Origin of the sequence: Gracilimonas sp. BCB1 (assembly GCF_040117685.2) — a bacterium.
Taxonomy (GTDB): Bacteria; Bacteroidota; Rhodothermia; order Balneolales; family Balneolaceae; genus Gracilimonas.
Genome location: NZ_JBEDYP020000012.1, coordinates 576,716 through 634,386, shown reverse-complemented (window position 1 = coordinate 634,386; position 57,671 = coordinate 576,716). Strand labels below are relative to the sequence as shown.

At 43.9% G+C, this 57,671-nt stretch carries 58 protein-coding genes, 1 tRNA gene and 1 other RNA gene (2 of these 60 running past the window's edge); 28 read left to right on the top strand and 32 right to left on the bottom strand.

Annotated elements, in window-relative coordinates:
• On the top strand, positions 1 to 1,607 hold the 3' portion of the coding sequence (locus ABFW99_RS09275; RefSeq protein WP_349353741.1) for a T9SS type A sorting domain-containing protein. The gene continues 532 nt to the left of window position 1, outside the view; the window shows 1,607 of its 2,139 coding nt (coding positions 533-2,139); its start codon lies beyond the left edge, outside the window; it ends in the stop codon at positions 1,605 to 1,607.
• A gap of 77 nt (positions 1,608 to 1,684) precedes the next feature.
• On the opposite strand, the gene typA is transcribed toward ABFW99_RS09275, so the two are convergent.
• From typA to ABFW99_RS09255, 4 genes are all read right to left on the bottom strand, one after another.
• A complete protein-coding gene (gene typA / locus ABFW99_RS09270; RefSeq protein WP_349353740.1) occupies positions 1,685 to 3,511 on the bottom strand; it encodes a translational GTPase TypA in 1,827 nt (608 codons plus the stop codon).
• Positions 3,512 to 3,763: 252 nt separating this feature from the next.
• Positions 3,764 to 4,411 carry a carbonic anhydrase family protein gene (locus ABFW99_RS09265; protein WP_349353739.1) on the bottom strand — a complete coding sequence of 216 codons (648 nt, stop codon included), beginning with the start codon at positions 4,409 to 4,411 and terminating at the stop codon, positions 3,764 to 3,766.
• Between the two features lie 193 nt (positions 4,412 to 4,604).
• Positions 4,605 to 5,339, bottom strand: a complete 735-nt coding sequence (locus ABFW99_RS09260; RefSeq protein ID WP_349353738.1) for a carbonic anhydrase family protein — start codon at positions 5,337 to 5,339, stop codon at positions 4,605 to 4,607.
• A 163-nt stretch (positions 5,340 to 5,502) separates the two neighbouring features.
• Positions 5,503 to 5,682, bottom strand: a complete 180-nt coding sequence (locus ABFW99_RS09255; RefSeq protein ID WP_349353737.1) for a hypothetical protein — start codon at positions 5,680 to 5,682, stop codon at positions 5,503 to 5,505.
• A 230-nt stretch (positions 5,683 to 5,912) separates the two neighbouring features.
• Between ABFW99_RS09255 and ABFW99_RS09250 the strand changes: the two genes are divergently transcribed.
• Positions 5,913 to 6,689 carry an SDR family oxidoreductase gene (locus tag ABFW99_RS09250; protein ID WP_349353736.1) on the top strand — a complete coding sequence of 259 codons (777 nt, stop codon included), beginning with the start codon at positions 5,913 to 5,915 and terminating at the stop codon, positions 6,687 to 6,689.
• Positions 6,690 to 7,103: 414 nt separating this feature from the next.
• Here the strand turns inward: ABFW99_RS09250 and ABFW99_RS09245 are convergent, their stop codons facing one another.
• The 5 genes from ABFW99_RS09245 to eno all read right to left on the bottom strand — a co-directional run bounded on the left by ABFW99_RS09245 (position 7,104) and on the right by eno (position 12,071).
• Positions 7,104 to 8,114, bottom strand: coding sequence for a CdaR family protein (locus tag ABFW99_RS09245; RefSeq protein ID WP_349353735.1), 1,011 nt, complete (start codon positions 8,112 to 8,114; stop codon positions 7,104 to 7,106).
• 34 nt (positions 8,115 to 8,148) lie between these two features.
• Positions 8,149 to 8,442: a DUF721 domain-containing protein gene (locus tag ABFW99_RS09240; protein WP_349353734.1), complete on the bottom strand. Its 294-nt coding sequence runs from the start codon at positions 8,440 to 8,442 to the stop codon at positions 8,149 to 8,151.
• Positions 8,443 to 9,576: a DNA replication/repair protein RecF gene (gene recF, locus ABFW99_RS09235; protein ID WP_349353733.1), complete on the bottom strand. Its 1,134-nt coding sequence runs from the start codon at positions 9,574 to 9,576 to the stop codon at positions 8,443 to 8,445.
• Between the two features lie 129 nt (positions 9,577 to 9,705).
• The gene (locus tag ABFW99_RS09230; RefSeq protein WP_349353732.1) at positions 9,706 to 10,707 is read right to left on the bottom strand and encodes a DUF3592 domain-containing protein; all 1,002 of its coding nucleotides are present in this window, start codon (positions 10,705 to 10,707) and stop codon (positions 9,706 to 9,708) included.
• A 77-nt stretch (positions 10,708 to 10,784) separates the two neighbouring features.
• The gene (gene eno / locus ABFW99_RS09225; protein WP_349353731.1) at positions 10,785 to 12,071 is read right to left on the bottom strand and encodes a phosphopyruvate hydratase; all 1,287 of its coding nucleotides are present in this window, start codon (positions 12,069 to 12,071) and stop codon (positions 10,785 to 10,787) included.
• 134 nt (positions 12,072 to 12,205) lie between these two features.
• On the opposite strand from eno, the gene ABFW99_RS09220 reads away from it, so the two are divergent.
• Entirely contained in the window at positions 12,206 to 12,925 is a 720-nt protein-coding gene (locus ABFW99_RS09220; RefSeq protein ID WP_349353730.1) for an HAD family hydrolase, read from the top strand.
• On the opposite strand, the gene ABFW99_RS09215 is transcribed toward ABFW99_RS09220, so the two are convergent.
• Positions 12,903 to 13,763, bottom strand: a complete 861-nt coding sequence (locus ABFW99_RS09215; RefSeq protein ID WP_349353729.1) for a hypothetical protein — start codon at positions 13,761 to 13,763, stop codon at positions 12,903 to 12,905. The two genes, ABFW99_RS09220 and ABFW99_RS09215, sit on opposite strands and share 23 nt — an antisense overlap.
• 158 nt (positions 13,764 to 13,921) lie before the next feature.
• On the opposite strand from ABFW99_RS09215, the gene ABFW99_RS09210 reads away from it, so the two are divergent.
• The 9 genes from ABFW99_RS09210 (at position 13,922) to ABFW99_RS09170 (ending at position 19,513) form a co-directional block, all read left to right on the top strand.
• On the top strand, positions 13,922 to 14,308 hold the full coding sequence (locus ABFW99_RS09210; RefSeq protein ID WP_349353728.1) for a hypothetical protein: 387 nt from the start codon (positions 13,922 to 13,924) through the stop codon (positions 14,306 to 14,308).
• A gap of 3 nt (positions 14,309 to 14,311) precedes the next feature.
• The gene (gene prmC, locus ABFW99_RS09205) at positions 14,312 to 15,172 is read left to right on the top strand and encodes a peptide chain release factor N(5)-glutamine methyltransferase (protein WP_349353727.1); all 861 of its coding nucleotides are present in this window, start codon (positions 14,312 to 14,314) and stop codon (positions 15,170 to 15,172) included.
• 380 nt (positions 15,173 to 15,552) lie between these two features.
• The gene (dnaA, locus tag ABFW99_RS09200; protein ID WP_349353726.1) at positions 15,553 to 16,998 is read left to right on the top strand and encodes a chromosomal replication initiator protein DnaA; all 1,446 of its coding nucleotides are present in this window, start codon (positions 15,553 to 15,555) and stop codon (positions 16,996 to 16,998) included.
• 3 nt (positions 16,999 to 17,001) lie between these two features.
• Positions 17,002 to 17,361: a dihydroneopterin aldolase gene (folB, locus tag ABFW99_RS09195; protein WP_349353725.1), complete on the top strand. Its 360-nt coding sequence runs from the start codon at positions 17,002 to 17,004 to the stop codon at positions 17,359 to 17,361.
• Complete coding sequence (gene folK / locus ABFW99_RS09190; protein ID WP_349353724.1) at positions 17,349 to 17,837, top strand: 2-amino-4-hydroxy-6-hydroxymethyldihydropteridine diphosphokinase; 489 nt, start codon at positions 17,349 to 17,351, stop codon at positions 17,835 to 17,837. The genes folB and folK overlap by 13 nt, the downstream gene beginning before the upstream one ends.
• 3 nt (positions 17,838 to 17,840) lie before the next feature.
• Positions 17,841 to 18,482 carry a deoxynucleoside kinase gene (locus ABFW99_RS09185; RefSeq protein WP_349353723.1) on the top strand — a complete coding sequence of 214 codons (642 nt, stop codon included), beginning with the start codon at positions 17,841 to 17,843 and terminating at the stop codon, positions 18,480 to 18,482.
• A 5-nt stretch (positions 18,483 to 18,487) separates the two neighbouring features.
• Entirely contained in the window at positions 18,488 to 18,676 is a 189-nt protein-coding gene (locus ABFW99_RS09180; RefSeq protein WP_349353722.1) for a hypothetical protein, read from the top strand.
• A 9-nt stretch (positions 18,677 to 18,685) separates the two neighbouring features.
• On the top strand, positions 18,686 to 19,237 hold the full coding sequence (locus ABFW99_RS09175; RefSeq protein ID WP_349353721.1) for a tetratricopeptide repeat protein: 552 nt from the start codon (positions 18,686 to 18,688) through the stop codon (positions 19,235 to 19,237).
• A 192-nt stretch (positions 19,238 to 19,429) separates the two neighbouring features.
• A tRNA-Leu gene (locus ABFW99_RS09170) sits at positions 19,430 to 19,513 on the top strand.
• Positions 19,514 to 19,618: 105 nt separating this feature from the next.
• On the opposite strand, the gene ABFW99_RS09165 is transcribed toward ABFW99_RS09170, so the two are convergent.
• A complete protein-coding gene (locus ABFW99_RS09165; protein ID WP_349353720.1) occupies positions 19,619 to 20,194 on the bottom strand; it encodes a hypothetical protein in 576 nt (191 codons plus the stop codon).
• Between the two features lie 394 nt (positions 20,195 to 20,588).
• Between ABFW99_RS09165 and msrA the strand changes: the two genes are divergently transcribed.
• The 3 genes from msrA to ABFW99_RS09150 all read left to right on the top strand — a co-directional run bounded on the left by msrA (position 20,589) and on the right by ABFW99_RS09150 (position 22,972).
• On the top strand, positions 20,589 to 21,152 hold the full coding sequence (gene msrA, locus ABFW99_RS09160; protein ID WP_440707482.1) for a peptide-methionine (S)-S-oxide reductase MsrA: 564 nt from the start codon (positions 20,589 to 20,591) through the stop codon (positions 21,150 to 21,152).
• 116 nt (positions 21,153 to 21,268) lie between these two features.
• Entirely contained in the window at positions 21,269 to 22,369 is a 1,101-nt protein-coding gene (locus ABFW99_RS09155) for an amidohydrolase family protein (protein WP_349353718.1), read from the top strand.
• 21 nt (positions 22,370 to 22,390) lie between these two features.
• Positions 22,391 to 22,972 carry a DUF2911 domain-containing protein gene (locus ABFW99_RS09150; protein ID WP_349353717.1) on the top strand — a complete coding sequence of 194 codons (582 nt, stop codon included), beginning with the start codon at positions 22,391 to 22,393 and terminating at the stop codon, positions 22,970 to 22,972.
• Positions 22,973 to 23,059: 87 nt separating this feature from the next.
• On the opposite strand, the gene ffs is transcribed toward ABFW99_RS09150, so the two are convergent.
• Positions 23,060 to 23,160: signal recognition particle sRNA small type (ffs, locus tag ABFW99_RS09145), an RNA gene on the bottom strand.
• A 153-nt stretch (positions 23,161 to 23,313) separates the two neighbouring features.
• On the opposite strand from ffs, the gene ABFW99_RS09140 reads away from it, so the two are divergent.
• Together ABFW99_RS09140 and ABFW99_RS09135 are read left to right on the top strand one after the other, a co-directional pair.
• Positions 23,314 to 24,009, top strand: coding sequence for a mechanosensitive ion channel family protein (locus ABFW99_RS09140; protein WP_349353716.1), 696 nt, complete (start codon positions 23,314 to 23,316; stop codon positions 24,007 to 24,009).
• 73 nt (positions 24,010 to 24,082) lie between these two features.
• Positions 24,083 to 24,658: a DUF2179 domain-containing protein gene (locus ABFW99_RS09135; RefSeq protein ID WP_349353715.1), complete on the top strand. Its 576-nt coding sequence runs from the start codon at positions 24,083 to 24,085 to the stop codon at positions 24,656 to 24,658.
• Here ABFW99_RS09135 and ABFW99_RS09130 read toward each other — a convergent pair whose 3' ends face one another.
• The 16 genes from ABFW99_RS09130 to ABFW99_RS09055 form a co-directional block, all read right to left on the bottom strand.
• Positions 24,659 to 25,102 carry a hypothetical protein gene (locus ABFW99_RS09130; protein WP_349353714.1) on the bottom strand — a complete coding sequence of 148 codons (444 nt, stop codon included), beginning with the start codon at positions 25,100 to 25,102 and terminating at the stop codon, positions 24,659 to 24,661.
• A gap of 119 nt (positions 25,103 to 25,221) precedes the next feature.
• On the bottom strand, positions 25,222 to 25,641 hold the full coding sequence (locus tag ABFW99_RS09125) for a secondary thiamine-phosphate synthase enzyme YjbQ (RefSeq protein WP_349353713.1): 420 nt from the start codon (positions 25,639 to 25,641) through the stop codon (positions 25,222 to 25,224).
• Between the two features lie 77 nt (positions 25,642 to 25,718).
• On the bottom strand, positions 25,719 to 26,939 hold the full coding sequence (gene ispH, locus ABFW99_RS09120; RefSeq protein ID WP_349353750.1) for a 4-hydroxy-3-methylbut-2-enyl diphosphate reductase: 1,221 nt from the start codon (positions 26,937 to 26,939) through the stop codon (positions 25,719 to 25,721).
• 19 nt (positions 26,940 to 26,958) lie between these two features.
• Entirely contained in the window at positions 26,959 to 27,291 is a 333-nt protein-coding gene (locus tag ABFW99_RS09115; RefSeq protein ID WP_349353712.1) for a type II toxin-antitoxin system PemK/MazF family toxin, read from the bottom strand.
• Positions 27,276 to 27,467, bottom strand: a complete 192-nt coding sequence (locus ABFW99_RS09110; RefSeq protein WP_349353711.1) for a DUF2281 domain-containing protein — start codon at positions 27,465 to 27,467, stop codon at positions 27,276 to 27,278. Before ABFW99_RS09110 ends, ABFW99_RS09115 begins: the two co-directional genes overlap by 16 nt.
• A 105-nt stretch (positions 27,468 to 27,572) precedes the next feature.
• Complete coding sequence (locus ABFW99_RS09105; protein ID WP_349353710.1) at positions 27,573 to 28,910, bottom strand: aminopeptidase P family protein; 1,338 nt, start codon at positions 28,908 to 28,910, stop codon at positions 27,573 to 27,575.
• A gap of 72 nt (positions 28,911 to 28,982) precedes the next feature.
• A complete protein-coding gene (locus ABFW99_RS09100; RefSeq protein WP_349353709.1) occupies positions 28,983 to 29,897 on the bottom strand; it encodes a type I restriction enzyme HsdR N-terminal domain-containing protein in 915 nt (304 codons plus the stop codon).
• Positions 29,898 to 30,020: 123 nt separating this feature from the next.
• Entirely contained in the window at positions 30,021 to 31,823 is a 1,803-nt protein-coding gene (gene yidC, locus ABFW99_RS09095) for a membrane protein insertase YidC (RefSeq protein ID WP_440707481.1), read from the bottom strand.
• A gap of 12 nt (positions 31,824 to 31,835) precedes the next feature.
• Positions 31,836 to 32,267, bottom strand: coding sequence for a ribonuclease P protein component (locus tag ABFW99_RS09090; RefSeq protein WP_349353707.1), 432 nt, complete (start codon positions 32,265 to 32,267; stop codon positions 31,836 to 31,838).
• A complete protein-coding gene (gene rpmH / locus ABFW99_RS09085; RefSeq protein ID WP_255133485.1) occupies positions 32,245 to 32,403 on the bottom strand; it encodes a 50S ribosomal protein L34 in 159 nt (52 codons plus the stop codon). Before rpmH ends, ABFW99_RS09090 begins: the two co-directional genes overlap by 23 nt.
• Before the next feature lie 178 nt (positions 32,404 to 32,581).
• Positions 32,582 to 34,870, bottom strand: coding sequence for a TonB-dependent receptor (locus tag ABFW99_RS09080; RefSeq protein ID WP_349353706.1), 2,289 nt, complete (start codon positions 34,868 to 34,870; stop codon positions 32,582 to 32,584).
• Positions 34,871 to 34,880: 10 nt separating this feature from the next.
• Positions 34,881 to 35,708, bottom strand: coding sequence for a hypothetical protein (locus tag ABFW99_RS09075; RefSeq protein WP_349353705.1), 828 nt, complete (start codon positions 35,706 to 35,708; stop codon positions 34,881 to 34,883).
• Between the two features lie 18 nt (positions 35,709 to 35,726).
• Positions 35,727 to 36,566: a hypothetical protein gene (locus ABFW99_RS09070; RefSeq protein WP_349353704.1), complete on the bottom strand. Its 840-nt coding sequence runs from the start codon at positions 36,564 to 36,566 to the stop codon at positions 35,727 to 35,729.
• Between the two features lie 109 nt (positions 36,567 to 36,675).
• Entirely contained in the window at positions 36,676 to 37,038 is a 363-nt protein-coding gene (locus tag ABFW99_RS09065) for a hypothetical protein (RefSeq protein WP_349353703.1), read from the bottom strand.
• A 166-nt stretch (positions 37,039 to 37,204) separates the two neighbouring features.
• Entirely contained in the window at positions 37,205 to 39,454 is a 2,250-nt protein-coding gene (locus ABFW99_RS09060) for a TonB-dependent receptor (RefSeq protein WP_349353702.1), read from the bottom strand.
• Positions 39,455 to 39,492: 38 nt separating this feature from the next.
• The gene (locus ABFW99_RS09055; protein ID WP_349353701.1) at positions 39,493 to 40,323 is read right to left on the bottom strand and encodes a hypothetical protein; all 831 of its coding nucleotides are present in this window, start codon (positions 40,321 to 40,323) and stop codon (positions 39,493 to 39,495) included.
• Between the two features lie 138 nt (positions 40,324 to 40,461).
• Here ABFW99_RS09055 and ABFW99_RS09050 point away from each other — a divergent pair, with 138 nt between their 5' ends.
• The 3 genes from ABFW99_RS09050 (at position 40,462) to ABFW99_RS09040 (ending at position 44,839) form a co-directional block, all read left to right on the top strand.
• Entirely contained in the window at positions 40,462 to 41,244 is a 783-nt protein-coding gene (locus tag ABFW99_RS09050) for a tetratricopeptide repeat protein (protein WP_349353700.1), read from the top strand.
• Between the two features lie 30 nt (positions 41,245 to 41,274).
• Positions 41,275 to 41,724 (top strand): energy transducer TonB, encoded by a 450-nt coding sequence (locus ABFW99_RS09045; protein ID WP_349353699.1) that lies wholly within the window; start codon positions 41,275 to 41,277, stop codon positions 41,722 to 41,724.
• Between the two features lie 118 nt (positions 41,725 to 41,842).
• Positions 41,843 to 44,839, top strand: coding sequence for a lamin tail domain-containing protein (locus tag ABFW99_RS09040; protein WP_349353698.1), 2,997 nt, complete (start codon positions 41,843 to 41,845; stop codon positions 44,837 to 44,839).
• Between the two features lie 66 nt (positions 44,840 to 44,905).
• Here ABFW99_RS09040 and ABFW99_RS09035 read toward each other — a convergent pair whose 3' ends face one another.
• A complete protein-coding gene (locus ABFW99_RS09035; RefSeq protein WP_349353697.1) occupies positions 44,906 to 46,363 on the bottom strand; it encodes a glycine--tRNA ligase in 1,458 nt (485 codons plus the stop codon).
• A 317-nt stretch (positions 46,364 to 46,680) separates the two neighbouring features.
• Between ABFW99_RS09035 and nth the strand changes: the two genes are divergently transcribed.
• Positions 46,681 to 47,385 carry an endonuclease III gene (gene nth, locus ABFW99_RS09030; RefSeq protein ID WP_349353696.1) on the top strand — a complete coding sequence of 235 codons (705 nt, stop codon included), beginning with the start codon at positions 46,681 to 46,683 and terminating at the stop codon, positions 47,383 to 47,385.
• Between the two features lie 79 nt (positions 47,386 to 47,464).
• Positions 47,465 to 48,712: an AmmeMemoRadiSam system protein B gene (gene amrB, locus ABFW99_RS09025; protein ID WP_349353695.1), complete on the top strand. Its 1,248-nt coding sequence runs from the start codon at positions 47,465 to 47,467 to the stop codon at positions 48,710 to 48,712.
• A 21-nt stretch (positions 48,713 to 48,733) separates the two neighbouring features.
• Here the strand turns inward: amrB and gldC are convergent, their stop codons facing one another.
• Entirely contained in the window at positions 48,734 to 49,063 is a 330-nt protein-coding gene (gene gldC / locus ABFW99_RS09020; protein ID WP_349353694.1) for a gliding motility protein GldC, read from the bottom strand.
• A 494-nt stretch (positions 49,064 to 49,557) separates the two neighbouring features.
• Here gldC and ABFW99_RS09015 point away from each other — a divergent pair, with 494 nt between their 5' ends.
• A complete protein-coding gene (locus ABFW99_RS09015; protein WP_349353693.1) occupies positions 49,558 to 51,525 on the top strand; it encodes an ATP-binding cassette domain-containing protein in 1,968 nt (655 codons plus the stop codon).
• A 5-nt stretch (positions 51,526 to 51,530) separates the two neighbouring features.
• Positions 51,531 to 52,064 (top strand): hypothetical protein, encoded by a 534-nt coding sequence (locus tag ABFW99_RS09010; protein ID WP_349353692.1) that lies wholly within the window; start codon positions 51,531 to 51,533, stop codon positions 52,062 to 52,064.
• Positions 52,065 to 52,214: 150 nt separating this feature from the next.
• On the opposite strand, the gene ABFW99_RS09005 is transcribed toward ABFW99_RS09010, so the two are convergent.
• Positions 52,215 to 52,640, bottom strand: a complete 426-nt coding sequence (locus tag ABFW99_RS09005; protein WP_349353691.1) for a VOC family protein — start codon at positions 52,638 to 52,640, stop codon at positions 52,215 to 52,217.
• Between the two features lie 44 nt (positions 52,641 to 52,684).
• On the opposite strand from ABFW99_RS09005, the gene ABFW99_RS09000 reads away from it, so the two are divergent.
• The 4 genes from ABFW99_RS09000 to ABFW99_RS08985 are packed head-to-tail and all read left to right on the top strand — an operon-like array spanning position 52,685 to position 56,234.
• Entirely contained in the window at positions 52,685 to 53,440 is a 756-nt protein-coding gene (locus tag ABFW99_RS09000) for an alpha/beta hydrolase family protein (RefSeq protein ID WP_349353690.1), read from the top strand.
• Between the two features lie 15 nt (positions 53,441 to 53,455).
• Positions 53,456 to 54,382: a bile acid:sodium symporter family protein gene (locus ABFW99_RS08995; RefSeq protein WP_349353689.1), complete on the top strand. Its 927-nt coding sequence runs from the start codon at positions 53,456 to 53,458 to the stop codon at positions 54,380 to 54,382.
• The gene (locus ABFW99_RS08990) at positions 54,375 to 55,640 is read left to right on the top strand and encodes a 1-acyl-sn-glycerol-3-phosphate acyltransferase (protein WP_349353688.1); all 1,266 of its coding nucleotides are present in this window, start codon (positions 54,375 to 54,377) and stop codon (positions 55,638 to 55,640) included. The genes ABFW99_RS08995 and ABFW99_RS08990 overlap by 8 nt, the downstream gene beginning before the upstream one ends.
• A gap of 54 nt (positions 55,641 to 55,694) precedes the next feature.
• Entirely contained in the window at positions 55,695 to 56,234 is a 540-nt protein-coding gene (locus ABFW99_RS08985; protein ID WP_349353687.1) for a superoxide dismutase family protein, read from the top strand.
• Between the two features lie 4 nt (positions 56,235 to 56,238).
• Here the strand turns inward: ABFW99_RS08985 and ptsP are convergent, their stop codons facing one another.
• A protein-coding gene (gene ptsP, locus ABFW99_RS08980) for a phosphoenolpyruvate--protein phosphotransferase (protein WP_349353686.1) crosses the window boundary here: on the bottom strand, positions 56,239 to 57,671 show its 3' portion. Its footprint extends 277 nt past the window's final position; only the last 1,433 of its 1,710 coding nucleotides appear in the window; its start codon lies beyond the right edge, outside the window; the stop codon is at positions 56,239 to 56,241.

The following is a 57,671-nucleotide window of genomic DNA, read 5'->3' as shown; positions in this document are numbered from 1 at the left end:
CTGACGACCTCTACAACATGGCCTTTGCTGATGACCAAACCGGCTACGTTATCGGAGAGACATATAACAGTGGCTTTGTGGGTTTCATCCTAAAAACAACAGACGGCGGTTCTACGTGGTCTGTTATTGATTATGAATTTAAGCACCTCTTTTACGATATCGAACTGGGCAGTAATGGTGAAATTATTCTTGCCGGAGGTGCAGATAGCTTTACTGAAACAACTCAAAATGCAATTCTTGTTTCTTCAGATGAAGGCACTTCCTGGAATATTTTAACAGATGGGTCCGGTCCTTTAACCTGGTTTGATATCGATGAATTTGAGGGCAGCTGGCTCGCTGTTGGGGCGTCCGGAGCTACTGCTTCATTTACCCTCGCTGATGATACTCTGAGTTCCGATCTTATCACCGGCTTCAACATAGCAGATGTTTCTTTTATTAACGGAAGTCAGGGTGCTTTTGTAACCGAAGGAAGAGTTCATGGAAAAGTATTTACTACAACCGATGGAGGTGCCACCTGGGAAAACCACTTAATTCTGGAAGGCAGAAAAGACTTCAAGGCCGTGGCTTATGTGGACAATAACAACATATGGGCCGTTGGGACAGACCACTACACCGGAGGTTCTGTCTGGTTGGTTTATCATTCTTCCGATCAGGGAGCTACCTGGAACAAGGTCGACACAGGATTTGCTGAACATGAAAAGACCAACAATCTGGAAGATGTACAGTTTATTGATGCGCAAATCGGCTTCATTAAAGCCGAAGACATGCTCCTGAAAACTACAGATGGCGGCAGTACCTGGAACGCCATAACTGAACCTGATAATATTTCTTATTTCGATTTCGAAATGATCGGCTTTCAAAATGAAGACAATGGCTGGATGGCGGGACAAGAAATGATTGCTTCTACATCGGATGGAGGAACAACCTGGGACATAAAGTATGAAGAAGAGGGCTTTAGCCCGGAAATAACAGGTATGCATTTTCTGGACAGCACTACCGGGTATGTAACCATGGAGCGCGGAGATATGATAAAAACTACGGACGGCGGCGAAAACTGGACTGAGCTTTCTACTTTTACCAGTTTTGACTTGAATGACTTGCACTTCTTCTCGGAAGACAGTGGACTTGTAGTTGGTGATGGCGGCCGCATACTTAAAACAGTTGATGGTGGAGCAAACTTTGAAACGGACTACAGTCTCACGCAAAAGAACTTCCATGCTATCGAATTTGCAGGCAATAGTTCCGGCTGGATTGTGGGAGAAAAGGGAACCATCTATTCAACATCAAACAGAGGCGGTATTGCAACTTCTACCGAAGAACCGCTCACCGGTACGATTCCTGTTGATATTCAGCTTCATCAGAATTATCCAAACCCGTTCAATCCAAGTACGAATATAAGCTACCGGATTCCATCAAACAGCACCGTCAGCTTAAAAGTGTATGATATGCTTGGAAGAGAAGCAGCTACGTTACTGAATAGAAAAACACAGCCTGCCGGAGAGTACGAAGTTACCTTCAATGCCGGAAACTTATCCTCCGGGGTGTATTTATACCGACTGCAAGTCAACCAAACCGTTATCACTAAAAAGCTGACTCTGATTAAGTAAAGATCAATTTTAAATGTTGGATGTTAAATGGTATCAAGTCCCATTTAACATTCAGCATTAAACATTTAAAATTCCGACTAAGCTTTAGCGCTTGCTTTCTGCTTCTCAGCACGCTTACGGTCGTTATGATCGAGATACATTTTACGAATTCGCAGGGCTTGTGGCGTTACTTCAAGCAATTCATCATTGTCAATGAACTCAATGCATTGCTCCAGGCTTAAATCTTTTGCCTGATTCAGTTTCACAGAATCAGCCGTTTGAGTGGCACGGTGGTTGGTCAGGTTTTTCTTCTTAACAACATTTACCACCATATCTTCGCTTCGCTTATTCACGCCTACAACTTGCCCCATATAAACAGGGTCTCCGGGTTTCACAAAAAACTCACCCCGATCCTGAACACCTTCCAGTGCATAACCGGTTACGTCTCCCTGTTCAAGAGCGATCAGCGCTCCGCGGTTTCGTCCGGGAATTTCGCCGGCATAAGGCTCATACCCGTCAAATTGCTGGTGCATGATTCCGGTTCCGCGTGTTTCGGTCAGCATCTCGCCACGGAAACCAATTAACCCACGGGAAGGTACACGGAATTGAATCCGGTTGTTGTCTCCCTCCTGGCTCATGGAGGTCATAATTCCCTTTCGTTTCTGCAGGTTATCAATCACCCGGTTACTGTAATCAGTCTGCACATCAACAACTACTTCCTCAACGGGCTCGTGAGTTACCCCATCCACTTCTTTGAAAAGCACTTCCGGTCGTGATACTGAAAACTCAAATCCTTCCCGACGCATAGTTTCAATAAGTATAGCCATTTGAAGTTCACCCCGGCCGGAAACTTTATAGATATCCGGACTATCGGTTGGCTCAACCCGCATCGCCACATTGGTTCGTGTTTCTCGGTACAGGCGATCTTTTAGCTGATTGGATGTCACATAATCCCCTTCTTTTCCGGCAAACGGAGAGTTGTTTACCCGAAAGTACATCGCGATGGTCGGCTGGTCCAGATCTACATATTCAAGCGGGGTCATATCAGCAGTATCGGTTAGCGTATCCCCGATGTTGACTTCTTCATAGCCGGCAAGGGCAATAATGTCACCGGCCTGCGCTTGTTCTACCGGTTCCCTTTTCAATCCTTCAAAAGAAAAGAGCTTAGTTGCCCGGGCTTTCTCTTTCACCTCACCTTTGCCACTCATCAGGGCCACTTCCTGATTTATTTTGATAGTGCCCTGCTCAACCCGACCAACTGCAATTCGGCCAACATAGTCGTTCCAGTCTATGCTGCTTACCAGCATTTTAAACTTGGATTCCGTGTCTTGCTCCGGCGCAGGTACATGCTCTACTATTTTATCCATCAGAGGAGAAAGGTCGGTGCCTTCTTCCTCCAGTTCTTCCTTAGCTACACCGTCTTTTGCGACGGCATACAGAACCGGGAAATCGAGCTGTTCGTTGGTAGCATCCAGCATCACAAAGAGATCAAAAATTTCATCCAAAACCGCATTTGGACGGGCATCTTTTCGGTCAATTTTATTAATAACCACAATTGGCTGATAACCTAAACTCAGCGACTTTCTCAGTACAAATTTAGTTTGAGGAAGCGGACCTTCGGCGGCATCCACCAGAAGAATCACTCCATTTACCATTTTCAGAATTCGCTCAACCTCTCCTCCAAAGTCGGCGTGACCCGGAGTATCAACAATGTTAATTTTGGTGCCTTTCCAGTTTACGGCCGTGTTCTTGGAGCTGATCGTAATACCGCGTTCTTTCTCGAGGTCGCCGGAGTCCATCACCCGGTCTTCTACCTGCTGGTTCTCTCTGAATGTTCCGCTCTGTTTTAAAATCTGATCAACGAGTGTGGTTTTCCCGTGATCTACGTGAGCGATTATGGCGATATTTCTTAAGTCTTGTGACATTGTTGTATTATGTTTTATGAAATTCTCTTCTTGATTAGCGCTATATCTTCAGTAGTCTATTACCAGAAAAGTTGCAAGCCTTAAAGATACGGGTATTTTGGTCAAATCCTTATTATTAAATTATGAATTGTTTTTGAGCAGATTCCTCAATGGAAGGGGAAGTTTTACCTTCTTTCAGAATCGCGTTGAATTATAAAAGAAAAGGGAGTCGGTACACTCCCCTTTTTTATTGATAAGCTTTGATTGAAGCTCTTAGTCCAGAAAAGAAACCTTCCCTGTTTCCAGATCATAGAAAGCACCAACAATTACTACATCGCCGTTCTTTTCCTGTTCTGCAATTGTAGAGCTGTTTTTTCTAATCTGCCCGATAGTATGAATAACGTTGTTTTTCACAACTTCTGTTACATACTCATCATTGTCGGTTGACTGTTCTCCATCGTAATCCGAAGTCATTTCAACGGCCGGCTTAATTTTGCTCAGCATGGCCGTAATATTCCCCATTTGCACATCGTCAATAGCGGCTTTAACTGCACCGCAGCTCTTGTGCCCCATTACTACGATTACTTTTGAACCGGCAACGGCGGTTCCATATTCGGTGCTTCCAAGAATATCCTCATTCACAAAGTTACCAGCAACACGGGCTACAAAAATATCGCCTACTCCTTTATCGAACACCTGCTCCACCGGTACACGGCTGTCGATGCAGGAAATTACCACGGCTTCCGGATATTGACCACCGGTTGTAGCCTTCACCTGTGCCTGATAATCACGCGGCGTCAGATTATTGTTTACGAATCGCTCGTTCCCATCTTTGAGGTTTTGGAGAATTTGTTCAGGCGATAGGCTTGCCTGTTTTTCACTGGTTATCACTTCTTTACTTAAAGATGTTTCCTTACTCATATGTCCGTTTTGGTTTTTGATGAATACAGTTAAAAAAATAAGGCAGCAAGTACAGCTTTCACAGTATAAATCATCATTATCTTCTGATTTTTATCAAGGCCTTATCCTAAAATCACCCAGTAGCTTGGGTGGCATCTTATAGTTAAAAAAAGGGAGTTTGAACAACTCCCTTTTCATATAATAAAAGTTTGATTTAGTCCAGAAATGTTACTTTTCCGGTTTCTAAATCATAGAATGCTCCGGCAATAACTACGTCACCGTTTCTTTCCAGCTCAGCGATAACAGGGCTGTTCTCGCGCATTTCAGAAATGGTATTAACTACGTTGTTATTTACTACTTCAGTAACATAGTCATCATTGCTTGTTGAACGATCGCCGGAGTAATTGGCAGTCATCTCAACGGCCGGCTCAATCTTGTCTAACATAGCAGTAATGTTCCCCATCTCAACACCATCGATCGCTGCTTTTACAGCTCCGCAGCTTTTGTGACCCATTACAACCACAACCTTTGAGCCCGCTACAGCGGTCGCGAATTCCGCACTTCCCAGAATGTCTTCGTTCACAAAATTACCGGCTACTCGGGCAACAAAGATATCACCTACTCCCTTGTCAAAAACTTGCTCAACAGGCACACGACTGTCAACGCACGACAGGATAATGGCTTCAGGATGTTGGCCTACAGCCGTTGCTTTCACCTGTGCCTGATAATCTGTAGGCGTAAGATTGTTGTTTATATAGCGCTCATTTCCGGCTTTCAGGCCTTCAAGAATTTCCTGTGGTGTTAAATTACTCTGCGCTTCGCTGGTCAGAACTTCTGTTTTAAGTTCGTTACGGGTGGATTGATCCGAATTTTGGCTAACGCAAGCCGTCGAAAACATCAGCGTGACAATTAGTAAAGGCAGAATATTGGTATTGATTAATTTTTTCATGGTCTTATAATAAATTTATAGTGTCAGATAAAAAGCTTTCATCAGGAGATCATATACCCTTATCTCCCAACACACTTCTTTATTTATCAGAAGCCTGCTGCAGTTCTTCTATCTCCGGGATGGGAAATTCGACAAGAACAGGATGTAAAAATTGTCGGGTAACTTAGACCATGTCGGGCGGCGGGATGGGCACCGGTGGTGTATATAAATTTATTAAAGTGATCAACTCACCGGTGAGATGCCTGTCATTAGAAATATATGTTGAAGCGATACTTTCATGCTCAATCTCATCTTCAGCTCCGGATTCTTCTACAACATCAGGCATGGGAATTGCAGAAGCCATTGTTGAAACAGCGGCTGGATTTGACGGAATTAGCCAATCAAATTCGTGCATCACCGAAAATGCAAAAAATAACATTGTCGATAACACTATCTGTAATATGTAGGGATTCAAGAGCTTCATGAGTTTAATTTGCATCCTTAACTCCGGCGCTATACAGAGAGTTCCCAAAAAGTTCAGAGATTTTATTAGGTTAGTCAGCACCTAATCAAGCCAAACTATACTTCCCTGAAATGGACCTCAAAATTAAGAACCAACTTTTTCTTATCTGCGGAGCTTCCAGTGGTTTTGGGCGAGCCGTGTGTGAGCAGTTATTAAAAGAAGGAGCTAAAATTATTGCAGTCGCCCGGCGTGAAGAAAAGCTCAGAGAACTCAAAGATGACTACCCTGAACAGACTCAGGTGTTTTCCGGCGACCTTACACAAGAGCCTACTCTGGATGAACTGGATACTTTAATAGCCAATCGGGAACTGAACGGCGTTCTGATAAACGCCGGCGGACCGCCCGCACTTTCTGCTCTGGAAACTTCTATGGACCAGTGGGATGAGGCTTATGAAAACGTACTTCGATGGAAAGTAGACCTAACCAAGCGTCTTATTCCTATTTTTCAAGAACATAATTACGGACGCATTCTTTTTGTGGAAAGCCAGTCCATCAAACAACCTATTCCCTCTTTAGTGTTAAGCAATTCTTTGAGAGCAGCTGTTGCCGGTTTTGCTAAAACACTATCTCTTGAAATAGCCGAGCAAGGCATTACCGTAAACCTGCTTGCCCCTGGTTCCCACGAAACCCCTGCTATAGAACGTGTAATTCAAAAAAGAGCTGAAGAATCCGGCAAACCTTTAGAAGAAGTGAAGCAAGAGATGGAGAAAAGTATCCCTGTTGGAAGGATGGGTACCGGGGATGAATTTGCATCACTTGCCGCCTGGCTGTTGTCTCCTCATTCCGGTTATGTTACCGGGCAAACCATCAGCCACGACGGGGGTAATATTAAAGGTTTGTTTGGGTAAGCTGCTCAAAAATTACCGACACTGTTTTTTTAAAGTCATCATGAGCAATTAATTTTTTTTTCCTGAGGCAGTTGTGCTCATTACGCTTTCGAACTTTTCTGTCTTCTCGTTGATAAAACTTAGAATCATAAACTAATACCTCATCCATATAAAATTAGAAAAGTCTCTCCTATCGAAAGAGTCTTGATTCCCCGGGAGCATGAAACACAATAACGGTAATCCTATAACCAAGGTTCCTTAGTTTCGAACCTTGATTTACAGGATTAAAAGATTGCCTTGATTATATCTAAGCACATCCGAAAAGGATCTGTGCCCATCAATGATTGGTAAGCGACTTATGTCAAAGACTCAGAATACAACTTTGGCCATTGGAATTTGGAGCTTGAGATTTGGGATTTAATCCTTACAACCCCTCTAATTCAACACCGTAAAGTAAGCCACTGCCTTAGGCTGAAAGCTTCGGAGGCGCAGCTCAAATTGTTCAGCTGTTTGTTCAATATCGGGAGTTACGAAACCGGTAGAGTCTTCCAGGATTTTGGCATATGGAACATACACCTCATACGGCCTTATTTTTTCTACCTCTGCATATTGCTCAATAGGAACATCAAACCTGATGGTAACCGATGACGGATTATAGTTTACATTTTGTCCGCGAGGCAGCCCCCGGGTTCGGATATACACCGTGGTCTCCCCTTCGGTAAACTCTGATACGTCCGCATTATAAGTAATCTCCGTTTCAGAGAGTTCTACAACACCGATTGCGTCCTCAAGTGGCAATGTTGCTGAAATATCCTCCCGAATACCATCCAGCCTCAGCGTATCCTGCACTTCCCATTCAGTTATATCTTCGATACGCGATTGTGCTCCGGTAACGGTAATACTATCCGGACTATACGTGGGCTCACCTACCAACCCAAAACGGGTTTGAAAATTAAAGTCCGTATTTATTTTTACCGGAACTCTCTTGGATATCTTTGGCTCCATATTCACCGACAAAAGCAGGGGCTGGACTTTTGCCACGTCTATTTCCTGCAGGTAACTCAACCGCTGCCGAACCTGATCAAACAGGTTTATCTCACTTTCTTCGATATTTATGACTACCGTCGGCGGATCATTGTATAAGTTCAATAGCTGCCACCCATCACCGGAAACACTTACCTGCACAAACTCAGGCAGATCCTCTGTCAAGGCCATGCTCTCCGGTACATTTCCCGGTTCTACCGGAATGTTAATGGTGATGTTAAAACTCCCACTCAAATTCACAATAAACCACAGCGAAATAGCCATGATGTAGGCACCCACAAACACGATCACCTTTTCCCGCCTGATGAAACGCATTTCCGTTTCCTCTGTACCGGGTTTGGTACCGGGCTTCAAAAAAGCCTTAAGCCGTCTTACAATTTCATTATCTGTGATATCAGCCATTGCCGAATATAGATGCAGGATTATGGTTAGTCAACTAACTGCGTACGATGATGTCGCCTATGACGTCGCCTTTAACTTTACTATTTAATTTTTTAGCGATACTGAACCGGTTTCCATGAATTTCATGCCTCCATGATGGGTGTTTCACCCGCATCACCAATTTATTCCCTTCAAAGTGAAGATCTTCCACCTCCGAAGCCATACGCTTACCAACAACTTCTTCAAAAGCCGATAAAATCATCCCCTGCTTCAGCTTCTTTTTCTGCGGAAATTTTTCCAGAAACTCTTCAAGAACTGAACCTAATGATTTGGGCGTATCGAATCTCATTTATCTAATCACCTCGTTTATTTCACCGGCTTCTACTTTATATAACCGGTTGTTGGTTCCGTCAAAGGTAACATAATCTTCGAAAGGAACCGGATTGGCGGAAGTTATGAATATTTGACTTTTATGTTGTTGAAGGGCATCGAGTAAAATTTCTGTTTTGCGAGGATCGAGGTCGCCAAATACATCATCCAGCATCAGGATAGGAAGGTCGTCGAGCTCATCAGAGTAATAATGCAGCTGGGCCAGCTTCAGCGATAGCGCAAAAAGCCGGTGCTGTCCTTGTGAACCAAACCGCCGGAGCTCAAAATCGTCCAGGTAAAACACGATCTCATCCCGGTGCGGGCCAATAGTAGTAATCTCCCTTTCAATTTCTTTGGGTTGAGCCGCTTCCAACTGCTCGTAATATTCTTTTTCAATGGCTTCAACATCTGTGGAGGGTGTGCAAAAAGTCTGGTATTCAAGGTTGGTAGTCAGGTCCATGCCCGATATCATTGCATAGTCTTTTTCGAGATAGGCCTTCAGGTTTTCGAGTACTTCATGGCGTTTGGAAATAATACGGGCTCCCGCTTCCACCAGCTGCACGTTCCAGGGTTCCAGGTACGCTTCAAGCACAGAAACCGGTCCGCGATATTCCTGAAGCAGTGAATTACGCTGTTTCCGAACCCGGCGATATTCAATAAGATCTCGCAGGTAAGCCGGTGAAATCTGGCTGATGAAAGCATCGATAAAACTTCGGCGTTCCGTCGGGCCTTCCAGCGTTAGTTTTTTGTCATCCGGTGTTAATGTGACCACCGGCACCATTCCAATCAAATCAGACAGACGTTCAAGCGGTGAGTCGTTCACGAAAATCTTTTTCCCGTCACCGCGGGAATAGGAACATGAAACATCAAACTCCGAACGTATTTGCCCTTCAAAGTGACCTTTAATCATAAAGTAACTTTCGCCCTGATTTACCACATACATATCGGTATTGGATACAAAACTTCGCGACATACACAGGTAATGGATGGCGTCAATCAGGCTGGTTTTGCCTGATCCGTTTGGACCGGTTATTACATTCAGATGGGGCGCCCAGTCTACCCTGGTTTCCAGGTGATTCCGAAAATGAAGCAGTTCCGTATGAGTGTTTCGCATACATACATGGTACGCATTCTGATGGTTTTACGCAGATTCATTTCACACAAAAAGAGCCGTCTTTGGCAAGAAAGAACGGCTCTGAAAAAGCTACTATGTATCAAGTTAGAGCGATCTCAAAGCCATTCCTTACAAATTAATTTGATTTCGCTGTTTTCGGAAGGTTGAGACACTTACCGCGATACCGGCTGAAGCAAACAAAATCCCAAACAATCCAACAAATATGGAAATGGCCCAGTTGAAGATGCCACTATCTATAATGGCGTTGTTTGGGTTATCAGGGGCATGAAGCACCTCTACCACCTCGCCCCTGCTGTAAGAAGGCGGGTTGCTGCCGGTATCGTGGCGGAATGTAATGGCTTCGAATGAACCGTTCGGGGAAAACTCCACAATGGGATAGTAGGTGTAACCATCATCACTGCTGCTTTCATGAAAATCGACTACGGTTCCCGAGGCAGGTATGGCTTCCTGTAAAAAATGATAGCGTTCTATTCCCAAATTGATTCCCAACGCCAGCACTCCCAAGCCAACAATGGCAAATACAGGGCCAACTATCTTGGTGGCCTTAGCATTTTTCCTATGGACATCCTGTATTTTTTCAGGCTCCCTGATAATATTTTTAGCATTAATCTCGGATTTTTTATTCGCCTCTTTCACTACCTCTTTCAGTTCATCTAATGAGTCAATTCCCTTAGATTTCAGCACTCTTCTGAGTGAAACTGCGATAAGCATAAGAATCCCTAGCGAGTACAAAATATTCCATAGAGAAAAGTTGAAGATAGAAAAGAAAGCGAGACAGAATATGCCCCCGAATATCATTAGAAATATCCCAACGAAATAAGGCATATTGGATTTTAAACGGGGAGTTTTACCAGCTATATAAATAACATCAACTTCCTGGCCTATTTGGTAAGAAGGGTTGCTGCTTCCGTAGCTGCCGGTGAATTCACCAAAATAACTTTGAATAACCGGCTTATAAATGGTTCCCCCTTTAGAACCGGAAGATGTTTTGTAACCAATTACTTTTCCCTTGGTTTCTGCGGCTATCCGCACATAATTGATGTGATCAAAAATCAAATACACACCGATTCCGAACACAAGGCTGCCGATGATAAAGAATAAAATTTCCATGCCTCACATTTAACAAAACTGCATAAAAAAAGCCATCACTATTGTGACGGCTTTTTCGTGTTAAGTGCCTGGGATTATTAGAGCCCAAAGGCATCATGCCCCAGAAAAATAGCTGAATCGCCCAGCTGCTCTTCAATACGAATCAGCTGATTGTATTTTGCAATTCGGTCGGTACGGCTCATGGAACCGGTCTTAATCTGCCCGGCATTGGTAGCCACGGCAAGATCCGCGATGGTCACATCTTCGGTTTCGCCTGAGCGGTGAGAAATCACTGCGGTGTAACTGTTCTTGTGAGCCATTTCAATGGCATCAAGTGTTTCTGTAATCGTACCAATCTGGTTTACTTTAATCAGGATAGAATTCGCAATGCCCCGTTCAATTCCGGTAGCCAAACGGTTGGTGTTGGTTACAAACAGGTCATCACCAACAAGCTGCACTTTATCGCCTACTGCTTCCGTAAGCTTTTTCCAGGCATCCCAGTCATCTTCAGCAAGCCCGTCTTCGATAGAGATAATCGGATACTTCTCTACCCACTCGCTCCAGAATTCAACCATGGCATCGGTATCTTTTTTAGATCCGTCACTCCATTTGAATTCGTACAATCCGGACTCTGTGTTATAGAATTCCGAAGCTGCCGGATCCAGTGCAATCAGCACATCTTCTTCCGGAGTATAACCTGCTTTTTCGATGGCTTTCAAAATTACTTCCACCGCTTCTTCATTGGACTTCAGGTTCGGCGCAAACCCACCTTCATCTCCAACAGCTGTGCTGTACCCTTTATCAGAAAGTACTTTTTTAAGGTTATGAAATACTTCGGCTCCAATCTGCAGTGCATTACTGAATGACTGAGCTCCGGCCGGCATAATCATGAACTCTTGAAGGTCAACGCTGTTATCAGCATGGGAACCGCCATTTATGATATTCATCATCGGCAGCGGCATCACCTTGGCATTTACCCCACCAACATATCTCCAAAGTGGCATTCCCAACTCTTCAGCCGCAGCTTTGGCTGTTGCCATCGACACTCCCAGGATGGCGTTTGCACCAAGTTTGGCTTTATTCGGGGTACCGTCCAGTTCCAGTAGCAGGTCGTCTAAGTCAACCTGCCCAAATACGGAAAGGCCCCGAAATTCTTCTGCTATGGTCGTGTTTACATTCTCAACGGCCTTCAGGACACTTTTGCCCAGATAGTAATCCTTGTCTCCGTCACGCAATTCAACGGCTTCATGCTCCCCTGTTGATGCCCCGGAAGGAACGGCGGCTCTACCAACAGTGCCTGTATCCAAAATCACATCTACTTCTACGGTAGGATTACCCCGCGAATCGATTACCTGCCTTGCATGTACGTCTTCAATAAAACTCATTTCAATTTCTCCGATTAATAGTTTGGTGAGATTATACTGAGAAGGTACTGCGATTTAACATGTACTTAAAGCCATTTCACCATGAACTTTTGTAACTTTGTTGATGACCTAATGAACTCTAAACCATTTATGCTTTGTCCTCACATCCCTGGATCATTCTATTTGATATCGACGGCACTCTACTCACAGTAAACAGTACTTATAACCGAACCCACCTTCGCAGAATTCTGAACGAACTCGACATTGATTACCCGGACATGGAGAGCGATTCTTTTTCTGGGAGAACCGACCACGATATTTTCACTTCGTTTTTAGTGAATCATGATTTTGATGAGGAGTTATATCAGCAATACAAGTCACTATATCTCGATTATCTGAAGAATGTATTACTCGAAAAAAAGGATATGGTGAACCGGCTCCCACATATTGATGAAGCGCTGGAGTATTTTTTTGACGGCGATTTTATCTGCGGACTTCTGACGGGCAATTACCCCCAGGCTGCACACATCAAATTGAAAGCAGCAGATATTAACCGGAATTTTTCCTTTGGGGCCTTTGGAGAATTGGAAAAGGACAGAAACAAATTGCCCCATATCGCAATGGAGCAATTTCAAAGGCTCTACGATACCGATCCCGATCCTTCGCGGTTTGTGATTCTGGGTGATACGCCCCGTGATATTGAATGTGCAAACAAAGCCGGAATGAAGTGTGTAGCCGTTACTACCGGAAGTTACAGCCGGGAAGAATTAGCAGTACATGAGCCAGACTTGGTTATTGATAACCTGTCTAACCCGGAGAAATGGTTTGGTAAAATGGTGGAAACCGATCAGGTTACCACATCCATCCAAAAATGAAGGTGATCTGAGCTGTGCCGAAGTACTTTCTGGGATCGTTGGCTTTTTCCAGCGGGGCCTGGCCTACGCTACCATCTCCCAAAAGAACCGGAACCGCATTGATATCTGAAAAGCCACAAGGGTTAACCGGTTGCTGATTGATCCTGCTTAAATCGGGCTGACAAGGTTCCAGGACCTGGATTCCATCCGAAAAATAATTCATGGTGTATCCAAACTGTACACTCGAGAGGTTGGCAAACTTCTCTCCGAAATCAACACCTATAACGAACTCCCCTCCAAAACCCCAATGAGTTTCCGAATCGCTCCAACCGGAAAACACATCGTTCACTCTTTCTGACCGACCATAAATGCCGGTATCATTTTCACGAAAGCCATTTCCGGTTACATCATTGAAATAGGCATAGGAAACGGCAAAGGCAGGGCCAGCACTCAAAGAGCTGTACACTCTGAAGTTGTCGGAAATTTCATCGGCAAAAAACCTTTTCTTTAGACCTATATATAAAGGAACAGCCATAACCCGTTGATATTTTTCCGGCACGGTTTTAAATCCAAAGGTATAATCAATAAATGTTTGCTCGGTAGGATCTTTGAGCCCTGTCATTTTCAAGGTTATTAAAGCTTCGGTATAAGAATTCAACCCAAAACGAAACTGCCCGCCGGCACCAACACCAAAATCATTCAGAGAAAAATTAAAGCCAAATCCTGCCCGGTATCCTTCATCATATAAGTTCCTTGGAACTTCCCTTTCCTGCACTTCCGGCTCACCAAATTGTGCAAAAGCATGATTTCCAACCCAAAAAAGAGAAAAGAGAAGCGTAAAAAAGGTCAATTTTTTCATCAAAAAAGTGGGTTTATGAATGTTTTGAGTGCACTATCAGTTTTGTAAACGAAAATTTGTCCTTTTTCTTATTGCCTTAAAGCAATAACCTGTTATTTTCAGCACAAATTTCGATATACACAACATTCCTTTAAAATAATTAATTCAAGCTACAAAGCATGAATTCACACACAACTTATTTTGTATTTGGGCCAACTGCAACGCTTCGCAGAATGTCTTCTAAATTATTCAAAGAGCAACCGCCTAAATTTTTGTACGAATACTCACCGGAAGAATCTTCAGAAACGATTTATGTAGCCGTTTATGAAGAGTATGAAAAACAAATTAATTCCAGTGTTACCCTTACCTGCATTGTGGAAAGTTTGGGTAAACACAACAAAATTGTTCTGAAAAAAACCGGCGGGCGCATGGGATTCCGTGGAAGCTCCCTGTCTGAAGAGCGAAATGTAGAGTCTAATGTAATCGACTTTATTCTGGATTTTTCCAAGCGTCACGGGTTAACCCTTCAGGAAGAACAGCCGCCAAAGCAAGCCGAGGAAGAGTAATTCATGCCCCAGGCACCTTCCGAATGGACGGTTCTTAGCATGCTGGAATGGGCGACCGGGTTTTTTGAAGAAAAAAACGTCAAGTCCCCGAGAATGAGCATTGAGTGGCTCCTTTCCGATGTGCTTTCCGTAAAACGGCTGGACCTTTATTTAATCTATGATCGTCCACTAACTGCTGAAGAACTGGATGAGTTGCGTCCTTTGGTAAAACGACGCGCCACGCACGAGCCTCTTCAATATATTACCGGCCATACCGATTTTCATGATGTCCAGATACTGGTGGAACCCGGAGTTCTTATTCCCCGGCAGGAAACGGAAGAACTCGTAGCCTGGATTCTGGAACTCCATCCCCGGGGTGAAGCTCTCACGGTCCTGGATGTTGGAACCGGTTCCGGTTGTATTCCTGTAGCTCTAAAAAAGGCCCGGCCGGATTGGGACGTTTTTGCATCTGATATTTCTGATAAGGCGTTATCAATTGCCAAAAAAAATGCCGCGCACAGTGAGGTTGACATCACATTTGCCAAGGATGATCTTTTCAACCCTGTGGCTTTTTCAGACCGCTCGTTTGACCTCATCATTTCGAACCCGCCTTATATCCTGCACAACGAAAAATCTGTGCTCGATAAAGAGGTAAAAGATTATGAACCTGAGGAAGCATTATTTTGTGAATCAACAGCACAAATGTACGGGGCTTTGGAGCAGTTAAGCTCGGGTATATTATCTCCCGATGGAACCGTTTTTCTGGAGCTTCACGAGCATAATAGCAGTGAAGTACTGGGCCTTTTTGATCAGGCAAACTGGGCCGCTGAATTGAAAAATGATTACGGGCAAAAAACCCGATTTTTAAAAGCAAAAAAAGCTTGACTTAAAGCTTATTTTTTAAATCACTTTCTGAGTTTTTCTATTCATTTTAAAAATGTGGAAAACTTGTGGAAAAAAACTTCTTTTTTACTCCCTTTCTTTCTGATCAAGGTTAATTCAGTGTTACGGCAATGTTAACCGCTGTCAAGAAGAACTTTAGAATTTTTTATCAAATCCCATAAGTTACTGCTGCACAATGCATTACTTTTTATTTTACAATGTGGATAACTTTTCGAAAATAGGCGGGCTGCCGTTTGACAAGTGCCCGATAAATTGCCATTTTCTCAGCAGAACAAAATCAGCATACGCACTTCTTCTTGTGGATAACTGGTTTTGGTTTGATCTGACAATATTAAGAACACCTGTAAGGGGGATTAGGGAAATTGCACGAGCTTTCGGTTGAATCGGCATGGGATAAATGCCTGGATATTATTAAGGACAACATTAGCTATCAGAAGTATAAATCCTGGTTTGAGCCGATTAAGCCGGTGTCTCTGAAAGACAATACACTCACCGTTCAGGTACCCAGTCAGTTTTGGTACGAATGGCTGGAAGAGCACTACTATAATATGCTTCGTTCTACCCTAGCAAAAGTACTTGGTCCGGAAGGTAAATTAGAGTACTCCATTGTCATGGAAAAGTCGGATCAGTTTGAGCACAATCGCTCGGTCCGAATGCCACAACGACCTATGGGCCCGGTCCAACCTCAGGAATCAAATGGCTATCCGGAGTACCACCCCGACCGCATTGAAAATCCTTTTGTGATTCCGGGAATCCGAAAAACCAAAATCGATTCCAACCTCAACAACAATTACGTATTTGAGCGCTTTATTGAAGGCGACTGTAACCGCCTCGCCCGTTCCGCTGCCATGGCCATCGCCGACAACCCCGGTAGTAATTCCTTTAATCCATTTTTTGTTTATGGCCCAACCGGTTTAGGAAAAACGCATTTGGTGCAGAGCATTGGTAATAAGATTAAGGAGAAGTTCGGAGAAGAGAAGTCCGTCCTTTATATATCTTCGGAGGCTTTCACTAACGAGTTTGTACACGCCATCAGGAATAACCGCGCCAGCGAGTTCTCCATGTTCTACCGCAACATTGACGTGTTAATGGTAGATGACATTCAGTTTTTCAGCGGGAAGGAGAAAACTCAGGAGGAGTTCTTCCACATTTTTAACGCGCTTCACCAGGATGGAAAACAAATTATTTTAAGCAGTGACCGTGCTCCTAAAGATGTACCTGATATTGAAGAACGACTGATTTCCCGTTTCAGCTGGGGATTAAGTGCCGACCTGAAAATGCCGGAATATGAAACACGCTATGCTATCCTTGAGCGCAAGGCAAATGATAACGGTATCGAGATTGACCCGCAGATTATCGAGTTCATCGCGCATAACTTCAAATCAAACGTCCGGGATTTGGAAGGAGCCATCATTAAATTATTAGCCCACGCTTCCCTGCAGAATATAGATGACATCGATCTCGCCATGGCTAAGCGTGTGCTTAAGGATATGGTGAAAGAATCGAACACACAGATTTCTATCGAATCCATTCAAAATTATGTGTGTGATTATTTTGGTATCGACACCAACAAAGTGCGTGAGAAAACCAGAAAGCAGGAAATTGTGGAAGCCCGCCAGATTGCGATGTATTTATCGAAAAAGTTCACCAAGTCCAGCCTGAAAACTATCGGACTTCATTTTGGCGGACGTGATCACTCTACGGTAATCCATGCCATTTCAACGGTGGAAGAACGGATCTCAACCAGTGCTAAACACAAGCGTATGGTAGAAGAACTTCATCAGCGTATTGAAGTTGCCAGCCTGTAATTTATGGATACCCTCACCATCAAAGGGATGAAGTTCAGAGCATTTCACGGAGTGCATGAACATGAAAAAAAAGAGGGCAACGATTTTGAAGTAGATGTCATTTTTGAGGCTGACCTTTCAACGGCTGGTGAATCCGATCAACTTTCTGACGCCATCGATTATACGCAGGTTCACCAGATATGTACTGATGTTATGGAAGGCGATTCGGTTGATCTGATCGAGCATTTATGTTTTCAAATAGGAACAGCTATTTCGGAACAGTTTCCTCAACATTCCCGGTTTGAAGTAGGTGTCCGCAAACTTTCCCCTCCTCTATCTTCAACAACTGAATTCACCGAAGCGAGGATGTCATGGCCCAGGTAGTTATTGCGCTGGGTTCAAATCTACATCATCCTCACCGACAGCTTCAAAAAGCCGCCTCATTCCTGGAATCTCTTTCTGAGAATGGTATTCTTACTTCCGTGATTTATAAGTCGGAGCCCGTTGGTCCTTCTGAGAATGATTTTTTGAACGGAGTGATTGTTATTCAAACCGAACTCCCCCCTGAACAATTATTCAACGAACTCAAAGCTCAGGAGAAAAAACAGGGACGCCCTTCCCGCTATCCCAAGTGGACAGCGCGCACCATCGATTTGGATATAATTGCCTATGATAACTTGGTCGTTGAAACAGATACCCTTATCATTCCCCATCAGGAATATACCCGGCGTTTGTTTGTTCTATTGCCTTTAAAAGACATTTTTCCAGACTGGAAAGATCCCGTTTCCGCTCAGCACGTGGATACCTTAATAGAACAGGCCCCGGATCTCGAAATTGTTAGAACAACCTTGAACTGGTAGCTGATGTCCAATTCTTATGATTTTATTGCCATTGAAGGCGTAATTGGAGCTGGAAAAACTTCGCTCGCAACCCTATTGGCTGAGCGACAAAACGCCCGATTGGTGCTCGAGGAATTTGAAGACAACCCCTTCCTCCCAAAATTTTATGAAGACCGCGAGCGTTATGCTTTCCAGACCCAGCTGGCTTTTTTGGCAAGTCGTTTTAAGCAACAGCAGAATATGATGAGTCAGGACTTGTTCCACCAGTTTACCATCTCTGATTACATTTTTGATAAGGACCGGATTTTTGCCCGACTGAACCTCGACCAGGATGAACTGGCCCTGTACGACAACATCTTTAACATAATGACAGGAATTGCAGCCCAGCCTGACCTCATTATTTTTATACAGTCATCGGTGGACCGGCTTATGGAGAACATTGAGAGTCGCGGGCGTGATTATGAGCGGAACATCACCCCTGAATACCTGAAGGAGCTGAATGATGCGTACAATCATTTTTTCCATCATTATAACCGTGCACCGCTCATTGTTTTGAATGCTTCGGAGATAGATTTTGTCAATAATAAAGAGCATCTGGATTACATCGAAGAACAGATTTTTGAAAAGCCGGTTCATACTAATACACACATTCATATTGCCCCCTGAGAACCATGCTTAAGTTTATATTTTTTAGCATTGTATTTTTCCTATTGGTGAGATATATCAATCGATTGTTCTTACCTTCCAATAAACGACAGCAAAACTTCAACCCGTTTAGCGGCGGGTCGAGAAGCCGGCGAAATCGCTTTGATGAAATTGAAGATGCGGAATACGAAGATCTTTCAAATAAAGACAATTAAACAAACTCCATGAATTTCGAAGAGAAACTGAACAAAGGATTTGAATTATTAAGGGAAAAAGACATCGATTACGCCCTTGATGTGGCAAGAGAATTACAAAAAGAGCAGCCGGATTCTCACGAGGCCTGGTACCTTGAAGCCCTGGTTATGCAGCAGCTAAACCAGTGGAGTCACAGCATCGAAGCTATTGAAAAGGCACTGGAGCTGGACGATGACAACGCTGCCTACTACAATCTTCGCGGTAACGTTCGGATGCAGCTTGAAAAACTGGATGGAGCCGAAGAAGATTTTGACAAAGCAATTGAATTGAGCGACACCTCAGCCGCTCACCGAAACAAAGTGATGTTGATGCTGATGACCGACCGCGGACAGGAAGCCATCCCTTACCTGATCGAACGCATCAAAAAAGATCCCAAAGATGCCGAAAACTGGATTCTGATGGGCGATATGATCAATAAAGGAGGCCAAACCGATAAAGCGCGCACCTACTACGAGCAAGCGCTGAAGATTGACCCCGAGAATGAGTACGCCAAGCGCCAGCTCGAAGATGACGAAATTTGATATACAACTAAAGGCCAGAGGCAATCGTCTTATGATTGCATAATAACAATTCGCCTAAGCCTGAAGTGAATATCTGAACGGATGTACACTCAGCAAAACCCATTCATTAAATTGGATGGGTTTTTTTGTGGGAATGCATTGAATTTTGAAAGCTAAAAGTGCTATCTTTGTCGCCCTTCATTTACTACCAATGCTCACGTGGCGGAACTGGTAGACGCGTGCGCTTGAGGGGCGTATGGCCTAACGGCCGTGGAGGTTCGATTCCTCTCGTGAGCACTTAATTATCCAGCCCGTTTCTTATTCAAGAGACGGGCTTTTTTTATGACTTGTACCGTTGTTAGAATTGGTTTCGAGTTTATATAGACACAGAAATTTCAGCTACTACGACACATTCAATTCCCAGCGCCGAACATTGTCGAAGATATAATCAGCAATATAATTGTACTCCCTATAGTTTCTGATCACCCGGTCATGGTAATTTGATTGCCAGCAAAATTCAGGATTTATCTTTCGGGAACGAATGGTTACTGCCGATTTATAACCACGAATGATTGAGGCCAGGTTTTTACGTTGTGGCCCAAATCGTTTTTGTGAATCATTTTTATTTTCAACCCCGGTAGAGATACTATGCATCGCGTCTCTACCGGGGTTGGATGTTTTTTCTGGTGTATTAAATTCATTATTTCCAATAATAATGATCCCGTGCATATGATCAGGCATGATCACAAATTCACCCAATGAAATATTCATATCTTTGCGGATCTCCGGTGTTTTCTTCCATTCAGATTCAGCTATTGCTCCAATCTCAGTCAAAGCCATTATGCCTTTATCTATTTCGCCAAAGAAATGTTTTCTGTTCTTAGTGCAAATGGTAACAAAATAGGCGCCCGGATTTTTATAATCCCAATATTCCCATCGGTTAGACTTGAGTCTATATTTACCCCGAAATTTTGACATTGATTACCCGATTCTCTTGTTCTTTACCTTATTATAATCCCCTTCCATCAATACCTCAAATAATAATTGTCTCTCCCCTGCCCGTAGAGGCACAATGCATCGTGCCTCTACGGGCAGGAAATGATTTCACGTGTTTACTCAAAACAACACCTTAATTTTTGTATCCAATCTGATTTCTACAAAAACACGTATTGTATTATGGAAATAACTTGATTCTGCTTTAAGGAAACGAATTCTTGCAGGTTGTTTGTTTTGACCCCGTAATAGAATCAAGATTAATGTTGTCTAATCCAAGAACCACAAATAAGAATAGGTTGTTATGGTGAAACCATTTTTTATAACAGGACTATTATTTAGCCTGTCAACATTATCATTATCAGCTCAGGATATGGATATGAATAAAGAAAAAGATTTAGAGAAAGCTACTTTTGGTGCCGGATGTTTTTGGTGCGTGGAAGCTATTTATGAATTGGTAGAAGGTATTGAATATGTAGAGTCAGGATACTCCGGCGGTCATGTTGAAAACCCCTCTTACAAAGAAGTGACAACCGGCACTACCGGACATGCCGAAGTGGCCCGCATTCACTACAATCCTGAAGTTATCAGCTACGAAGAGCTTTTGGAGATATTATGGCATACCCATAATCCCACTACGTTAAACAGACAGGGAAATGATATCGGCCCCATGTACCGCTCAGTCATCTTTTACCACAACGAAGAGCAAAAAGAAATAGCGGAGAAATCACTAAAGAAAACGGACGAGTCAGACCTTTGGGAAGATCCGATTGTGACTAAAATTCAGCCGCTTGAGAACTATTATGTGGCCGAAAATTACCACCAGAACTATTTCGAGAATAACCCGAATGCCGGATACTGCTCGTTTGTAATTGCTCCGAAGGTGAAGAAATTCAAAAAAGAATTCAGCTATTTGTTAAAGGATGGAGAGAAAGTGAATTGATATAACTTTCTACTCAGTTAATTTTAAGTCCCGCACTTTAGTAAGGTGCGGGACTTTTTTTATAGCTCTTCTACATGTATTATAGGGTGCTGGATTATTTTATAACTAACTGACACATGAAGTATTTATCATTTTTACTGCCCGCTATATTATTAATTTCCCCTGCAATTGCGCAGGAAGCCGACACCACCATGACCTTCGAGGAATACGATCCTGAGTCCACGCTGGTAGTACCGGGCGAGGAAATCACGAAGGCAAAATATCCTTTTGTTGATATCCACAGCCACCTATGGCGCATGGCTTCTATGGACCTGAAGCAAACCGCCCGAGAAATGGACAGCCTGAATATGAAAGTGCTGGTGAATCTGAGTGGTCGTTCCGGTGAAACCTTAAAAGCAATGGTTGATGCGGCGGAGAAACAAGCTCCCGGTCGTTTCATCGTTTTTGCCAATATTGATTTTGATGGAATAGATGAACCGGGGTGGACGGAGCGAGCTGTTGCCCAACTGGAAGAAGACTATAAAAACGGGGCACGCGGAGTAAAGATTTTCAAAAACCTGGGATTAACCGTTCTGGACTCTGAAGGAAAACGTGTTCACACCGACGACCAGAGGATAGACCCCGTTTGGGCCAAAGCCGGTGAGCTGGGAATGCCCGTCCTCATACATACCGGAGAGCCCGCCGTATTCTGGGAGCCTATCGACGAGCACAATGAACGCTGGCTGGAAATGAAGCAGTTCCCGAGTCGCCACCGTGGGGACTCTACCCGTTACCCAAGCTGGGAAGTAGTGATGAAAGAGCAGTGGAATGTATTCCGCAAGCACCCTGAAACTACCTTCATCAATGCTCACTTCGGCTGGATGGCCAACGACCTGGAGCGACTCGGCGAACACCTTGACGAATTCCCGAATGTATATACCGAAACGGCGGCCATTATTGCCGAGCTTGGCCGCCAGCCCCGTTTTGCTAAAGAGTTTTTCATCAAGTACCAAGATCGCCTGTTATTCGGGAAAGACACCTATCGCCCACACGAGTATCACACCTATTTCAGAGTACTGGAAAGTAGTGATGAGTATTTCGATTATTTCCGCCGGCGCCATGCTTTTTGGCAAATGTATGGATTGGATTTGCCGGACGAAGTGTTACAAAAAGTGTATTACAAAAACGCCCTAAAGATCATCCCTGATATTGATGAGTCTTTATTTGAAACCAACTAATCAAAATAAACACAAGGAATCATGAAGAAACTAATACAATGTTCTTTTCTATTGGTACTTGCTACTTTTTTTGTAGCGGGATCTGCCCTGGCTCAGGAGCGTGGTAACTCTGAAACCCGCCCAAGCCCCAACGCAACGGTAAGTCAAACTGTGGGAACTACCCAAATTACGGTAACGTACGGACGTCCGGGTATTAAAAGTAGAAGTTATTTTACCGATGGTGCCGTTTTAGCTCCGGCCGGATCTGTATGGAGAACCGGTGCGAACGAATCAACTACCATTACTTTCTCTGATGATGTAATGTTTGGTGGAAGTAAAGTGGGTGCGGGAACCTACACCCTGTTTACAATTCCCGGTGATGACTGGACGGTAATCTTAAATAATGGCTTAACCCGCGATGATGGAACACCAGCCTGGGGAGCCTATGGTTATGATGAATCACAGGATGAAGTACGTGTTGAGGCCGCTGTGGTTGATACTGATGCCCCTATGGAAGAATGGTTTATGATTTACTTTGATACCCTTTCTGACACGAAAGCACACCTGAACCTGCATTGGGGTAACACTTCCATTGCCGTTCCGATTACTACTGGTGATATGTAAATTGAGATAAGTAGTACAACAAAAAAAGCCCGGCACAAGAATTATGTGCCGGGCTTTTTTTATGAAAGGAAATTTCATAAATAAAAAAATGGGCAAGCGACCTATATCACGCCGCTACGACCAGATTACCGCTGCTGCGTTCCCGCCCTGACGGAGTTCAAAGGGAGCTGGCTGTATAGGACTTGCCCAAGGCTTCAAAGATAAGGCTTATTCGGTTCCACTATCAAGTATATTTGTAGAAATATTGAGACTCTGAAAGACCAGTGGAACTAAAAAAGTTGTTGTTTATAACATTAGCATTCGGTAAATGAGATGATAATATTCACATTTAACGGAGGTGCATGATGTTAGAAGAAATCCAAAGTGTATTAGTAGAGTCGTATAATACTTTTTTTAATGAGTTAGCTTCTTTTCTACCCAGCCTGATTGGAGCAATTCTAATCCTTATTGTAGGCTGGATAATTGCCAAACTGGTACAAACTGCAGCAGTAAAACTTCTTAAATTGATTCGATTAGATGTTGTTACTGAAAAAGCAAAAATCGATAAATTCTTGAAGGATGGCGGAAGTAAAAAATCGGCCATAGATATACTCGGCAGTATTATCTACTGGCTTATTATGTTGATCGTGATTCTGGCCGGACTAAATACTCTGGGACTTAGTGTGGCTTCCGAGCTGTTTAACCAAATTATACTTTATATCCCTAATGTAATTGTAGCCGTACTTGCACTTATATTCGGAGTGTTCCTTGCGGGCTTTATCGCACAGGTTGTGAGTACTTACCTGAGTAACATTGGTGTAAGACAGGCGAACATGGTTGGAGCTATAGCCAAATATGCCATTATCCTGTTTGTTGTATCCCTTTCGCTTACACAGTTAAGTATAGGAGAACAACTGGTGACTAACGCCTTCCTGCTCTTGTTTGGCGCTGCTTGCCTGGCCTTGGGTCTAGCCTTTGGCTTAGGTGGAAAAGAGTGGGCGGCCGGAGTGATTGAAAAATTAGCCAGTCAGGCTGAAAATTCTCCGCCAAACGAATAACTAAATTCGTAATTTTGAACAAGCCTCCCGACTTAAACATTGGGAGGCTTTTTTATTATGTTTGAAATCTACTATGACTGAATTACCTTTTTTCGTTTTACCCATACTTATCTTTTGTGCCCGCATCGCTGATGTTTCTCTTGGAACCTTACGCATAACCATGGTCTCGCGGGGCTATAAATGGCAATCTGCTCTTCTCGGTTTTTTTGAAGTACTTATCTGGGTGATTGTAGTTGCGCAGCTTCTCAAAAACCTTAACCACTGGGTGAACTATGTAGCCTACGCTGCCGGATTTTCAGCCGGTACGTTCATCGGATTGTACATTGAAGACAAAATGAAAGTAGGAACCGTATTGGTTCGCATCATCACCCTTCATAAATCAGAAGAGCTGATTGAGGCTTTAAAAGAGGCGGGTATCGCCATCACCAGCATCGATGCCAGGGGTGGATTTAATGACGTAAAAATCATTTTTACTGTACTAAAGAGAAAGAAACTCAACAAGGTATTTAACATCGTGAAGGATATAGATCCGGAGGCGTTCTTCTCTACCGAAGATGTAAAGTATTCAAACAAGCATCACGACCATCTGGTTAATCCTAATGAGCGCAGCCCCATCGACCGGTTACTGAGAATCAGGAAGGGGCTGTAATCAGAACCGGTATCCAAATTTTACACCCGGCCAAACCGGTATGATATAAGCCCCATATTCTCCAAGTACCAACATTTCGATTGAGAAATTAAATCTCTTTCCCCCTATATAATTAAACCCGAGGGGCAAAAAGAACATTTGATCCACTCCAACTGCTTCACCATATCTTCCATATATTAATCCGGTATAAAAGGTCCACCTCTTATCAGGGTTCACTCCTTTAAAGTGATATCTCCCTCCTCCATACACTCCGAATAAGCCACCACCAACGTCTAAACTTACGGTTGATAATACGAAGTAATCAACAGAGGCAGATGCAAAAAAAGCTGGACCTCCCCCGTAAAAACTCACTCCAAGAGGGTGTTTTTCCCTTGGATTATCCTGGACACTAAGTCCACTCGACGAAATCAATATCATCACACATGTTATCATCTGCTTACTCATAACTCCACCTCTCTTTTTCGCAATTTTTTATAACACAGACTCTTAGAACAGCTCAAATATGTTGCTGAGTCAATTACCGGGTTACGGTACAAAATACTCCGTATTAAAGCCAATGTGACTTACTCACCGCTGAGGGTAACAACCAGTTTTCTGGAACCTCCATGGTTCCGGTGCTCACACAAATAAATCCCTTGCCAGGTTCCGAGATTAAAACGGCCATTTGTGATTGGAATAGAAACAGATGAACCAAGCAGTGAACTTTTGATGTGGGAAGTCATGTCGTCGGTGCCTTCCAGCGTATGCTCATACAGAGAGGTATCTTCAGGAACGGCGCGGTTGAAATGGGTTTCAAAATCCCTTCGTACTGATGGGTCCGCATTCTCATTGATGGTAAGTGCCGCACTGGTGTGTTGAATAAAGATATGAGCAAGCCCGGTTTGGATGTTTTTGATTTCCGGTATCTCTCTCAAAATTTCATCGGTAACGATGTGGAATCCTCTGGGCTTAGGTGAAAGTTTAATTTCTTTCTGTATCCACATGTTTTCGTTAATTCGTTATTGGGGTATTCGTTAATCGTTTCTCGCGCCTGACCACTAACCGATAACGATTGACCACATTAAGCTTCTTCAGCTTCCATTTTATCCTCGAAGGGAGCTATAACTTCATCCGCTTCCCGGGTTCCTTCAAAATAATCGAGCACCTGTAGCAGAACTTCATCTACCAGGATGTCCGGGCAGGATGCTCCTGAAGTGAGCGCAATTTTTAAAGGTTCTTTACCAGAAGGCAGCCAGTTGTTGCTCTCCTTCATTTCTTTATCCCACTGGTTGAAGTGTTTGATGGTACCCGGTGAAAGCTCGCCTTTATCCCGGACATGATAGGTAGGAAACTGATGCTCCAGAATCTCAACCAGGTGCATGGTGTTGGATGAATTATAGCCACCAACTACAATTGCCAAATCGGAATCGGTTTCAGCAAGAGCTAAGGTTGCCGATTGGTTTTCATTAGTTGCATAACAAAGCGTGTCTGATGTGTCTGCAAAATGATCGAGGATATCGGCTTCGCCGTACCGTTTGATGGCGGCTTCCCTGAGTATCTCCATTACCCTTTGGGTTTCCGTAGCCAGCATCGTGGTTTGATTAATCACCCCAAAACGGATCATATCTTCCAATGGGTTGAATCCGGGTGTTGATTTATGCCCAAAGTACTTCTCAAAGTCAGATAAGGGTCGGTCTTCCGTTAAAATATCTGCCAGTATTTGTGCCTCTTCAGGATTCAGTACCACTACCACTTCGGAATGATCGGCACTGTGTGAGAAGGTAGCCCGCGTTTCCTCATGCTGATGCTTTCCGTGCACCACCAGGCTGTAATCTTTCTTGCCAAGCTGTTTTCCCCGCTTCCAGACTTTTTCCACAAACGGACAGGTTGTATTGTATTGATACGGGTCAATTCCTACCTCTTTCAATTGCTCCTGAATCTCGATGGTCGTACCAAAGGCTGGAACAATTACAATATCATCAGCATTAAGGGAAGAAATTGGAATGCGTTCGGTTCCATCCGTATCGAATAAAAATTTCACTCCCTTTTTAAGCAAATCCTCATTAACGGTTGGGTTGTGAATCATTTCACTGAGCAGGTATATATTCTTATCCGGATTTTCGGCCACCGTTCGGTAAGCAATATCAATAGCATTTTCCACGCCGTAGCAAAATCCAAAAAAACGAGGGATATAAAACTGAACCGGACCGAAATCGAGCAAGGTCGGTTCCAGGTCCTTTTTCATTGGGTCCATGATTTTTGTCGCCTCTTTTACCTTCCGGATAATCGGCGACTTGTACATTTCCGGTATGTCAAATTTTTTACGAGCCACTTAAAATTTCTGTAATTTTTTTGATAATCTTTTCGAATTTAGTCTTGTTCAATGAACCTGCTTTATATAGAATTAAATTCTTAGAGCAAGTAAAAAGTTTCTCGGGCCTGACATTGCTAACAACTTTCAGTGAACCTTCGTTGAAATCAGTCTCCTTAATTTCAATAGCAAAGTCATTTTTAATGGTTTTGCTTGTTATTTGAGCTAACAATAGATCTTCACCAAAATTCCTTATGACAAGGGCTGGTCTCCTTTTTGACTGTGAAAGGTCTGAAAATGGGAAAGGCACTACAACCACATCGCCTCTTACAAATGTTTCCATGCCTCATCTTCTTCAGGTTTCGACCAATCTTTTTTTAGAGAAGGTTCACTAACCAAAGATACATCCAGCTGATCCCTTTCTTTTTCAAGAAGGAATTGTACAAAATCGAGTACTTCCTGAATTTTATGCTCAGGTATTTTCTCAATTTCTCTCTTAAGTAATTCTTTATTGCTCATTGGTATGAACTTTTATTTGAAGACACCGATAAAATACGAATTATTTTATCAACCAATCCGATAAAGAGATTCGTAAGTTTCCGCAAAGGGCGCATAAACGAATAACTAACTCCCGATCAATTTCTCCACTTCTGCTCTCTCTTTCGGTACATCCGTCAGGTTTTCGTATCCATTATCGGTTACCACAATGTTATCCTCCAAACGAATTCCGCCAAACTCAAACATTTTCGTCAGTTTTTCCGCATTAAGGAATTCAGACTGGATATCATCTTCAATAGCCGGAATCAAAAGTGCAGGTACAAAATAACAGCCCGGTTCAATGGTTACCACCATACCCAGCTGCAGGTCTCTTCGGGCGCGAAGGTATTTTATACCCGGACGATCAATACGGTCCACTCCCTTCGGATATCCACCCACATCATGGGTATCCAAACCGAGGAAATGTCCCAGTCCGTGAGGGAAGAAAAGGGCAAAAATATCGTTTTCCATGATGTCGTCTATCGAACCTGTCACTAAATCCGCTTCTTTCAAACCTTCCATGATGGTACGTGCAGCGTGCATATGCAGGTCTTCCATTTTTACGCCAGGCTCAATTTTTTCAATTGATGTATTCAAAGCTTCAAGTACAGCATCATATACGGCAGCCTGGGTGTCGGTAAACTTTCCGTTAGCAGGATAGGTTCGGGTGATATCCGAAGCATAGCCCTGATATTCATGACCGGCATCCAGCAGGAATAAGTCACCGTCTTTAATCTGACTGGTATTTTCTACATAGTGAAGGATTGCGCTGTTTTTACCACCGGCAAATATTCCGTTGTAGGCGTCTTGCTGCAGCCCATTTTCATACTGAATTTTGGTGAATAATGCCTTCAACTCATACTCATACATGCCCGGCTTGATGGCTTTCATTACCTCGGTATGTGCCAGGTTATTCACCGCCGCAGCTTTTCTCATGTACTCCAGCTCCTCGTCGGTCTTAAGCACCCGGCAGTAGGTAAGGGCATCGTGCAATGCTTCCACATCGGCTTCAAATCCACGATCCAGGTCTTCAATCAGTTCGGCATCTGCCTCATTCAGGCAGTACACTTTCTCCGGCTTTATCTTATTGAGCACCGTCAGAATCTCATTGGCATAATGCAGATGATCGGGGTCATATTCTTCCTTGTACGTATCCAGCGATTTCACATAGCCATGCCACACCGCATATTGTGCATCGCGTTTAGGAACAAAAAGATGATATTCCTCTGTCTTCAAATCCAGGAGAAGGGCACATTCCGGTTCATTCACACCCGTCAAATACCAAAAATTAGACTCCTGCCGGAACGGGTATTCGTAATCCGTTTCATTCCGGTACAGGATGTCGGAGCCCTGTATAAATACTACTCCGTTCTGGCCTTCATCAAATAATGAAAATAGTTTTTCGCGGTGCTTCTGATGCATCATTGCTGTATGAATTTGATTGTTTATAAGGATGTCAAGAATACCAAAATGCCGGACTAATATCGACCCGGCTCGTCAGGAATATCGGCTCATCACATCATGGAAAACAGTGACCAAGTCTTCAATTTTTCTCCCGAAGCCGAAACCGATTTCCTCAACCGGATCTAACTTTTGGGCACCTTTACCTGAATGAACCTCTGCCGCCTGCTTTTCATTCTCCGCAACTGCATCTAACGAGATGGTCAAAAAGGCGGTATTCGCTCCATTCTCATTCAGCACGGCATTCAAACGCGTATCCCCGGATGCATTTACCGATAAAGCTACTCCTACTCTTCTGTTCTCTTTCAACCCAAAAATGCGATAGTAATGGGCGAGCGCAAACTCCGGTGGGAAATCATCAAATCCCAGGTATTTCACCGGTTGATGGGGTTCGTTAAACAGGTTTTTGCATGACTGAACAACGAATACTTCTGCTTCCTGACTTAACCCGGGGGCTGTAAATCCACGTTCTGCCCAGTATTCTGAATCTTTCGAAAATTCTTTTGTGGGTTGAAATATTTCCGGTAGCTCCGGCAAGAGTTTCACCTCTTCCCCTTCAACTTCAAACCAAAAGTCGAGTGTGCCGTTACTAATGAGCAGATAAGGAGCTCCCACTTTCTGATTATACCTCGCTACCTGAATGGCCGCTTTTTCATCCAGCTTGATATCAGGTGCCTTGCATTCAACCAACAGTTGTGGCTTAAATTCATTGTTATAACAGATAATATCGGTTCGGGAAGAGGATTTATCGCCGGGAAGTTTTACCGGGCTCTCAAAGGAAATTCGGGAAGCTGACATCCCGGCTTCCAGTATCAGGTAGTCCACCAAAGCCAAGCGAACCTGCTCCTCGGGACGAATGGCAAAGGTTTTTTTCAGAATAGGATTCCAGAGCCGTTTTTCTCCATCTCTGAACCGGAATTGAGGATAGTGTGAGAGTGCTTTGCTTAGCAATAGTGCGAATTCGGGTTAAAACAAATCACAAAGAACCTACTAATAAATAAAACAGCTTTCAGCCCTCAGCTATCAGTTCTATTCACTTTACTGATAGCTGAAGTCTGAAAGCTAAAAGCTGACTTACGCCTTGGCCTCTTCCTTATCCCCGTGCAGGCTTCGCTTAATAAAGAACTGCTGGATAATGGACAGCACGTTGAATACGAGGTAGTATAAGCTTAGTCCGGCCGCAAAGTTGTTGAAAATAAATAAAAGCATTACCGGGAAAATGTATTGCAGCATCTTCATTTGTCCGGCCATCGGGCTGCTTCCTCCACCGCCGCTCATGCCACCGGTAAGTTTACTTTGCACTACCATCGCCGCGGTCATCAACAATACAAAACCGGCAATTTGTTCGCCCAAAAACGGAATACTGAACGGCAGGCTTAAAATATAATCCGGAGCTGACAGGTCAGTTGCCCATAGAAATTCTTCCTGACGAATTAGAATCGAGTTCTGGAAATAACGCCAGAGGGTAATCAAAATCGGGAACTGCAGCAGGTTAGGCAAACAACCGCCCAATGGATTTACCTTGTTCTTACGGTACAGATCCATCGTCGCTTTTTGCTGCTTCTGCGGATTGTCTTTGTACTTCTCCTGTATCTCCTTCATCTGAGGCTGCAACTCACCCATAGCGGCCATACTCTTGTAACTCTTATAGGTAAGCGGTGAAAGAACCAGCTTAACCAGCGCCGCAAATACAATGATGATTACCCCAAAGTTGGAAATAAAGCCTGACAGAAATTCAAAGAAGGGAATTACCAGCCACTTCACAAAAGGATCGGAGAACCAGCGCAGCCAGCTCCAGCCGATATCAACCATATCGTAGGCGTGGTCATCCACTTTTACGATTTCGCGGTATTTCATCGGACCCACATACAGCTGGAAAGAAGTCGCTCCCTGTTCATCTAAATCGGTTCGAATCGAAGATCGATAGCGGTGTTCTGTATTCTGATTATCTGCCGCACCGGTTACTTCTCCAATCAGCATGGCCGCATCAGTGGGCGACATCGGCTTAATCAGCTGCGTAAAAAATTTCGTTTTGGTAGCTGCCCAGTCAATATTTCCGTTGATGGTGGTTTCTTCGCGGCCGGCCTCATCCAGCTTAAATTGCTCCAGCTCGCCTCCGGCATATACATAGGCAGAAGTGGCAAGGGCATCCTGGGTGTGATCTTTTTCTGTGAAACGAAGCGGGGATGTCCATCCGAAATCGATACTTCTTCCAACCACATAATCCTGAAGTCCAACAAACTGAACATCAACATCAATCTCGTAATTATTGCCATTCAGCAAATAAGTAAGTATAACTTCACGTCCATCCTGAAGCTGAAGTTCATAACGAATTTCCCGCTGCTCACCGGATGCAATATTCATGCTTGAACCCCGGGTAACCTGCTCAAATAGAATATTTTGTGTTTCTACATTGTAATTTTCTGTAGATAAAAACCCGATGTTATAGGCAGAATGGGCTGTATCCGCAATCAGCTGAACCGGACGGCCGTCCCATGTGTCATAATTATTGAGAATAAATGAATTAGGACCTGCCCCGCGATTGGTAAAGGTTACAGTATAAAGCGGTGTCGTAACTTCAATTTCTGCTTCTTCGGTTACCGGGCTGCTCCCGAATAATCCCCTTACACTCGGAACTTCGTCATCATCCTGACTTATAGACTGTTCCCGGGGTTGGGTTTGCTGATTTTGTGATTCAGCTTCAGCTATTTGCTCTAAAGAATCTTGTCGGTTTTGCTCAACTTGAGCAAGACTGTCTTGCACGGCCTGCTCTCTTCGCTGGTTTGCCAGTTCTTCTTCGGATGGCATTGTGAAATAAAACCATCCCAGCATGAGTAGAAAAATTAAGACAAATCCGGTTGCGGTATTCTTATCCAAAAGTACAGATGTTTAAATAGGTGAAGGTTTGGAAGTCAGTGTTGAGCGTAACTGTTTGAGTAAGTCGGTGACGCTGCGCTCGGCCATATCAAAAGTCAGATTAGCATGTTTTGCCATGAAAACGTAGTGGAGTCCCATTTCTGTTATTTCCGGCAATTCGGTAATGATATGTTGGTTAAGTCGGTAAGCTTCGCGTAGCAGTCGCTTGGCGCGAATACGTTTAACAGCGTTACCGATTTTTTTTGGAGCGATGAAGCCAACAAGAACATTCTTATCAGCATCGGGGTACGTGCGGTATCTAAGATTTACTTCTTTGGAAGTAAGAAGAGAGGAGCTTGAAAACAGCTCCTCAAAATTTCGCCTGCCACGTAAAATATGAGATTTAGATAAAGTAAATCTGCGATCAGGAGAATCCGTATGGTTACTTGGCTCCTTTTCTCTCATCGCTAACGGTTAGCTTATGACGGCCTTTCTTGCGACGGTTTTTCAATGTCTTACGTCCATTTTTGGTAGACATGCGTTCGCGGAAACCGTGCTTGTTCTTTCGCTTCTTGTTACTTGGTTGATACGTGCGTTTCATGAATTAGGATATTTTGCATTCAATTTCTTATCCGAAAAGACTTTAAATATAAAGAGAATCTCAGAAAAATCAGAACTATTATTTTACGGATTAGCCCCGTTCAGATGACTTAAGCTTTTGCTGACTCAATTAATTAAAAAATAACTTAATATTTGTTCCAGTGAGACAAAGTAAAAGATTAATTCTTACTCAGCTTAACCGACAGATAAGGAAACAGCGGTGTTTGGTTTACCCGCTGCAGTGTGTTCAGGTCATAATTGAAAACATTATTTCTATTGTAAGCATTGATTACCCCGGTTTCTGCTGAAAGTGACCATCCCCCGGAAATGCTAAACTTTCGATTCAGGGATACATCTAACCGGTGATAATAAGGTAAACGCTCACCGAATGGTCGGCTGTATAACGTTCGCACCTGTCCGGGGTCATCCACAACATCCTCAGCCGGAACCCGAACTGAAAGGTCAAATCCAAATACCCTTGTATATGGCTTTCCGCTGCCCAATTCCCAGCGCATATTTGCCTCAAAACCTGCAAATTGGTATCCAATAACAGTGTTTAATTTATGACGCTGATCATGGGCGGGATAATATTTGAACACCGGTTCTTCAATCCAAGCCCCAAGGTCTCCAGAAACAGCTTCATACTCAACAACCGACCAACCATAGCCTGAAGACACGAAAAATGGATAATTGGAATATCTAAATCGTACATCGAAACCGTAAGAAAATCCATCGGCGAGTGCTGTTTCAATTTGAAGTCGAGCTTCCGGTTCCCACTTCGATACCGGGATGTTTTTATGATCTTTCACATATCCTTCAACATTAGCAATAAAGGCATTTCCGATCTTTTGTTGATACCCAACTATCCCATGCAAAGATGAGGGAAGAGGATCACCGGAATTAATAGGTTGTAAAACAGTAAATACCGTTCCTATATCTCTTTGATCACTTACCCCACTCATAAACTGAACGTATCTCCCAGCCGCAAAACTCAGCTGTTGCCGATTTGTTCCGTCAGGTTGCCACGACATACGTAATCTGGGTTCAAAGCTTACTGGTGTATCCAGTGAAATTTGAGAGGTCAGGCCCGGCTGAAAAGCCCATTTATTGTTTGGTTTCCACGGAACTGAAAGAAATACATTAATAACAGGGACTACCCGATCCAGAGAAGTATAATTTGTGAATTGTTCATCCAGTTTTATGTCATAAGTTCTCAAATTGACCCCAAACCCATAATTGACAGGAATACCAAAGGGCTTTTCTTTTAAATTGGTATTTACATAAAACTGTCGGATGGCAGAGTACCGCTCGGTAGTAGCTGTCGTTCCTTCCTTATTTTCAAAGCCTGTATAACCCACACTGATTTCTATTGGGTATTCAAATCTGGGATCGTAGCCCAAACAACGAGCTCCCAACACTGAGTTGGTCCAGGAATGAACCACTTGCCTATCGGGTACAACCTCACCGCTGTCCTCTGTAAGTATACCGGTTATATTGCAAGAAATATTGTCCTCTTGAATTGTATATCTGCCAATAATATCGCTGAATTGAATGGGAACCTCCTTGCCAATCAGAGATGGCGCTACTTCCTCTATAGCGGAAGTTCGGGCAGTAAAAAGAATGGACTGTCGATCGGTTTTAACCGGCCCCTCAAGCTGGAGTGACACTAAGTACGGGCTTACTGCTCCACTTCCACTAAAATTACGCATATTTCCAGGACGCAGGTTTATATCAATAACAGAGGATGTAGCACCGGAGTACTCTGCTCCAAATCCTCCCGCATACATTTCAGCATTTTGAACGACCTCTTCAGAGAAAGCCGAGAACATATTTGATATGTGAAAAGGTTTTATGACAGGAAGATTATCTACCAGAATTTTGTTTTGTTCGGGAGTGCCACCTCGAATGTAGAGATCACCACCACGGTCTCCGGTAGAAACGACCCCCGGAACGGTTTGGATGTACGAAACCAGATCACCGTCTACACCGGGCGTTGGGATACGTGCAACATCTTCATTCCCGATTCTGCGTATGCCCACCTCTCCGGTAGTAATTTCTCGATTGCCTTGTACTGTAAATTCGTTAATTTCCCCTACTTCAGGCTCAAGGTCAATACGAAGCGTTTTGCGTTCCCCCTTTTCAAAATTAAGTTTCTGCCAGTGAGCGGCAAAACCTATATAAGAAATACGAAGTTCATATTCGCGATTAGCATCAATATTGCGTATCTCACAAAAGCCGTCGCTGTTGGTTACGCAGTTATAAAGTAACCGCTCACCGCCCGGCAGGTACAATACTACATTAGAGCCCACAAGCGGGTTTCCATCTTCCTCAGAAAGCACAACTACTCTTAATAATGAAGTTTGCTGTGCATAAGCAGCTGGAATTATAGTCAGCACTATTAGCAGGGTCAGGAAAGCAAAAGCCACATACTGATACCGGTGTTTTATACATTTTCTAAACAAGGTCATCTGTTCAAGTTTAATATTTATCAGCTGAGGTGTTGACAGGAATGGCAAAAATTTCTTCATAATAAGCCCCCAAAAGCCAGGTGTTTCCCAGAATGTCATCCGGTAGATCCAGCTCATCGGTTGCTTTTTCATAAAAACCGGGAGCATAATGTTCCAACCAAACATATAAAGCTTCATTTTCAAATAGCACTTCACATGAAAATGAAGTGCTTTGGGTAGCTCTTTGTGCTAAATACAGAGGTGTAAATTCCGGGTTTATTGAAGTTGAATTACCGTAATGATCCGGGCCAAATATAAAGTCTTGGGTCCACGAACCATTTTTATTTGGTGTTGTGCCAAAACGAAATACAACCGTTCCTCCATTTAATGGTTCAATTGAAATCTTAATCGGGATATGACATTTTTGATTTTGCGGAGTAACAAAAGAAGTGGGCTTAGTTGGAGTTAAAAAAGATTCCGAGACGGAGGCTCCATCCGAACGCTGAACGGTAACCCGGTATTCGGTGTCGGGCTCTATATCTCCATTCACCACAAAATTATGGAGGTACATATCCTGGTACTCCCCGCGTTCGCTTTGCAGGATCTCACCAGCACCGGTGTCTATATTCTCGAGCGTTACTTTGGCGTCAATTGTTTCGGTGGCTTGTTTGGTGAAGGGCGTATTCAAATCCCGAATACGAATGTAGTTGGTCTGTTCATCCATATCCAAATTTCCGTAGATGGAATATAGGCCGGTTTCTTCGTCCAAAACTTGTAGGTTGTTATCGCAAGAAAGCTTAAGTATGCCCAATAAAAGTACTCCAAGGGTAATGATATATGCAGTTTTTGAAAGTTTCATTTAAATCGGGAACTCTGTTTAACAATCCTGGGGACACACTCTGGAAGTGTCGATCGGGATTTCAAATACATCCTGATACAATGAGCCGAGTCTTTGGGTACTCTGCAGGATATCAAAGGGGTCATTCATGATCTTTTCATAAAAGCCTGAACTATAATGTGTGTAATAGAGGTAAAAAATTTCATTATCCATATCGCTGCAGTTCAAGTTGCCACTTTGATTTATTAATCTGGATACCAAGTCGATAGGAGTAAAAGTAAAGGAGACCCTTTCGGAGCTGTTTTCTTCACTTTTTAAAACACCTTGAACGGGTATTCTTAAATCATTGAGGTAAGAATAGGCAACAAAATAAGAGATGGTCCCCGATTTTAAAGGCTCAAATTCAACTTCTATTGGGGTATAACAATTTTGATCGATTGGTGCAGCAAGAACTTGTGATCGGACAGGAGTCGTAACTGAGACAGAAGTAGTTGCGCCATCTGACCTTCTCGCAGTGATGCGATATTCTGTATCGGGCTGTATTTCACCGTTGATCAAGAAATTATGCAGGTACATGCCATCGTATTCTTTTCGTTCGCCTTGTAAAGTCAGGGAAGTTCCCAAATCAAGGTTTTCAAAGGTAACTTCAGCATCTATTTTCCGAGTAGCTTCTGCTGTGAACGGCGCATTAAGATCACGAACCCGGATGTAATGCGTAGAGTCATCTAGGTCTAATGCTCCATAAATAGAAAAAATGCCGACCTCTTCGTTCAGTGGGTCTAAGGTATTATCGCAGGAGAGTAGAATTCCACCCAGCAAGAAAATACCTGTAACCCACCAAACGAATAGTTTAGTTTTCGAATTTTTGTAAAGAAACATTTTAAATGATATGACTAATACTTTAATCTACTGAATCAGCAGTATAATCAACGGGATTTGAAGTACAATACAAATACTTATATGCTTCTCCATTGTCTACTCCCTGATGTTACGCTTTAACTACGTAGCGGACTTGGTACAAACCAGAACCCAATTGTGCACCATTTACATCAACGTCCAAATGGGAATCTGAAGAGGAGAAAGAGAAAGTTGCGGACTTACTGGCACCACCTAAAGCTGGTGCAGGTAGTCGATGTAACTCATATAGGTTAGTCCCAGCACAAGTATTCCATGAAAGTTCAGGATGGTCGCTGGTTACGGTTCCATTTAAGGTAAAAGTGATTTCGGCCCTGTCTAATTCAGAGTTTATACTATTTTTGTTTTCATTGGTTTTGGTTTCAGAAACAGACACTGTAACCAAGACAATAAGTACCCCGAGAATTATATTTGGAAGATTATTTAGTGTTTTCATTTTTCTTGAATTTTATTGTGGTGTAATACACTGAATTCTAACCTCTCTTTATTTCAGTGTAACCATCAAGAGCAAGTCACTTAAAAAATGTTACATAAAAACTTTTATTCTTATTGCAGTTTGCCCAAAGTTATTTTTTTTTTTGAAGAAAGAAGCTAAATGAATCTTACTCCATACTCAACTTCACCGACAGGTATGGAAACAACGGTGTTTGGTTTACCCGCTGCAGTGTGTTGATATCAAAATTGAAGACATTGCTTCTGTCATAGGTATTAATGACCCCGGTTTCGGCCTCAAGCAGCCACTGGCTGGAAATTGGAAACCCTCTGCTGAGGGATACATCCATGCGATGGTAGTACGGCATGCGCTCTCCGAAGGGGCGGCTGTATAACGTTCGTGCCCGTCCCGGTATTTGGGTTACATCCTGCGCCGGAACCAGTACTTCAAAATCGTAGCCGAAAATTTGGGTATAGGGTTTACCGCTCCCCAGCTCCCACCGAAGGTTTGCTGTAAACCCGCCAAAAGTATAACTGGTTAGCACATTCAGTTTATGGCGCTGGTCGTGGGCCGGAGAATACTCAAAAATGGGCTCCACAATCCAGGCGCCCAGGTCTCCGGTAATAGCCTCGTATGTAATTTCAGACCACCCATATCCGGCCGACATAAAGAAATTTGATTGCTGAAACCGAAGACGGACGTCAAAACCATATGCCAACCCCTTGGCATTGGCCGTCTCCAGCTGAATACGAGCTGTAGGTGTCCACTTGGAAACCGGAATGTTTTTGTAGGTCTTGGCATAGCCTTCCACATTAGCCACAAAAGCAGCCCCTAATTTTTGCTGATAACCCACAATTCCATGATAAGACTGCGGGACTTTATCAGCCAGCTTAATGGGTTGCAGAACCGTAAATACCGACCCCACATCCCGCTGATCACCCACACCCGAAAAAAGCTGTACGTATTTTCCGGCTGCAATACTCAGCTCCTGACGGCTGCTTCCATCCGGCTTCCATGCAAAACGCAGCCGTGGTTCCAGCCCTCCGTAATGATCGACCGAAAAGTGTGTGGTAATTCCCGGCTGCAGCTCAAAACGGTCGCTGATTTCCCAGTTCCCGGAAACAAACATATTCATAATCGGAATGAGACGGCTTACCGATTCTATCTCCGTGAATTTTTCACTCAGAACTACGTCGTAGGAACGAAAGTTTACTCCAAAACCATAAATCAGGGGCACATCCCATAACTGCTCGCGCATATTCACATTAAGGTACACCTGGTTCAGGCTTGAGTATCTTTCCCGTACTTCATTTGAGCGTTCCGCATTATAAAATCCGGAATAGCCTGCGGTTATCTCAATGGGATATTTGAGGCCGGGGTCGTAGGCGAGGCACCTTCCTCCCAAAACGGTATTCGACCACTCGCTGCGCAGCTGTTGGGTAGGAACCACTTCACCGCTGTCGAAGGTATAGATGCCGGTCACATTACAGGTCATGTTATCGGCCTGAAGGGTATAACGCCCTACAAAATCAGCAAAATTGATCGGCACTTCATCGTTGATAATGGTCGGTGCTAATCCTTCGATGGTGGATTTCCGGCCCATCACCAGGAATGAATGCCGGTCGTTAACCAACGGACCTTCTGCCTGCAGCGAAACCATATACGGACTGACAGCCCCGCTACCTGTGTACTCCCGGAAATTCCCGGAACGCAGGTTGATGTCGATTACTGCAGACATGGCATTGGTGTATTCAGAGCCATACCCTCCGGCATACACGTCCGCGCTTTGAATTACCTCATCAGAGAAAGCTGAAAACAGATTGGATACATGAAAGGGTTTGGCAATGGGCAGGTTATCTACCAGCACAAGATTTTGATCGGGTGTGCCTCCCCGAATAAATAAATCACCCCCACGGTCTCCGGTTGTAACAACGCCCGGTTCCGTTTGCAGGTAAGAAACCAGGTCGCCATCCACGCCCGGGGTTGGAACCCTGGATATATCTACGGTACTCACTCTCCGCACACCGGCCTCTCCGGTGGTAATTACACGTTCTCCCCGAACCGTTAGCTCTTCCCCCATATCACCCACGGATTCTTCCAGTTCAACCCGCAGTGTTTTTCGCTCTCCCTCTTCAAAAGTCAATATTTCGGAATAAGCGGAAAAGCCTACGTATGAAATACGCAATTCATATTCCCGGGCCGCCTCAATGTCCCGTATCTCACAAAAGCCGGTGGGATTGGTTACGCAGTTGAGCAACAGCTCCTCTTCTCCCGGCTCATAAATAAGCACATTCGCTGCAACAAGCGGACTTCCATCTGCTTCGGAAATTACCACGATTCGTAAAAGAGCTTCATCCTGCGCCCGGAGTTCTGTGAAACCACAAATCACCAACAGTAACACGCTGCTAAGTATTTTCATGTATCGGGCATATGTATGTTTACATCTCATAGAATCATTCACCTTACACAATCCGGCGGACACACCCGGCCGGTATCGATTGGAACAAACAACTGATCTTCATAATAAGCCCCGAATCGTTGAGTGCTTTCAAAGGCATCGAAAGGATTATCTACAATGGATTCATAGAAACCGGGGCTGTAATGGGCGTAGTAGAATTCGAATCGGGGTATGATCAGGTCCGTGCATCTATACCGCCCCAAGGTGCCGGGTACCAATTTCATTAAATCTACCGGTGTGAAGGTGTATGTTGCTGCTTCACCTGTAAGTTCTGAATCATTCCTTATTACAAATGGCCCCAGCCTGGTTTTTCTGACATCCCTAGGCTGAAATTCAATAAAAAAAGCTATGGTAGTTTCATACACCGGCTCAAAAGTTATTTCTATTGGGGTATAACACTTTTCATTGACGGGCTCTGCTACCGGAGCCGGGTAGGTGGGAGCAGTGGTGGTCAGGATTACCTGCTCTCCGTCAGAACGTGTTACTGTAAGCTGATAATCCGCATAGGGCTCTATATTCTGAGTAACTATAAAATTATGATGGTAAACCCCGGCCTCAAAAAACCGTTCCGAATCGAGAGCTTCCACCAAGCCGGAGTTCAGGTTTTCAAGTGTGACGGCAGCATCAATTTCAGCGGTTGCATCGGTATTAAATGGCACATTTAAATCCCGGACCCGGATCTCGTTCCGGTTTTTATTTACGTCAAGTGATCCGTAGATGGAATACACCCCAGTGTCTCTATCGAGTGGCTCCAGTGAGTTATCACACCCTGCTAACAGCAAAGCCAACAGTGAGAAAACGAACCATACAGCAAACTTTTCAGGGCTCAAAGTAGTTTTATTTAGAACTTGAAAGATCACAGCAATACTAATTGTTTAGCCGATAACTGGCAAGTTTTCAAGTATTTCCTTTGTTTGAAAACCGAGAAACTTGTTGCCCTGGAATCAGTAGAAAGACAAAAACTATTTATGAAAAATACATACCGTTATTTTCTTTTATGTTCTTTAGTGCTTTCAGCTACGTTCGGTTATACTCAGGCTCAGCAAAACACTCATCCCGACTCTCTTCTAAAAACGGCTCACTCTTACTTTAACCAATCCCTTGAGCAGCAAGCTCTCGCAGCCTACCTGGATGTTTTAAAAGCAGAGCCCAATAACTTTGAAGCTCTTTGGCACACCAGCCTTATTTATGCCCGGGTAGGTTACCGCTACGATTCCGAAAAAGAAATGATGGAGAATTATCAGAAGGCTTTAACCTATGCTGAGAAAACCCTGGAGCTCTACCCCAACAAGGGCTATTCCCACTTTGTGTATGCCGTAGCCAACGGTCGAATTTCTGATCTTTCCGATTCACAAACCCGCATTAAAAAATCCTATATCGTGAAGAAACATGCTGAAAAGGCTGTTGAGCTGCTGCCCGAATACGCACCTGCCTGGCACTTGCTGGGGCTGTGGCATAGCAAAATAGCGAATGTGGGATCAGCCAGACAATTTGCGGCTGGTTTGTTTTCAAACGGATTACCGGAGGGTGCCTCCAACCAGAAAGCAGTAGAATACATGCAAAAAGCCATGCGTCTTCAGCCTGAACAAGCCTTGCGCTATAAACTGGATTTGGCCCGCCATTACGAACGCGCCGGAGAAAACAGCAAAGCCATTCAAACACTTAAAGACATAGTGCAAATCACCCCAAGGAATGATATTGACCGGTGGAATTTAGAACGAGCCCGAGAATTATTGGATAAACTTTCGTAGCATCTGCAAAAATTCAGCACCTCTTCGATTATGTTCAGATACTTATTTTTACTTACTGCTTTATCATTCTTTCTTATTTCTTGTGGACCGAGGGTAATTATTGATTATCAAGGCTCCTCTCCAATCTCCAGACCTTCCTCATCCGTAACATCAGAAACTCAGGACTCTTCCAAAGAGTCATCCCAAACTGTCATTGTACATTCCATTCCTGTCCTTGAAGGCGGAAACCGGGCACTGAGAAATAGAATTGAGTATCCTAGTGAGGCTATTGAAAACAATATTGAGGGGATGGTAAGTATTCTGTTCACCATAAATGAAGATGGCAGCACTTCAAATTTTGAAATAATTCAGCGAATCGGATACGGATGTGAAGAAGCGGTTATTAAAGCCATTCAAAATTCTGAATTTGAACCGGGACAAATTAGCCAACAAACAAATGCCCGCTACACCTGGCTGATAAGGGTAGAGTTTAAACGATAACCCTTCCTGAACCGTCTCTATAAACTAAAGCTTTCCTAATGGGTTGACTCGCATCTTATTCCTTATATTTATTTTCAATGTGCCGATAATTGCCCGCATACATCCCAAAAACAATTCTATGAAAAAATTCTTTTCCGCTGCTCTGCTTTTTATGGTCATTTTAAGCACCTCAGCTTTTGCCCAAATTAAAATCAATGAAATTGTTGCTTCCAACGCATCTTCTCATGCTGACCAAAACGGTGATAACGACGATTGGGTAGAGCTCTATAATGCCGGTTCTGTTTCTGTCAACCTTGCGGGTATGTATGTATCTGATGACCCTGCACAGCTCGACAAATGGCAAATTCCATCCGGGCAAAGTGCCACCACTACCATTTCTCCCGGAGAGTTTCTGATTCTTTGGTTTGATAAAGAAACGGAACAGGGTGCTTTACACGTGGACATGAAATTAAGCGCTGATGGCGAATCCGTGATCCTGACTGAGTCGGACGGGCAAACATTGATCGATTCTGTGTCTTTTGGTGAGCAATCTACAGACATAGCCTGGGGAAGAACGCCTGATGGTAGCGGGACTTTTAAATTCCTGAACCCTACACCTGAAGCAAGCAATAACGGCAGTCAAATTGCAGAGCAAGCAGAACAACCGGTTTTTTCTCTGGAATCGGGCTTTTATTCAGGTTCGGAAGTTATCGGCATTTCAACGACTACTGAGAATGCAGAGATTCGGTATGAAATTGGGGGAACGGCTCCTACTCCCAACTCCCCGTTATATGAAGACCCGATAACCGTTGATTCCTCTTCTGTGATCCGGGCCATCGCTTTTGCCCCCGGTTTTGAGGCCAGTGAAATTGCCACCAACAGCTACTTCTTCGAAGACTCGCACACCCTGCCTATCGTATCTTTTGTTATGGAGCCGGACAGCCTTTTTGATTACGATAAAGGAATGTATGTAATCGGAGATTCTTCAGAAGCCAGTGATGACTATCCGTGGTTTGGAGCTAATTTTTGGGAAGAATGGGAATACCCGGTGCATATTGAATACATGAAGCCCGGAGGCTCTGTCGAATTTGAATTTGATGCAGGTGCCAGTATCGGTGGTAACTTCAGCCGGGCTTTCCCTAAAAAGTCGTTTATCATCAATAACAACGCCGACTATGGTATTGATGAGCTGGAGTATGAACTTTTCCCGGAAAACGACTATGACACCTACGATGGATTTGGGTTGAGAGCCGGAGCTGAAGAACGCTCCCGCCTGCTTAATGAAATGATGTACACCATCAACAAACAGTGGGGGCACAAAAATGCCATGCAGGCTTACGAGCCGGTTGTGTTATACATCAACGGCAAGTACTGGGGCATCTATAATTTACAAGAGCGCAAAAACGATGATTTCGTCGAGTCCCGTTATGGCTATGATGACATCGACATGATCAAAGATTACGATGAAGTGAAAGACGGCACTTATGATGCCTACCAGGACCTGCTGGATGTTTTCCAGGATCAGACACTGACCGAGGCCGAATTTTTTGCCCTGGCGGATTCCCTTATTGATCTGGAAAGCTTTACCGACCACTGGATTTATCAGGTGTACAGCTCTCACGGTGATCCCAACAATCTGCGATATTGGAGACCACAGACAGCAGATGGCAAGTGGCATTTTATTTCGCATGATTTTGACTGGTGGAAAAACTTTGACAACGAGCCCGGAACCTACATCCCGGTTTTTACTCAGTATTTAGCAAAGGACCCTGAGGGATTCTGGCTTATCGGACGAATGATTCAAAACCCCACCTACCGTGAGATCTTCCTGAATCGCCTTGCTGACATGCTGAATACCGCTTTTGAGCCGGAGTATATGATTGGCCTGATCGATTCCATAGATACGGCCATCGACCCTGAAATGCCCCGCGACATTGAACGCTGGGATGAAGGCTGGTATGACAACAGCGGCCCTACCGATTACAGTATGGAGTATTTTTATTATGGTCTGGAAGAAGATGACTATGGATTGGCTGTTCCCTATGTACTTGACTACCCCGGTTTCATTTATGCTGAAATTCAGGATACCCTGCAAATTGATACCGTTCGTGTACATCTTGCCCAAACTTTCGAAGGGAGTATTCAACTCAACTCCATCACTCCGGATTTAACCACTCAGGATTGGTCAGGAATTTATTTCGAAGGCACTACCATCACCCTTGAGGCAAAACCGGAACCCGGACTGGAGCTGGAGCACTGGCTGGTTGATGGTGAGGAAGCCGGTCAAAACAATGTACTGACTGTTGAGCTTGGCGTAACGTCCGTAGAAATTGAAGCTGCATTCCAGCCGGTTGTTAACGATGAAATTGTCATCAACGAGATTAATTACAACCCAAGCGACGACTTTGATGCCGGTGACTGGATTGAACTGTATAATTATTCTGAAACTACTATCGACCTATCCGGGTGGGTGTATAAAGATGAAGACGATGAACACGAATTTGTGATACCAAACGGCACTTCTATCACCTCCGGAGGTTACCTGGTAATCACTAACGACACGGCTGCATTCAAACAACTGCACCCGGAAGCTGTATTCGTGAAAGGAGAAGCCGATTTCGGATTGAGCGGCGGCGGAGATCAGGTTCGGATTTTTAATCCCAATAATTCTTTGATCGATTTTGTTGAGTATGACGACCAGGAACCATGGCCGCTGGAAGCTGATGGGAATGGAGCCACACTGGCTTTAAAAGATTATGAGCTTGATAACTCTAAAGCCGAAAGCTGGATGGCTTCCGAAGAAACAGGCGGCACCCCTTCTGCTTCTAATGATGGAATAATCAACAGCAGCGAAGAGGAAGGTGTAGCTCCAAAAGCTTTTGCTTTACATCAAAACTATCCCAATCCGTTTAATCCAACTACCCGCATTTCTTTCTCTCTGGCGAAAGCTTCCCCCGTAGAGGTCAGTGTGTATAACATGCTGGGGCAAGAGGTACAGAAGCTTGTTAAAGAACCCATGAAAAACGGAGAACACACGCTTACATTCGATGCCCGTAACCTCCCGAGTGGAGTATATATTTACCGATTAACCGCCGGCAAGTTCACCGAAACCAAGAAGATGATTTTGTTGAAATAACTCATTAAAAAGAAAGAGCGGACAGTCTGTCCGCTCTACGTTTTAACAATGTTTATCGGTGAGGTTTTATTCCGGTTTCCAGTCTTTCATACCGTCCCTTATCACCCCAGCTAATTTCGAAACAGGCACTCTATCCTGGCTCATATCATCACGGTAACGGATAGTCACGGTGTCTTCACCTTCTGATTCCACTCCGTCAAAATCGACGGTTACACAGAATGGAGTTCCGGCTTCATCCTGACGGCGGTACCGTTTTCCGATGGATCCGGATTCATCATACAGCACTGAAAATTCCTCACGAAGATCCTCTTCAATTTTATGCGCCAGATCCTGAAGCTTGTCTTTCTTAATCAACGGGAAAATACCCACCTGTGTTGGAGCAATGGTCGGGTTAAGTTTGAGTACCGTCCGGGAATCGCCATCCACTTCTTCTTCACGGTAGGCATCACAAAGAACCATGAGTGTCAGTCGATCCAGACCAACGGATGTCTCAATTACATAAGGAACAAACCGCTCCTGGTTTTTCTGGTCGTAGTAATCCAGCTTTTTGCCGGAATGCTCAGTGTGTTGTTTTAAGTCGAAGTCTGTACGGTTGTGGATACCCTCCACTTCCTGCCAGCCGATTGGGTACTTGTACTGAATGTCGGCCGCAGCGCGGGCATAGTGAGCAAGTTTATCTTCCGGATGCGGAGCTGTTCTCAGGTTTTCTTTACGAATCCCCATTTTCTTGTGCCACTCCAGCCGCTTCTCCAGCCACTTCTCATATTCCTCTTCATCGGTACCCGGTTTCACGAAGTATTGCATTTCCATCTGCTCAAATTCCCGCATGCGGAAAACAAACTGCCGGGCCACTACTTCATTCCTGAACGCCTTTCCGGTTTGGGCAATCCCAAAAGGAATGGTGGTTCTGGAGGTATCCATTACGTTCTTATAGTTCACAAAAATACCCTGAGCAGTCTCCGGGCGAAGATAAACACCATCTTCTTCGGTAGAAGTGGACCCAAACTGGGTTTTAAACATCAGATTGAACTGACGCACTTCCGTCCAGTCAAAAGCGCCCGATTCTGGAGCACGAATTTCATTTTCCATGATGATTTCGTGCAGGTCTTCCGTCAGGCTTTTTCGGGAACCGCAGGTATCCAGCTTTTCCTGAATGGCGTTTGCTTCCTCGTGCTTATCATCACTGCGCAGCTTCTCGATATGTTGCTCTATAAGCATATCGGCACGGTAACGTTTTTTGGACTGTTTGTCATCGATCATGGGATCATTAAATCCACCTACGTGACCACTGGCTTCCCATACTTTCGGGTGCATAAAGATAGCGGCATCCACTCCCACAATATTGTCGTGGCGACGGGTCATTTCCTTCCACCAGGCATTACGGATATTTCGCTTTAGTTCTACACCGAGGGGTCCGTAATCATATACGGCACTAAGTCCGCCATAAATTTCCGATGATTGGAAGATGAAACCACGGGCTTTGGCCAGTGATACAATTTTATCGAGGTTGTCCAAATTCGACATGTGAGTGTTTTTGCAATTCAAAAATCTTGTGAGCGCCAAAGATAAGCATATGAACACCGAATGTGGAATATTGAACCGGGAATTTTCCATGACTCGAGAAAGGCCCCTGATTTTATATCTGGATCCCTGCCTCCGCAGGGATGACTGAGCTACGGTTAGATCGCCCGTGTAGTGTATTATTCATTACATAAAGTCATTCCCGCGCAGGCGGGAATCTCGTTGTTTTCGACGGTCCAACCGCCAGATGAACGGTTCCTTATCTGTAATGGATTATTTATGTTTGAGGCGTTCACATAATCATTGAATTAAAACTATTCATGTCCAATAAAGACGAACCGAAACTTCCCAAACTTCCAAGAAAGTCCAGAAAGCAGAAAGAGCGGGCGGAAGAAATTCTGAAAGAGCTATATGTTCATTATCCGAACCCCCATTGTGAGTTAAATCATCGCAATCCCTTTGAGCTGCTGATTGCCACCATACTGAGTGCCCAGTGTACCGACGTTCGGGTGAACAAAACCACTCCGGCTTTATTTGAAACCTATCCTACACCGGAGCTCATGAAAGATGCTCCCCTTGAGGAACTGGAAGAATTGGTTCGCTCTACAGGCTTCTACCGAAACAAGGCAAAGTCACTTAAGGAAACTTCTCAGATTTTAGTGAAAGAATTTGATGGCGAGGTTCCTCAAAACATGAAAGATCTGCTGAAGCTTCGCGGAGCGGCCCGAAAAACAGCCAATGTAGTTTTGGGAAATGCTTTTAATATCAATGTGGGTGTGGTAGTGGACACACACGTGAAGCGAATTTCGAACCGGTTTGGCCTCACCAAAGAGAAAAAGAACACCAACAAAATCGAGAAGGATTTAATGGCCTTATTCCCCCGGGAAAACTGGACCGACCTCTCGCACCTGATGATCCATCACGGACGTAATGTCTGCAAAGCCCGCATTTCGGAAGCCCCGGATCATCCTTTGTGTAAAGAGTACGGCGTGAATTGTGAGTGCCGGAAAATGAGAGAGGAATAATTCTAAATTCTCAATGTTTGAATGTTAAATATGCTTAGAAAGCTAATTTAACATTCTATACTTAACATTTAACATTACCGTGAGAAATAAACTTTTCAACTCTTTTACCGACCCCATTCCGCCGTTAAGGTATGATGTACAGATCATTCCCGTAAAGCAGAATGGCGAAACCTTCCTGTATTTTCAGGATCAGCTGGGCTATGCGCACTCCGATTTTGCCGTTCCGTACTCTGCACAATCACTGTTTTCTTTGTTTGATGGCAGCCGAAGCGTGGAAGATATCCTGGAGTTCAGCGATGAGCAGATCACAAAAGAGCAGATACTGGAATACGTTCAGTTTTTGGATGAGAAGGCCCTGCTCCATTCCCCCTATTTTAAAGAACATGCCCAACAGACAGAGGCTGAATATGAGCAGTCTGATGTACACTCCTCCAACACCTATGGGATCTCGTACCCTGAGGACCCGGAAGAACTGGAGCACTTTCTGAACGAAGCTTTTGAAAAACTTCCTTCAACTGAGGCTGTGGAATCAGCCAAAGCCCTATATGCCCCCCACATCGATTATAGGGTTGGACTGAACAGTTACGTAAAAGCCTTTTCAGCCATCAAAAACCTTACGCCCAAGCGAGTAGTGATATTGGCCACTTCTCATTACTCCGGTTTATATCCTGAACTTTATGAAGAACACCCGTTCGTTATTTCGAACAAGGATTTTGAACTTGTGAATGGAACCGTGGAAGCCGACCGGGAGGCTATTCAGGAGATCGCGGATCAAGTCCGCGATGACGAGTTAGATTACGGTATTACCTTCAAAGACCGGGCACACCGGATTGAACACAGTATTGAACTGCATCTTTTACTGTTGAACCACCTTTGGGATCATGAATTTAAAATTGTGCCGATCGTAGTGGGAAGTCTTGAAGAGCTGTTTTATAAAGCCGATGGATTTCAGGGTCAACAGGTTGAACAGTTTTCACAACTCATGAATAAACTATTTGGCAAAGATGAAGACACCTTCTTTTGCATCAGCGGCGATTTGGCTCACGTCGGTAAAAAATTCGGAGATGAACAACCAGCTAAAGAGTTATTTGAAGATATCCGGGCTTTCGACGAAGACTTTCTGGACTTCGGAGCGGAAGGTAACCCGGATAAAATCCTTGAGTTGATGAGCCAAGAATATGACCCTTACCGAATTTGCGGATACCCTCCACTTTTCTCCTTCCTGAAGGCATTCCCAACGTTACAAGGTGAAATCCTAACTTATGACATCTGGGATGAGGAAGAACGGGAGAGCGGGGTGAGTTTTGGCTCTATTCTTTATTTTTAATTCAAAATGAAAAATTTTTCATTATTCCTTAATCTCCATTTTCTCGGCAAAGTAGTGGCAGAAATCGCGCATGTCGCCGGTAATCCGCTCATCATTTGTAGCTCGTTCTAAGGTATCTGCCATGGTAACCAGGGTTTGGTGGAAGAAAATCTTCATTTCATCCACCGTCATTTCTTTGGTCCATAAATCCAATTTCAAGGTGTCTTTGTTGTGGGCATCCCAAAGCGACAATAGCATTGCCCGGCACTGTGCCTTGTCTTTGCCCCGAAGATCGGAGGCGTTCCAAATGATATCGGTGGGTACATTATCTTTATCCAGTTCAACGGTAATGTTGATTTCTTTCTTCTGCATGATTTTCATCTTTTTAAATTCACCCCAAAACTAAGGGTTTCTGCATTTATTAACTCATTCCAATTTTGGTGGGAAATTTTAAATGTTGAATGCTAAATGTTAAATGGGCCAAATCACATTGGGCCAAATCACATTTAACATTTAGCATTACTTGTAGCCCTGAAGGACTTCGCTTGTGTACAGGAGCCATTTAAACGTGTCATTGCGAGGAATCTCAAAAAGTGAATCCAGGTTTGGGAAGCATAACGACGCGGCAATCTCCCGGACACAATACCCCAAACCATTCAGGGAGATCGCTTCGTCGTCAGGGAGCGTTCACCGGTTTATACAATTTTTCTCCTCGCGATGACTTGCAGAACGCACCATAAATCTTCCTCTTTTTTCTGCTTTCGTGTTTTAGTGGCTACCCTAAGGATTAATTTCATTCTGAATCCAATTAATCCATATTTTCAGCCTCGCTGCATTTTTCCATAACTCATGACTTTCATCATACTTTGTTAGCACTCGAAAACATCACATTACATCTGGGCGACCGTGAGCTTCTGGACGGAGTCAGTACATTTATTAATCCCGGCGAACGCATTGGACTGGTAGGTCCTAACGGCGCCGGTAAATCTACCCTGCTCAAAATCATTATGGGCATTCAGGAGTGCGATGAAGGCAGCGTGGCCTTATCCAATGAAGAAAGCCTGGGCTATCTTCCTCAGGATGGAGTTGATCCGGACTTTACCCTGACGGTTATAGAGGAAGTGGAGTCGGCTTTTGCTGAATTATTTGAGCTGGAAATGAAAGTGAAAACGGTTCAGGAAAAACTGGCCGAGACCGACCATGAAAGCAAGGAATACGAACAGCTCATGGAACGTTATGGCAAGCTTCAAACGGAGCTTGAATCGTCGGGTTTATATGGACTTCGGGCAGAAGTAGAAAAAGTACTGATGGGGCTTGGCTTCAGCGAAGAGGATTTTCACAGAAGCACTTCAGAATTCAGCGGAGGGTGGCTGATGCGTATTGCTCTTGCCAAACTTCTGCTGAAACGACCTACCTATTTGTTACTGGATGAGCCGACAAACCATCTCGATATCGAATCGCTGCAGTGGATGGAGAACTTCCTGAATTCCTATGAAGGTGCGGTTGTGGTTGTTTCTCACGACAAAGCTTTTCTGGATACCATTACCAACCGTACGCTGGCACTGCGGAGTGGCGACATCAGTGATTATGCCGGTAACTACTCTTTTTACGAAAAGAAATGGGAGGAGGAGAAAGAACTGTTGCTGAACGCCAAAAAGAATCAGGAAAAGAAAATCCAGCAGACCCAGGAATTTATAGACCGATTCCGATATAAAGCCTCCAAAGCCAGTCAGGTACAAAGCCGGGTCAAGCAACTGGAAAAAATGGACCGGATTGAACTGGAGGAGGAGCAGAGCAAGGTATCCTTTCGGTTTCCGGAACCGCCCCGAAGCGGACAGGTGGTGATGAAGCTCGACAACCTTCATAAAAGGTATGATGACACACAGGTTTTTGAAGGCATTGATTATGAAATTGAACGAGGCGATAAAATTGCCGTGGTTGGCCCTAACGGTGCCGGAAAATCCACATTAATTCGAATACTTGCCGGGAATGAACCCTTCCAGGAAGGAGAACGGATTGAAGGGCATAACGTGACGGTAAACTATTTTGCGCAGCATCAAGCGGACGAACTCAGCCCCAAAAAAGATGCCTTAGAAACCCTCCAGGAAGCAGGCTCAGATGCCAAGGAAAGCCGACTTCGGACTATTCTTGGGTGTTTCCTCTTTCAGGGCGATGATGTTTTCAAAAAGGTGAAAGTTTTATCGGGCGGTGAGAAAAGCCGGCTGGCGCTGGCCAAAATGCTGCTTTCTCCGGCCAACCTGCTCATTTTTGATGAACCTACCAACCACCTGGACATGAGCAGTAAGAATATCCTGCAGCAGGCGATACAGCAGTATGAGGGAACCGTGGTTATTGTATCTCACGACCGGGATTTTCTCGATCCCATCGTTGATAAAGTGCTGGATGTACAGCCCGGATACATCAAAACGTACTTGGGGAATGTCTCATATTATCTCACACGCAAAAGAGAGGAGGCCGAAGCAGAATCTGAGGAGCCTTCACCCAAAAAAGAAACCAAAGAAGACAACCAGCTGTCCAGAAAAGAACAGCGGCGCATTGAAGCTGAACGAAGGAATGAACTAAGCCGACGTACCAAACCGATACGAAAGAAGGTGGAAGTGCTGGAGAAAGAGATTGAGGAAAAGGAAATACGAAAGGTGGAAATTGAGGAAGAGATGGCTAAGCCGGACTTTTATGATGACGCCGATAACGTAAAGAAATTCTCATTAGAATATGACCAGCTCAAAGCCGACCTTACCGACCACTATTCGAAGTGGGAAGAATATCAAAGCCGGCTTGAGGCTATTGAAGCAGAAATGACGGTTGACAGTTGAACATTATGGGTAAGCAATTTTACATAGCAGGAACCTTATTATTGATGACAGCGATAATCGGCTGCTCCTCTTCTGAGAATGCGGTTTCTGTGGCTGATGAAATGGTTCAGGAAGAAGCACAGCCGGATGAAAGCATTTCATTAAACATAAACGAAGCCGTCTATTTTGATTTTTTCAAAAAAGACACAACCTGGGCCGGTGAGTTAACTGTTTACACACTGAATGCCGAGGGCCAGAAAGTAGTACAATCAGAATATGTTTCAGCTAATGACAGCACGTGGAGCGACTTTGACTTGTTTGTTGATTTCCTGAACCTCTATCAGATTCAACCTCAGAATGAAATTGAAGGCTGGGTACCGGATTCCGGTCAGCTGCCCCGAAGAGTGTACAGCTTCAAAGTGTTTGACGGCGACACCACCCGCTCTTATTCTTATCAGGATCCTGAAAAAGATATCCGGGAATACTGGCAGGTACAGAACTTGCTCACCTTTGTGACCTTTATACAAAACGACCTTCGCTGGGTTGAAAAAGAACATTGAACACGGAGCATTCAACTTTGAATGCTGAAGTTACCCTTCTTCGATAATGTCATTTCTGCGATAGCAAGAGACAGCTATTATTCTATCTTGATCTGATATATTCAGCTATTCAAAATTTATAATTCTTCTTTTTTAATTCCGCAAAGCGGCTCATTTTGCAAAAATCTGTTCTTTATTTTGAAAGGCCTTGAACTCGAGCGCATTTCCGGACGGGTCGAGGAAGAACATGGTTGCCTGTTCGCCCGGCTCACCTTTAAAACGAATGTACGGCTCTATCACAAATTCGATATCGGCTGCTTTTAGTTTATCGGCCAGTTTTTGCCATTCATCCATTTCTAAAATCACTCCAAAATGACGAACCGGCACACCGTGACCGTCTACAGCATTCATCGCGGATTGCTTGGCTTCATCAGGGCTGAGATGAGCTACCACCTGGTGCCCCCACATGTTGAAGTCGATCCAGCTGTCAGAGCTGCGGCCGGTTTCACAACCCAGCAAGTCGTGGTAAAATTTGTAGGACTCTTCAAGATCTTTAACCGGAAATGCGAGGTGGAAGGGATTCGTTGTGTTACTCATACTATTGATTATCTTAAAAATTACACGCCAATAATACTACACTCATGAAATCAAAGAAAATAGAATTTACCGGCAGCCTGGGTGATACACTTTCAGCCAAACTCGATCTTCCTGAAAAGGAACAAAAAGGAACCGTCTTGTTTGCACACTGTTTTACCTGTTCCAAGAACCTGAAGGTAATGAGCAATATTACATCCATTTTAGCTGAGTTAGGCTTTGCCACTTTTCGGTTTGATTTCACCGGGTTGGGCGAAAGTGACGGCGATTTCTCAAACACCAATTTTTCATCCAATGTGGATGATTTAGTGGCTGCTTATAATTATTTGAAATCTGAGGGACATGCTCCTGCAATATTAGCCGGGCATTCTTTAGGTGGAGCCGCTGTTTTACAAGCAGCCCATAAGATGGAATCCGTGAAAGCTGTAGCTACCATTGCAGCTCCCGCTCACCCCGCCCATGTTCGTGAGAACTTCAGCATGCATCTGGATGAAATTGAGGAAAAGGGGGAAGCCGAAGTAACCCTTGCAGGCCGCTCATTCACCATTAAAAAGCAATTTTTGGATGACCTGAAAGAAACCCGAATGTCGGATTTCATCAAAAAACTGGATCGTGCCCTGATGATCTTTCATTCCCCTCTTGATAATACCGTGGGCATCGACAATGCCTCTATGATTTTTAATGCCGCAAAACATCCCAAAAGTTTTGTATCCTTGGACGAGGCCGGTCACCTGCTTTCCGACGATAAAGACAGCACATATGTGGGCAAGGTATTGGCTACCTGGGCTGAAAAATACATCTAACGTTAGTATAAAATTATGAGCGAATCGATTGATGCCCTTCAGTTGAACCTGAACAGCGGCGGACTTCACATTATGAATGTGTCGCTGGCAATCATCATGTTTGGGGTTGCTCTGGAGTTGTCCATTGAGGACTTCAAGAAAGTAGCAAAAAACCCAAAAGGTACTATTCTCGGTCTTTGTTCCCAGTTTTTTGTACTCCCTGCGCTTACTTATTTATTGGTTCTTTTGATGGAACCACACCCCAGTTTTGCGTTGGGAATGATGATGGTTGCTGCCTGCCCGGGGGGTAACATATCCAATTTCTTCTCCCTGCTGGCTAAAGGGAATGCAGCACTTTCGGTGAGTATGACCGCCTTCGCCACCCTGCTTTCCATCTTCATGACCCCGTTTAATTTTGCCTTCTGGGCCAGTTTATACGGCCCCACAAATGCCATACTTACCGAAATTCACCTCGACTTGTTTGAAGTATTCCGAATCATCATTCTGATTCTCGGGATTCCGCTTATTCTTGGCATGACCCTTCGGCACTTCAAAGATGCCTTCTCGCAAAAAATATCACCGTTCATCAAAAACTTCGGGATTATCTTTTTTGCCGGATTTGTGATTGTCGCCTTTAGCATGAACTTCGAGCACTTTACGAATTTTGTTCATCTCGTTATTGCTCTGGTATTCTTTCACAATGCAGTTGCCCTGATGAGTGGTTACGGATTAGGGTACATCTTCGGGCTACCGAAACCGGATCGTAAATCCATTGCCATTGAAACCGGAATTCAAAATTCGGGCTTGGGTTTATTGCTGATTTTCAATTTCTTTGACGGGCTTGGTGGCATGGCTTTAGTTGCTGCCTGGTGGGGCATTTGGCATATTATTGCCGGTCTCAGTATTGGATGGTACTGGTCAATAGGAAAATCAACTTTACAACGCGTCTTTACTAATGCGTAATAATTATTTGTGGTATCAATTTTGGCGACATGCTGTAGTTGGAAATGGACTACGCTTTTTTTACTCCACTGTTAAAACTTCCGGAAAGGAGCATCTCCCCAAAGACAAACCCATTCTCTATGTGCCTAATCATCAGAATTCGTTTATGGATGCTCTGCATGTGGCAACCACAACAAAGCCTGTAATTTACTTTCTTACGCGGGCCCAGGCATTCAAACCTGATATAATTGGGAAATTCTTGTGGTCCATCAATATGATGCCCGTTTATCGTGTTCGGGACGGCTTGAAATCGGTTCAAAAAAACAATGAAATTTTTGAAAAATGCATCCAATACCTCAAAAATAAAGAAACGGTGCTGGTTTTTGCGGAAGCCAATCATAACTTAAAGCGAAGAATCAGGCCCCTTAGCAAAGGTTTTACCCGTATTGCTTTCGGAGCTGAAGAGAAGCACAATTGGGAACTGGATTTACAAATTGTTCCGGTTGGGGTGAATTACAGTGAGCACCGAACCGGCGGAAATGCTGTGCAGGTTAACTATGGCAAGCCTATTCCGGTGAGCAAATTCAAAACTCTGCTCGAAGAAGATGAGAAAGAAGCTGCAGATCAGATGAAAGAACAGGTTTCAAACGCCATGAAAGAACTTGTATTTCATGTAGAGGACTTAAATGAATATCCCGTACATAAGGTATTGTGGGATGACCTTGAGTCCGACGACTTTAAAGTTATTAATCCTGAAATTGCAAACCCAAGGATCCAAAAAACTCAGAAACACATCACTCCGGAACTTATTGAAAAAGCAAAAGAACTGGATAAAATAGCCGAAGAATGTGATGTGGATCTTAATGAATTAGCCTGCGGAAAACAGGTGGGAGTGAAAGATGTTCTACTTTCTCCACTTTATGTGTTCAGCCTTTTGAATAATATCATCCCATACCAACCCATTCGTTATTTAATTAAAAATGTGATCAGGGATAACGCTTTTGATTCATCCATAAAATTCCTGAGTGGTTTGTTCTTACTGCCAATATTTTACGTAATAGTTTCTCTGGTTCTGCTTTTATCGGGAGTTGGAGAAGTTTATATCCTCGGATATGTGACTTTAAGTGTACTTACTGCACCTTTATTTATTCGTGCTAAGCAGCTTTTCAGTCCCAATCCTGCCCGTAGTTTAAAAAAGAATAAACCCGCTTTATATGAGAAATTGCAATCTTACCTTCAGTCATTCAAACAGCTACGGGAATCGATCCTGAATGAATGAAGATCAATGGTTTAATGTTGAATTAGCGAATCTGAAAATAAACACTGTTTCTTTATGAAGCTCTTTTCTGCTATTTCTGCTTTTTTGCTAATCACTACCGGTTGTTCAAAAAATATAGAACAAGAGTCTAAATCGATGCAACAAGGTCCGGCTCACACTGAATTAGTTGCTACCGTTATGCAGATTGGTGACAATGAAGTAACCGGATCAGTAACTTTTACAAAAGCCGAAAGCGGAGTTCAAATACAGGGAAGCTTTGCAGGATTGGAGCCGGGAAATCACGGTTTTCACATTCACCAGTATGGTGACTGCACAGCAGATGACGGAACCAGTGCGGGTGGACATTTTAATCCTTCCGATAATCAGCACGGAGCCCCATCTGATGCCGCAAGACACATGGGCGATTTGGGAAATATAGAAGCTAACGAAAACGGTGAGGCTGCTATAAACTATGTTGACCAAACTGTAACGCTCAACCAAATTTTAGGACGTGGTATTATTATCCACGCCGGAGAGGATGACCTGGAATCTCAGCCTACAGGAGCTGCAGGAAGTCGCGTTGCTTGTGGCGTGATTGGCGTAGCTCAGCAGTAACAGTTCAGTTCTTCCAGTCCTCAAATAGCTGTTCGAGTTCTTCAGTGGAGCCTAATTCAAGGGCAGAGCTTGCAAACTGCTCAAGCTCCTCCTTTGTTTTGGAGTGAAGCAGTTCACTGATTGCTGGTATCGATTCAGGCACCATACTCAACTCCTGAATACCCATACCGATCAGGCAGGCCGCTCCGATTTCATCACCGGCTAATTCCCCGCAAACACTTACATCCACACCGGCTTTATCTGCCCCTTCTACTGTCATTTTAATCAGTTGCAGAACAGACGGGTGATAATGCTGAAACAAATTACAGATGCGTTCATTGCCACGGTCAACCGCCATGGTATATTGCGTGAGATCATTGGTTCCCACACTTAAAAAGTCTACTTTTTTCGCAAACGAATAAGCTGAAAGCGCCACACTCGGCACTTCCACCATCAACCCAATAGGAATAGATTCGGTTAATTCTATACCCTCCGCTTTCAGTTCTTTCCGGGCAGACTCAAGCTCATCTTTTATTTCGTTCACTTCATGGATTACAGACACCATAGGCACCAAAATCCGGATACGTCCGGGATATTTAGCAGCTGTCCTTACAATTGCTTTAAGCTGATTTTGAAGCAGTTCTTTTTCATCCAGGAGCAAGCGTATGCCTCTCCAGCCTAAAAATGGGTTCGCCTCTTTAACGGTGCGCCGGCTGGTTTTATCTCCTCCAATGTCGAACAATCGGATAGTAACCGGCCCGGATGAGCCTTCCAATATGGCTGAATAAAAAGCCAGTTGTTCTTCGGTGCTTTTCCGAATCTTGTGTCCAAATAACAGACTCTCTGTTCTCAGTAAGCCTATGCCCTCCGCGCCGTGTTCCTTTATCCTTGGCAGTTCGGGCTCAAACTCAATATTTGCTGTAATTTTAAGGGGAAACCCGTCTGCAGTTTCAAAACTATCCGGTCGCTTTTTCTTTCTGCGGGCAGCTTCTTCAACCTTTTTCCGATACCGGGAAATGGTTTTTCGGGAAGGATTTAAAATTAACGTTCCTTCTGCGGCATCCAGAACTATCGTTTTATTGTTCAGCACTTCCTTGGTTGCTTTTTCGGCGCTTACAATACAGGGAATTCCAAGCGATTTGGCAATAATGGCAGCATGAGAGGTCACACCACCTTTTTCCATAACCAAGCCAATAGCACCATCTTCATAATAAGAAACAAGGTCTGTTGGGCTGATTTCGCGCGCCACGATAAGCGCCCCTTTTTTCACCGATTTCTTTTTCTTTTGATCACAAACCAGGTCTATGAAGCGGTCACGAATGTCTTCAAGATCCACAATGCGCTGCCGAAACAATTCCGACCCGCTCTCTTTCAGCCGTTCAATAAACTGGCAGTAGGTTTGATAGATGGCGAAATCAACACTAAGCTGCTTTTCCTCAATAATTTCAAAAACACTCC

Coding starts and splice junctions, on each gene's coding strand:
- typA (WP_349353740.1), bottom strand. CDS start 3,511: ATGTCACAAGACTTAAGAAATATCGCCATAATCGCTCACGTAGATCAC.
- ABFW99_RS09265 (WP_349353739.1), bottom strand. CDS start 4,411: ATGAGTAAGGAAACATCTTTAAGTAAAGAAGTGATAACCAGTGAAAAA.
- ABFW99_RS09260 (WP_349353738.1), bottom strand. CDS start 5,339: ATGAAAAAATTAATCAATACCAATATTCTGCCTTTACTAATTGTCACG.
- ABFW99_RS09255 (WP_349353737.1), bottom strand. CDS start 5,682: ATGGCTTCTGCAATTCCCATGCCTGATGTTGTAGAAGAATCCGGAGCT.
- ABFW99_RS09250 (WP_349353736.1), top strand. CDS start 5,913: ATGGACCTCAAAATTAAGAACCAACTTTTTCTTATCTGCGGAGCTTCC.
- ABFW99_RS09245 (WP_349353735.1), bottom strand. CDS start 8,114: ATGGCTGATATCACAGATAATGAAATTGTAAGACGGCTTAAGGCTTTT.
- ABFW99_RS09240 (WP_349353734.1), bottom strand. CDS start 8,442: ATGAGATTCGATACGCCCAAATCATTAGGTTCAGTTCTTGAAGAGTTT.
- recF (WP_349353733.1), bottom strand. CDS start 9,576: ATGCGAAACACTCATACGGAACTGCTTCATTTTCGGAATCACCTGGAA.
- ABFW99_RS09230 (WP_349353732.1), bottom strand. CDS start 10,707: ATGGAAATTTTATTCTTTATCATCGGCAGCCTTGTGTTCGGAATCGGT.
- eno (WP_349353731.1), bottom strand. CDS start 12,071: ATGAGTTTTATTGAAGACGTACATGCAAGGCAGGTAATCGATTCGCGG.
- ABFW99_RS09215 (WP_349353729.1), bottom strand. CDS start 13,763: ATGAAAAAATTGACCTTTTTTACGCTTCTCTTTTCTCTTTTTTGGGTT.
- ABFW99_RS09210 (WP_349353728.1), top strand. CDS start 13,922: ATGAATTCACACACAACTTATTTTGTATTTGGGCCAACTGCAACGCTT.
- prmC (WP_349353727.1), top strand. CDS start 14,312: ATGCCCCAGGCACCTTCCGAATGGACGGTTCTTAGCATGCTGGAATGG.
- folB (WP_349353725.1), top strand. CDS start 17,002: ATGGATACCCTCACCATCAAAGGGATGAAGTTCAGAGCATTTCACGGA.
- folK (WP_349353724.1), top strand. CDS start 17,349: ATGGCCCAGGTAGTTATTGCGCTGGGTTCAAATCTACATCATCCTCAC.
- ABFW99_RS09185 (WP_349353723.1), top strand. CDS start 17,841: ATGTCCAATTCTTATGATTTTATTGCCATTGAAGGCGTAATTGGAGCT.
- ABFW99_RS09180 (WP_349353722.1), top strand. CDS start 18,488: ATGCTTAAGTTTATATTTTTTAGCATTGTATTTTTCCTATTGGTGAGA.
- ABFW99_RS09175 (WP_349353721.1), top strand. CDS start 18,686: ATGAATTTCGAAGAGAAACTGAACAAAGGATTTGAATTATTAAGGGAA.
- ABFW99_RS09165 (WP_349353720.1), bottom strand. CDS start 20,194: ATGTCAAAATTTCGGGGTAAATATAGACTCAAGTCTAACCGATGGGAA.
- msrA (WP_440707482.1), top strand. CDS start 20,589: ATGAATAAAGAAAAAGATTTAGAGAAAGCTACTTTTGGTGCCGGATGT.
- ABFW99_RS09155 (WP_349353718.1), top strand. CDS start 21,269: ATGAAGTATTTATCATTTTTACTGCCCGCTATATTATTAATTTCCCCT.
- ABFW99_RS09150 (WP_349353717.1), top strand. CDS start 22,391: ATGAAGAAACTAATACAATGTTCTTTTCTATTGGTACTTGCTACTTTT.
- ABFW99_RS09140 (WP_349353716.1), top strand. CDS start 23,314: ATGATGTTAGAAGAAATCCAAAGTGTATTAGTAGAGTCGTATAATACT.
- ABFW99_RS09135 (WP_349353715.1), top strand. CDS start 24,083: ATGACTGAATTACCTTTTTTCGTTTTACCCATACTTATCTTTTGTGCC.
- ABFW99_RS09130 (WP_349353714.1), bottom strand. CDS start 25,102: ATGAGTAAGCAGATGATAACATGTGTGATGATATTGATTTCGTCGAGT.
- ABFW99_RS09125 (WP_349353713.1), bottom strand. CDS start 25,641: ATGTGGATACAGAAAGAAATTAAACTTTCACCTAAGCCCAGAGGATTC.
- ispH (WP_349353750.1), bottom strand. CDS start 26,939: ATGTACAAGTCGCCGATTATCCGGAAGGTAAAAGAGGCGACAAAAATC.
- ABFW99_RS09115 (WP_349353712.1), bottom strand. CDS start 27,291: ATGGAAACATTTGTAAGAGGCGATGTGGTTGTAGTGCCTTTCCCATTT.
- ABFW99_RS09110 (WP_349353711.1), bottom strand. CDS start 27,467: ATGAGCAATAAAGAATTACTTAAGAGAGAAATTGAGAAAATACCTGAG.
- ABFW99_RS09105 (WP_349353710.1), bottom strand. CDS start 28,910: ATGATGCATCAGAAGCACCGCGAAAAACTATTTTCATTATTTGATGAA.
- ABFW99_RS09090 (WP_349353707.1), bottom strand. CDS start 32,267: ATGAGAGAAAAGGAGCCAAGTAACCATACGGATTCTCCTGATCGCAGA.
- rpmH (WP_255133485.1), bottom strand. CDS start 32,403: ATGAAACGCACGTATCAACCAAGTAACAAGAAGCGAAAGAACAAGCAC.
- ABFW99_RS09080 (WP_349353706.1), bottom strand. CDS start 34,870: ATGACCTTGTTTAGAAAATGTATAAAACACCGGTATCAGTATGTGGCT.
- ABFW99_RS09075 (WP_349353705.1), bottom strand. CDS start 35,708: ATGAAACTTTCAAAAACTGCATATATCATTACCCTTGGAGTACTTTTA.
- ABFW99_RS09070 (WP_349353704.1), bottom strand. CDS start 36,566: ATGTTTCTTTACAAAAATTCGAAAACTAAACTATTCGTTTGGTGGGTT.
- ABFW99_RS09065 (WP_349353703.1), bottom strand. CDS start 37,038: ATGAAAACACTAAATAATCTTCCAAATATAATTCTCGGGGTACTTATT.
- ABFW99_RS09060 (WP_349353702.1), bottom strand. CDS start 39,454: ATGAAAATACTTAGCAGCGTGTTACTGTTGGTGATTTGTGGTTTCACA.
- ABFW99_RS09050 (WP_349353700.1), top strand. CDS start 40,462: ATGAAAAATACATACCGTTATTTTCTTTTATGTTCTTTAGTGCTTTCA.
- ABFW99_RS09045 (WP_349353699.1), top strand. CDS start 41,275: ATGTTCAGATACTTATTTTTACTTACTGCTTTATCATTCTTTCTTATT.
- ABFW99_RS09040 (WP_349353698.1), top strand. CDS start 41,843: ATGAAAAAATTCTTTTCCGCTGCTCTGCTTTTTATGGTCATTTTAAGC.
- ABFW99_RS09035 (WP_349353697.1), bottom strand. CDS start 46,363: ATGTCGAATTTGGACAACCTCGATAAAATTGTATCACTGGCCAAAGCC.
- nth (WP_349353696.1), top strand. CDS start 46,681: ATGTCCAATAAAGACGAACCGAAACTTCCCAAACTTCCAAGAAAGTCC.
- gldC (WP_349353694.1), bottom strand. CDS start 49,063: ATGCAGAAGAAAGAAATCAACATTACCGTTGAACTGGATAAAGATAAT.
- ABFW99_RS09010 (WP_349353692.1), top strand. CDS start 51,531: ATGGGTAAGCAATTTTACATAGCAGGAACCTTATTATTGATGACAGCG.
- ABFW99_RS09005 (WP_349353691.1), bottom strand. CDS start 52,640: ATGAGTAACACAACGAATCCCTTCCACCTCGCATTTCCGGTTAAAGAT.
- ABFW99_RS09000 (WP_349353690.1), top strand. CDS start 52,685: ATGAAATCAAAGAAAATAGAATTTACCGGCAGCCTGGGTGATACACTT.
- ABFW99_RS08995 (WP_349353689.1), top strand. CDS start 53,456: ATGAGCGAATCGATTGATGCCCTTCAGTTGAACCTGAACAGCGGCGGA.
- ABFW99_RS08990 (WP_349353688.1), top strand. CDS start 54,375: ATGCGTAATAATTATTTGTGGTATCAATTTTGGCGACATGCTGTAGTT.
- ABFW99_RS08985 (WP_349353687.1), top strand. CDS start 55,695: ATGAAGCTCTTTTCTGCTATTTCTGCTTTTTTGCTAATCACTACCGGT.